General features: G+C 71.1%; 50 protein-coding genes (1 of these 50 only partly in view). 29 read left to right on the top strand and 21 right to left on the bottom strand.

Features of this window, described 5'->3' with window-relative positions; all coding sequences use genetic code 11:
- Both ACIBI9_RS22370 and pgsA read right to left on the bottom strand, forming a co-directional pair.
- Positions 1 to 692, bottom strand: the 5' portion of a protein-coding gene (locus tag ACIBI9_RS22370) for a phosphatidylinositol mannoside acyltransferase (protein WP_397224076.1). It extends 217 nt beyond the left edge of the window; the window shows 692 of its 909 coding nt (coding positions 1-692); it begins with the start codon at positions 690 to 692; its stop codon lies off the left edge, out of view.
- Positions 689 to 1312: a phosphatidylinositol phosphate synthase gene (pgsA, locus tag ACIBI9_RS22365; RefSeq protein ID WP_397224075.1), complete on the bottom strand. Its 624-nt coding sequence runs from the start codon at positions 1310 to 1312 to the stop codon at positions 689 to 691. The genes ACIBI9_RS22370 and pgsA overlap by 4 nt, the downstream gene beginning before the upstream one ends.
- Positions 1313 to 1457: 145 nt before the next feature.
- On the opposite strand from pgsA, the gene ACIBI9_RS22360 reads away from it, so the two are divergent.
- The 3 genes from ACIBI9_RS22360 (at position 1458) to ACIBI9_RS22350 (ending at position 7713) form a co-directional block, all read left to right on the top strand.
- Positions 1458 to 3599 (top strand): elongation factor G-like protein EF-G2, encoded by a 2142-nt coding sequence (locus ACIBI9_RS22360; protein ID WP_397224074.1) that lies wholly within the window; start codon positions 1458 to 1460, stop codon positions 3597 to 3599.
- A gap of 130 nt (positions 3600 to 3729) precedes the next feature.
- A complete protein-coding gene (locus ACIBI9_RS22355; RefSeq protein ID WP_397224073.1) occupies positions 3730 to 5301 on the top strand; it encodes a family 10 glycosylhydrolase in 1572 nt (523 codons plus the stop codon).
- 327 nt (positions 5302 to 5628) lie between these two features.
- Positions 5629 to 7713: a hypothetical protein gene (locus ACIBI9_RS22350; protein ID WP_397224072.1), complete on the top strand. Its 2085-nt coding sequence runs from the start codon at positions 5629 to 5631 to the stop codon at positions 7711 to 7713.
- 128 nt (positions 7714 to 7841) lie between these two features.
- Here the strand turns inward: ACIBI9_RS22350 and ACIBI9_RS22345 are convergent, their stop codons facing one another.
- Positions 7842 to 8372, bottom strand: a complete 531-nt coding sequence (locus ACIBI9_RS22345) for an HIT domain-containing protein (protein WP_225963475.1) — start codon at positions 8370 to 8372, stop codon at positions 7842 to 7844.
- A 76-nt stretch (positions 8373 to 8448) separates the two neighbouring features.
- On the opposite strand from ACIBI9_RS22345, the gene ACIBI9_RS22340 reads away from it, so the two are divergent.
- On the top strand, positions 8449 to 9024 hold the full coding sequence (locus ACIBI9_RS22340) for an Asp23/Gls24 family envelope stress response protein (RefSeq protein WP_397224071.1): 576 nt from the start codon (positions 8449 to 8451) through the stop codon (positions 9022 to 9024).
- Between the two features lie 419 nt (positions 9025 to 9443).
- Complete coding sequence (locus ACIBI9_RS22335; protein ID WP_397224070.1) at positions 9444 to 10166, top strand: PIG-L deacetylase family protein; 723 nt, start codon at positions 9444 to 9446, stop codon at positions 10164 to 10166.
- Between the two features lie 54 nt (positions 10167 to 10220).
- On the opposite strand, the gene thrS is transcribed toward ACIBI9_RS22335, so the two are convergent.
- From thrS to ACIBI9_RS22320, 3 genes are all read right to left on the bottom strand, one after another.
- On the bottom strand, positions 10221 to 12185 hold the full coding sequence (gene thrS / locus ACIBI9_RS22330) for a threonine--tRNA ligase (RefSeq protein ID WP_397224069.1): 1965 nt from the start codon (positions 12183 to 12185) through the stop codon (positions 10221 to 10223).
- Between the two features lie 65 nt (positions 12186 to 12250).
- Positions 12251 to 12829, bottom strand: coding sequence for a glycoside hydrolase family 25 protein (locus ACIBI9_RS22325; protein ID WP_397224068.1), 579 nt, complete (start codon positions 12827 to 12829; stop codon positions 12251 to 12253).
- Positions 12830 to 12889: 60 nt separating this feature from the next.
- Positions 12890 to 13789 carry a TIGR03564 family F420-dependent LLM class oxidoreductase gene (locus ACIBI9_RS22320; RefSeq protein WP_397224067.1) on the bottom strand — a complete coding sequence of 300 codons (900 nt, stop codon included), beginning with the start codon at positions 13787 to 13789 and terminating at the stop codon, positions 12890 to 12892.
- A 98-nt stretch (positions 13790 to 13887) separates the two neighbouring features.
- Between ACIBI9_RS22320 and pgm the strand changes: the two genes are divergently transcribed.
- Entirely contained in the window at positions 13888 to 15519 is a 1632-nt protein-coding gene (gene pgm, locus ACIBI9_RS22315; protein WP_397224066.1) for a phosphoglucomutase (alpha-D-glucose-1,6-bisphosphate-dependent), read from the top strand.
- 89 nt (positions 15520 to 15608) lie between these two features.
- Here pgm and ACIBI9_RS22310 read toward each other — a convergent pair whose 3' ends face one another.
- Together ACIBI9_RS22310 and ACIBI9_RS22305 are read right to left on the bottom strand one after the other, a co-directional pair.
- On the bottom strand, positions 15609 to 16301 hold the full coding sequence (locus ACIBI9_RS22310) for a DUF2786 domain-containing protein (protein WP_397224065.1): 693 nt from the start codon (positions 16299 to 16301) through the stop codon (positions 15609 to 15611).
- Positions 16302 to 16312: 11 nt separating this feature from the next.
- Positions 16313 to 17554, bottom strand: a complete 1242-nt coding sequence (locus ACIBI9_RS22305; RefSeq protein ID WP_397224064.1) for a hypothetical protein — start codon at positions 17552 to 17554, stop codon at positions 16313 to 16315.
- Positions 17555 to 18149: 595 nt separating this feature from the next.
- Here ACIBI9_RS22305 and ACIBI9_RS22300 point away from each other — a divergent pair.
- From ACIBI9_RS22300 to ACIBI9_RS22285, 4 genes are all read left to right on the top strand, one after another.
- A complete protein-coding gene (locus tag ACIBI9_RS22300; RefSeq protein ID WP_397224063.1) occupies positions 18150 to 18434 on the top strand; it encodes a hypothetical protein in 285 nt (94 codons plus the stop codon).
- Between the two features lie 147 nt (positions 18435 to 18581).
- Positions 18582 to 19751, top strand: coding sequence for a cytochrome P450 (locus ACIBI9_RS22295; protein WP_397224062.1), 1170 nt, complete (start codon positions 18582 to 18584; stop codon positions 19749 to 19751).
- 18 nt (positions 19752 to 19769) lie between these two features.
- Positions 19770 to 20525, top strand: a complete 756-nt coding sequence (locus ACIBI9_RS22290; protein WP_397224061.1) for an HAD family hydrolase — start codon at positions 19770 to 19772, stop codon at positions 20523 to 20525.
- Positions 20526 to 20659: 134 nt separating this feature from the next.
- On the top strand, positions 20660 to 20923 hold the full coding sequence (locus tag ACIBI9_RS22285) for a DUF4031 domain-containing protein (protein WP_397224060.1): 264 nt from the start codon (positions 20660 to 20662) through the stop codon (positions 20921 to 20923).
- 45 nt (positions 20924 to 20968) lie between these two features.
- On the opposite strand, the gene ACIBI9_RS22280 is transcribed toward ACIBI9_RS22285, so the two are convergent.
- On the bottom strand, positions 20969 to 21715 hold the full coding sequence (locus ACIBI9_RS22280) for a metal-dependent phosphohydrolase (RefSeq protein ID WP_397224059.1): 747 nt from the start codon (positions 21713 to 21715) through the stop codon (positions 20969 to 20971).
- A 93-nt stretch (positions 21716 to 21808) separates the two neighbouring features.
- Between ACIBI9_RS22280 and ACIBI9_RS22275 the strand changes: the two genes are divergently transcribed.
- Positions 21809 to 22987 carry an alpha-hydroxy acid oxidase gene (locus tag ACIBI9_RS22275; protein ID WP_397224058.1) on the top strand — a complete coding sequence of 393 codons (1179 nt, stop codon included), beginning with the start codon at positions 21809 to 21811 and terminating at the stop codon, positions 22985 to 22987.
- Between the two features lie 4 nt (positions 22988 to 22991).
- On the opposite strand, the gene ACIBI9_RS22270 is transcribed toward ACIBI9_RS22275, so the two are convergent.
- Positions 22992 to 24227, bottom strand: a complete 1236-nt coding sequence (locus tag ACIBI9_RS22270; protein ID WP_397224057.1) for an ROK family protein — start codon at positions 24225 to 24227, stop codon at positions 22992 to 22994.
- Positions 24228 to 24335: 108 nt separating this feature from the next.
- Between ACIBI9_RS22270 and ACIBI9_RS22265 the strand changes: the two genes are divergently transcribed.
- From ACIBI9_RS22265 to ACIBI9_RS22235, 7 genes are all read left to right on the top strand, one after another.
- A complete protein-coding gene (locus ACIBI9_RS22265; RefSeq protein WP_397224056.1) occupies positions 24336 to 25550 on the top strand; it encodes an ABC transporter substrate-binding protein in 1215 nt (404 codons plus the stop codon).
- 31 nt (positions 25551 to 25581) lie between these two features.
- Positions 25582 to 26505, top strand: a complete 924-nt coding sequence (locus ACIBI9_RS22260; RefSeq protein WP_397224055.1) for a carbohydrate ABC transporter permease — start codon at positions 25582 to 25584, stop codon at positions 26503 to 26505.
- Complete coding sequence (locus ACIBI9_RS22255; protein ID WP_397224054.1) at positions 26502 to 27335, top strand: carbohydrate ABC transporter permease; 834 nt, start codon at positions 26502 to 26504, stop codon at positions 27333 to 27335. Before ACIBI9_RS22260 ends, ACIBI9_RS22255 begins: the two co-directional genes overlap by 4 nt.
- Positions 27332 to 29272, top strand: coding sequence for a beta-galactosidase (locus ACIBI9_RS22250; protein WP_397224053.1), 1941 nt, complete (start codon positions 27332 to 27334; stop codon positions 29270 to 29272). Before ACIBI9_RS22255 ends, ACIBI9_RS22250 begins: the two co-directional genes overlap by 4 nt.
- Before the next feature lie 105 nt (positions 29273 to 29377).
- Entirely contained in the window at positions 29378 to 29797 is a 420-nt protein-coding gene (locus ACIBI9_RS22245; protein ID WP_397224052.1) for a hypothetical protein, read from the top strand.
- A gap of 50 nt (positions 29798 to 29847) precedes the next feature.
- Positions 29848 to 30162, top strand: coding sequence for a hypothetical protein (locus tag ACIBI9_RS22240; RefSeq protein WP_397224051.1), 315 nt, complete (start codon positions 29848 to 29850; stop codon positions 30160 to 30162).
- A gap of 59 nt (positions 30163 to 30221) precedes the next feature.
- Positions 30222 to 31472: a hypothetical protein gene (locus ACIBI9_RS22235; protein WP_397224050.1), complete on the top strand. Its 1251-nt coding sequence runs from the start codon at positions 30222 to 30224 to the stop codon at positions 31470 to 31472.
- Between the two features lies 1 nt (position 31473).
- On the opposite strand, the gene ACIBI9_RS22230 is transcribed toward ACIBI9_RS22235, so the two are convergent.
- Positions 31474 to 32046: an RNA polymerase sigma factor gene (locus ACIBI9_RS22230; protein WP_397224049.1), complete on the bottom strand. Its 573-nt coding sequence runs from the start codon at positions 32044 to 32046 to the stop codon at positions 31474 to 31476.
- Between the two features lie 182 nt (positions 32047 to 32228).
- On the opposite strand from ACIBI9_RS22230, the gene ACIBI9_RS22225 reads away from it, so the two are divergent.
- Genes ACIBI9_RS22225 through ACIBI9_RS22215 form a run of 3 tightly spaced genes read left to right on the top strand, consistent with a single transcriptional unit; the run spans position 32229 to position 37452 of the window.
- Positions 32229 to 32930: a Crp/Fnr family transcriptional regulator gene (locus ACIBI9_RS22225; RefSeq protein WP_397224048.1), complete on the top strand. Its 702-nt coding sequence runs from the start codon at positions 32229 to 32231 to the stop codon at positions 32928 to 32930.
- A gap of 23 nt (positions 32931 to 32953) precedes the next feature.
- Complete coding sequence (locus tag ACIBI9_RS22220) at positions 32954 to 34237, top strand: oxygenase MpaB family protein (RefSeq protein ID WP_397224047.1); 1284 nt, start codon at positions 32954 to 32956, stop codon at positions 34235 to 34237.
- On the top strand, positions 34234 to 37452 hold the full coding sequence (locus tag ACIBI9_RS22215; RefSeq protein WP_397224046.1) for an ATP-binding protein: 3219 nt from the start codon (positions 34234 to 34236) through the stop codon (positions 37450 to 37452). The genes ACIBI9_RS22220 and ACIBI9_RS22215 overlap by 4 nt, the downstream gene beginning before the upstream one ends.
- Positions 37453 to 37463: 11 nt before the next feature.
- On the opposite strand, the gene ACIBI9_RS22210 is transcribed toward ACIBI9_RS22215, so the two are convergent.
- The 8 genes from ACIBI9_RS22210 to ACIBI9_RS22175 form a co-directional block, all read right to left on the bottom strand.
- A complete protein-coding gene (locus tag ACIBI9_RS22210) occupies positions 37464 to 38207 on the bottom strand; it encodes an SDR family NAD(P)-dependent oxidoreductase (protein ID WP_397224045.1) in 744 nt (247 codons plus the stop codon).
- 26 nt (positions 38208 to 38233) lie between these two features.
- Positions 38234 to 39493 (bottom strand): sensor histidine kinase, encoded by a 1260-nt coding sequence (locus tag ACIBI9_RS22205; protein ID WP_397224044.1) that lies wholly within the window; start codon positions 39491 to 39493, stop codon positions 38234 to 38236.
- Positions 39490 to 40167 (bottom strand): response regulator transcription factor, encoded by a 678-nt coding sequence (locus ACIBI9_RS22200; protein WP_397224043.1) that lies wholly within the window; start codon positions 40165 to 40167, stop codon positions 39490 to 39492. The genes ACIBI9_RS22205 and ACIBI9_RS22200 overlap by 4 nt, the downstream gene beginning before the upstream one ends.
- Positions 40168 to 40260: 93 nt before the next feature.
- Positions 40261 to 41577, bottom strand: coding sequence for a cation:proton antiporter (locus ACIBI9_RS22195; protein ID WP_397224042.1), 1317 nt, complete (start codon positions 41575 to 41577; stop codon positions 40261 to 40263).
- 2 nt (positions 41578 to 41579) lie between these two features.
- Positions 41580 to 42905 carry a cytochrome P450 gene (locus tag ACIBI9_RS22190; protein WP_397224041.1) on the bottom strand — a complete coding sequence of 442 codons (1326 nt, stop codon included), beginning with the start codon at positions 42903 to 42905 and terminating at the stop codon, positions 41580 to 41582.
- Complete coding sequence (locus tag ACIBI9_RS22185) at positions 42899 to 43942, bottom strand: alpha-hydroxy acid oxidase (protein WP_397224040.1); 1044 nt, start codon at positions 43940 to 43942, stop codon at positions 42899 to 42901. The genes ACIBI9_RS22190 and ACIBI9_RS22185 overlap by 7 nt, the downstream gene beginning before the upstream one ends.
- Positions 43942 to 45501 (bottom strand): NAD(P)-binding domain-containing protein, encoded by a 1560-nt coding sequence (locus ACIBI9_RS22180; protein ID WP_397224039.1) that lies wholly within the window; start codon positions 45499 to 45501, stop codon positions 43942 to 43944. Before ACIBI9_RS22180 ends, ACIBI9_RS22185 begins: the two co-directional genes overlap by 1 nt.
- Before the next feature lie 39 nt (positions 45502 to 45540).
- Entirely contained in the window at positions 45541 to 47070 is a 1530-nt protein-coding gene (locus ACIBI9_RS22175; protein ID WP_397224038.1) for a class I adenylate-forming enzyme family protein, read from the bottom strand.
- Positions 47071 to 47185: 115 nt separating this feature from the next.
- Here ACIBI9_RS22175 and ACIBI9_RS22170 point away from each other — a divergent pair, with 115 nt between their 5' ends.
- Positions 47186 to 47872, top strand: coding sequence for a sulfotransferase family protein (locus ACIBI9_RS22170; RefSeq protein WP_397224037.1), 687 nt, complete (start codon positions 47186 to 47188; stop codon positions 47870 to 47872).
- Between the two features lie 132 nt (positions 47873 to 48004).
- Positions 48005 to 49354 carry a leucine-rich repeat domain-containing protein gene (locus ACIBI9_RS22165; RefSeq protein WP_397224036.1) on the top strand — a complete coding sequence of 450 codons (1350 nt, stop codon included), beginning with the start codon at positions 48005 to 48007 and terminating at the stop codon, positions 49352 to 49354.
- Here the strand turns inward: ACIBI9_RS22165 and ACIBI9_RS22160 are convergent.
- Entirely contained in the window at positions 49344 to 50243 is a 900-nt protein-coding gene (locus tag ACIBI9_RS22160; RefSeq protein WP_397224035.1) for an LLM class flavin-dependent oxidoreductase, read from the bottom strand. The two genes, ACIBI9_RS22165 and ACIBI9_RS22160, sit on opposite strands and share 11 nt — an antisense overlap.
- 181 nt (positions 50244 to 50424) lie before the next feature.
- On the opposite strand from ACIBI9_RS22160, the gene ACIBI9_RS22155 reads away from it, so the two are divergent.
- On the top strand, positions 50425 to 51021 hold the full coding sequence (locus tag ACIBI9_RS22155; protein ID WP_397224034.1) for a TetR/AcrR family transcriptional regulator: 597 nt from the start codon (positions 50425 to 50427) through the stop codon (positions 51019 to 51021).
- Positions 51022 to 51146: 125 nt separating this feature from the next.
- On the opposite strand, the gene ACIBI9_RS22150 is transcribed toward ACIBI9_RS22155, so the two are convergent.
- Positions 51147 to 51278 carry a hypothetical protein gene (locus ACIBI9_RS22150; RefSeq protein ID WP_397224033.1) on the bottom strand — a complete coding sequence of 44 codons (132 nt, stop codon included), beginning with the start codon at positions 51276 to 51278 and terminating at the stop codon, positions 51147 to 51149.
- A 1207-nt stretch (positions 51279 to 52485) separates the two neighbouring features.
- On the opposite strand from ACIBI9_RS22150, the gene ACIBI9_RS22145 reads away from it, so the two are divergent.
- The 5 genes from ACIBI9_RS22145 (at position 52486) to ACIBI9_RS22125 (ending at position 56805) form a co-directional block, all read left to right on the top strand.
- Positions 52486 to 52851, top strand: a complete 366-nt coding sequence (locus tag ACIBI9_RS22145) for a PadR family transcriptional regulator (protein WP_397224032.1) — start codon at positions 52486 to 52488, stop codon at positions 52849 to 52851.
- Positions 52848 to 53801, top strand: coding sequence for a hypothetical protein (locus tag ACIBI9_RS22140; RefSeq protein WP_397224031.1), 954 nt, complete (start codon positions 52848 to 52850; stop codon positions 53799 to 53801). The genes ACIBI9_RS22145 and ACIBI9_RS22140 overlap by 4 nt, the downstream gene beginning before the upstream one ends.
- A 113-nt stretch (positions 53802 to 53914) precedes the next feature.
- The gene (gene lepB / locus ACIBI9_RS22135; protein WP_397224030.1) at positions 53915 to 54196 is read left to right on the top strand and encodes a signal peptidase I; all 282 of its coding nucleotides are present in this window, start codon (positions 53915 to 53917) and stop codon (positions 54194 to 54196) included.
- Positions 54197 to 54694: 498 nt separating this feature from the next.
- Positions 54695 to 54898: a hypothetical protein gene (locus ACIBI9_RS22130; RefSeq protein ID WP_397224029.1), complete on the top strand. Its 204-nt coding sequence runs from the start codon at positions 54695 to 54697 to the stop codon at positions 54896 to 54898.
- Positions 54899 to 54963: 65 nt separating this feature from the next.
- Positions 54964 to 56805, top strand: coding sequence for a hypothetical protein (locus ACIBI9_RS22125; protein WP_397224028.1), 1842 nt, complete (start codon positions 54964 to 54966; stop codon positions 56803 to 56805).
- The last annotated feature ends 429 nt before the right edge of the window (positions 56806 to 57234 follow it).

Raw genomic sequence — 57234 nt, 5'->3', positions numbered from 1 at the left:
GTCTGCACGGCCAGCAGCGGCGGCCCGGCGGGGACCTTGGTGGTCGCGCCGAAGAAGCGCACCTCGATACCGCTCTTGGTCAGGTCGCGCTCGGCGGGCAGGCACACGACGCCGCCCTTGCGCACGCGGGTGGCCAGCGTGCCGAAGTTGTGCCCGTCGCCGCCGGTCAGCGGCAGCACCTCCATGCCGAGCCCCTCACGGAAGGCCACGTAACGGCGGAACAGCGACTCCGGCTTGAGCCGTTCGGCCACGGTCGTGAACGGGTGGCCCACGCCCACCAGCCACGCCCCCGCCTGGTCCCAGTTGCCCATGTGGGGCAGCGCCAGCACCACGCCCCGCCCGGCCGCCACGTTGGTGTGGACGTGCTCGGCCCCGATGACATGGCTGCGGCGCACGATCTCCTCGACGCTCATCGACGGCAGCCGGAAGACCTCGTGGAAGTAGCGGAAGTACGAGCGCATGCCGGCCCTGCTGAGCTCGCGCATCTCGCGGCTGCCCGCGTCGAGCCCGGTCACCCTGGCAAGGTTGGACTCCAGGCGGAGCACGGACTTGCCCCGCCTGCTCCAGATCCGGTCGGCCAGGAAGCGGAAGACCGCGGCCGTCGGGCGCTCGGGCAGCAGCGGCACGAGCTTCCACCCTGCCGCGAAACCCGCGGCCACGACCCGATCACCGAAGGACGCCTTGTCGCTCATCTCTCCCTCGTCTGCCGGTAGACGGCCACCACACGCTGCCCCACGGTGAACACGCTGGCCGCGGCGAGCAGCCACATGCCCACAGGAAGAATGTACGGAACGCCGAGCCCCGAGAAACAGGCCGCGACGAGCGCGACGACCAGTCGCTCCGGCCGCTCGGCCAGCCCCACGTCGGCCGTGAGCCCGAGCCCCTCCGCCCTGGCCTTGGCGTACGACACCAGGGAGCCCGCGATCAGGCACACCAGCGTGACGGCGGCCATGAGCGTGTCGTGCTCGGAGATGAAGTAGAGGATCAGGCCGGCGAAGATGGCCGCGTCGGCCACCCGGTCGAGCGTCGAGTCGAGGAACGCGCCCCAGGTGGAGCCGCCTTTCCCGCCGAGCCTCGCCACCACGCCGTCGAGCAGGTCGAACAGCACGAAGACGGTGATCACGAGAGCGCCCCAGGTCAGCTGGCCCAGGGGGAAGAAGAGCAGGGCGGACACGACCGTGCCGAGGGTGCCGATCGCCGTGACGGCGTTCGGGCCTATCCCGCGGCCGACGAGGGCCCTGCCCAGCGGGGTGAGTATCCGGGTCATGGCCGGGCGCAGGAGTTTGAGCATCGCGGTCCGATCGTAGGCCATGGAACGCCTGACAACTTTCTTTGCCCCACCCCCCTTGTGATATCCGCCACAGGGGTATTTGGTGAACACACCGCGTCCATGCGGTTTCCAGACACCCTCCGCTTGGGCGCGGTCGTTGGAACATCCGGCGACGCGGGAGGCTGTTGTGGCAGAGAAGAACACCGGTGGCGCTGCGGGAGCCGCGGGCAGGGCACCCACGGCCGACAGGGCGGATGCGATACGCAATGTCGTGCTGGTCGGCCACTCAGGAGCGGGTAAGACGACCCTCGTCGAGCAACTGCTGGCCGCGACCGGCACCGTCCAGCGCGCGGGCCGCGTGGAGGACGGCAACACGGTCAGTGACTTCGACGAGGTGGAGGTCCGTCAGCAGCGGTCGGTCAACCTCGCCGTGGCACCGCTGGTACACAACGGTATCAAGATCAACCTTCTCGACACCCCCGGTTACGCCGATTTCGTGGGCGACCTGCGCGCGGGGCTGCGCGCGGCGGACGCCGCGCTGTTCGTGGTCTCCGCCTCCGACGGGATCGACGGGCTCACCCAGATGCTGTGGGAGGAGTGCGCCCAGGTCGGCATGCCGCGGGCGGTGGTGATCACCAAGATCGACCACCAGCGGGCCGACTTCGACGAGGTCCTCGTCACGTGCCAGGACGTCTTCGGCGACGGCGTCGCGCCCCTTTACCTGCCCGTCATCACCAACGGCCACGTGAACGGGCTGATCGGGCTGCTGTCGCAGAAGTTCTACAACTACGCCACGGGCACCCGCACCGAGAAGGAGCCGGGGCCGGACTACGCGGCGCAGATCGAGGAGCGCCGCGGCGACCTGATCGAGGGGATCATCCAGGAGAGCGAAGACGAATCGCTCATGGAGCGCTACCTCGAAGGCGAGCCCATAGACACCAAGGTCCTGGTGGAGGACCTGGAGAAGGCCGTCGCGCGCGGCAGCTTCTACCCGGTGCTGTGCAGCGGGCTCGGCGTCGGCGCGCAGGAGATCCTCGAGATCATGACCCAGGGCTTCCCCTCGCCCCTCGAACACCCCTTGCCCGAGATCACCGACCTGTCGGGCAAGCCGGTCAAGGGGACCGTCTGCGACCCCGACGGCCCGCTCGTGGCCGAGGTCGTCAAGACCACCAGCGATCCGTACGTGGGCCGCATCAGCCTCGTACGCGTCTTCTCAGGCACGCTTCGCCCCGACATGACCGTGCACGTGTCCGGGCACGGCCTGGCCGACCGCGGGCACGAGGACCACGACGTGGACGAGCGCATCGGCACCCTGACCTGCCCGCTGGGCAAGCAGCAGCGCCCCGCGGCCAAGGGCGTCGCGGGCGACATCGTGGCGGTGGCCAAGCTGTCGCGGGCCGAGACCGGCGACACCCTGTCCGAGGTCGAGCAGCCGCTCCTGATGACCGCCTGGGCCATGCCCGACCCGCTCCTGCCGGTGGCGATCAGGGCCAAGTCGAAGGCCGACGAGGACAAGCTGTCGCAGGCCCTGGCCCGGCTGGTGGCCGAGGACCCGACGCTGCGGCTGGAGAACAACGCCGAGACCAGGCAGCTCGTCCTGTGGTGCATGGGCGAGGCGCACACCGACGTGCTGCTCGACCGCCTGTCCAAGCGCCACGGCGTCGAGGTGGAGCGGGTCGAGCTGCGGGTGCCGCTGCGCGAGACGTTCGGCGGCAAGTGCCAGGCGATGGGCCGCAACGTCAAGCAGACCGGCGGCCACGGCCAGTACGCGATCTGCCACCTCGAGGTCGAGCCGCTGCCGTCGGGCGGCGGGTTCGAGTTCGTGGACAAGATCGTGGGCGGCGTCGTGCCGCGGCAGTTCATCCCGTCGGTGGAGAAGGGCGTGCGGGCCCAGATGGAGCGGGGCGTCGTCGCCGGCTACCCGATGGTGGACGTCCGCGTCACCCTGTACGACGGCAAGGCGCACTCGGTCGACTCCTCCGACATGGCCTTCCAGATCGCCGGCCAGCTCGCGCTGAAGGAGGCGGCGGCGAAGGTGCCGACGCTGCTGCTGGAGCCGGTGGACGAGCTGTCGGTGCTCGTCGCCGACGACCACGTGGGATCCGTGATGTCCGACCTGTCGTCGCGGCGCGGGCGGGTGCTCGGCACGGAGCCCGTCGGCACGGGACGTACGCTCGTCAAGGCCGAGGTCCCCGAGCTGGAGATCACCCGGTACGCCATCGACCTGAGATCCATGTCACACGGCACCGGGACGTTCCAGCGGACCTTCCTGCGCTACGAGCCCCTTCCGCCGAACCTGGCGAGCAAGGTGGCCGCCACCGCGGATTGAGGCTGGACGGAGCCGGGAGGGCCTTGTTCCCTCCCGGCCCAGCCGTTTACTTTTGTCACAGAAGCATCACGAGTCGATTTCTTTTTTTCGTACCGAGCATGCCGGAGCAACTGCCACACTGGGTGGCATTATGCGAACTGGACGCCCACTCCTAGCCGCTGCTGCTCTCGCGGTCGTCACCACCTCCGCCGCCTACGTCTTCGGCCCCGGGGCCGGGGAGAGCCCAGCAGCGAGCAAGAAGAAGACGGCCATCGCCGCAGCGCCCGCCGCATCCGCCGCGGCCTGCAAGGCCGACGCCCGCCATCCCAAGCGCGAGCTGCGCGGGGTGTGGATCGCCACCACCCAGAACATCGACTGGCCCTCCAAGGCGGGGCTCTCGCCCGACCGGCAGCGGGCCGAGTACGTGAAGATCCTCGACGGCGCCGCCAAGCGCAACCTCAACGCGGTCTTCGTCCAGGTCCGGCCCGCCTCCGACGCGCTGTACAAGTCGTCGCTGGAGCCCTGGACCCAATATCTGACGGGCACGGCCGGCAAGGACCCCGGCTGGGACCCGCTGCCGTTCCTCATCGACGAGGCGCACAAGCGCGGCATGGAGTTCCACGCCTGGTTCAACCCGTACCGCGCCTCCTACGGCGACAGCACCGCCAAGCTGCCCGCCGGGCATCCCGCCCGCAAGCACCCCGACTGGACGATCAAGTACGGCGGCCGCCTCTACTACAACCCCGGCCTGCCCGTCGTCCGCGACCACGTGACCAAGGTCATCACGGACGTGGTGTCCCGTTACGACATCGACGGGGTGCACTTCGACGACTACTTCTACCCGTATCCCGTGGCGGGGCAGAAGTTCGACGACGCGGCGGCGTTCGCGAAGTACGGCGACGGCAAGAAGCTCGCCGCCTGGCGGCGCGACAACGTCAACACGCTCGTCGCCCAGGTGGACAAGGCCGTCCACGACACCAAGGGGCACATCAAGTTCGGGATCAGCCCGTTCGGCATCTGGCGCAACAAGTCGAACGACCCGACCGGCTCGGCCACTTCCGGCATGTCCGCGTACGACTCGATTTATGCGGACGCGCGCGCCTGGATCAAGTCGGGCACCGTCGACTACGTGCTCCCGCAGCTCTACTGGCCGCGCGGCCACAAGCTGGCCGACTACGAGACGCTGGCGGCCTGGTGGTCCGACGAGGTCAAGGGCACGGACGTGCAGCTGTACATCGGCCAGGGGCTCTACCGGGTGGGCGCCAAGGACGACCGGGCCTGGACCAAGCCCGGCGAGCTGGCCGCCGAGGTGGGCGTCAACCGGGATCACAAGCCGGTGAAGGGCGAGGTCTACTTCAGCGCCAAGAACCTGCTCGACAATCCTCTCGGGTCCGTCGACCGCGTCGCCAAGAACCACTACTCCCGCCCGGCCCTGCTGCCCCTGATCAAGGAACTCGGCGGCTCCGCGCCTCCCGCCCCCTCCGGCCTCAAGGCCACCGGCACCCAGCTGTCCTGGAAGCCGTCCCAGGGGGCCCGGACGTACGCGGTGTACCAGGTGCCGAAGTCCGGCAAGGACTGCCACGGCACGGACGCCCGCAACCTGGTGGCCGTCGTGACGAGCCCGTCGTTCACGGGCACGCCGGACGGGACCTACGTGGTCACGGCCGTGGACCGCCTCGGCCACGAAAGCAAGGCCACCAAGGTCAAGACCCCAGCCCCCTAAGGCCCCTTGGCCACCACCCGCCCCGCACCACACCACACCGGATGCGCGCCACGCCGGGGACGCCCTCAACACTGCGTCCCCGGGAGCCATCCGAACTGCGCCGCAACGGCGAAACGCCGTACGGTGGAGCCCGGCGCAACGCGCACGGCGCCCAGCCACACCACCGCAAGCGCCCAGGGACCCCCGGGAGGCGCGGAGGAATTCACCCGAATGAAACGGCGCACGTGATACATGCACCGCATGAGAGGGTAGTCGGGTCCGGTGGCGCCGGAACATGACCTTGCTCTACCGTGCCACGGAACCATTCGATCACGGAAGGTCATCGGGATGAGGCGCGCGCTAGTCGTGCTGGCCGTGCTGGTCGGGCAGGTCCTGCTCGGTCAGGGACTGTTCACCGGCCCGGCCCAGGCCACGAAGGACGCGAGCGCGGGCCGGATCGCGCTCATCGGCGTATCCGGCCTGCACTGGAACGACATCACCCAGGCGGACTCCCCCAACCTGTGGGAGCTGACCAGGTCCAGCGCGATCGGCTCGCTGTCCGTACGTACCGTCGGCGGGGTGACCTGCCCCTACGACGGCTGGCTGACCGTGTCGGCCGGCACCAGGTCGGCGGCCGGCTACAGCTGCGGCGCGCCCCCCATGCCCGAGCAGCAGGGCGCGGGCGCGGTCATCCCCGACTACCGCTACCTCATCGACGTGGCCGGGCAGCGCAACGCGGGCACGCTGGGCGAGTCGCTCAAGGCCGCCGGACAGTGCTCGATCGCCATCGGCCCCGGCGCCGCGCTGGGCCTGGCCGACCGGCAGGGCGTGGTCCAGCAGTACCACTCCTCCCCGCTCCAGGTCCGCACGCCCGACCTCGAACGGTGCCGGATGATCGCCATGGACGTCGACGACCTCGTCCGCCCCTACCTGACCAGCGGCAAGCTGCCCAAGGTGCCCGACCAGCTCAGCGCCGCCGATCGGCGTGGCGCGCTGCGGATGGCCGACGCCAAGGCTGGCGCGCTGCTGTCGGTCCTGCCCGCCGACACGACGGTGCTGCTCGCGGGCCTGTCCGACCACGGCTCCGTACCTCACCTGCGGGTGGCCGCGCTGCGCGAGCCCGGCGCTGAGGGCCACCTGCTCGGCGCGGCTTCGACCCGCCGCGAGGACATCTCGATCCTGCCCGACCTGACCTCCACCGTCCTGACCAAGCTCGGGGTGCCGGTGCCGAGCACCGTGGTGGGCGTTCCGCTGCAGGTCGGCGGGCCGGGCGCGACGTTCGAACGGCTCCAGCGGGCCGACGCCACCGCGCAGGCCATCCGCTCGATCAAGGGCATCTACTTCACCGCCGTGGCCGTGCTGCAGGTGCTGTTCTACGTGGTCGCGTTCCTGCTGCTGCGCCGCCGCAAGGGCCTGGCGCCGGTACGTTTCGCGGCCGTCGCCCTCGCTGCCCTGCCCGTCTCCAGCTACCTGGTCAACCTGCTGCCCTGGTCGAGCCTGCCGCAGCTGGTGGCCGGGGTGCTCGGGTGGGCGGCGCTCGTCACGACGGTGGCGTTCGTGGGGCCGTGGCGGCGCCGGCCGCTGGGCCCGCTGGCGGTGGTGGCCGGGCTCACCGCGCTCACGCTGGCGGGCGACCTGCTGACCGGTACGACGTTGCAGCTCAACAGCATCATGGGCTACAGCGCGGACGTCGGGGCCCGCTACTACGGCCTCGGGAACATCCCGTTCGCCCTCCTGGCCACCGGCACCCTGCTGGCCACCACGGTGATCGCGCACCGGTGGCCGGGCAAGGTGGGGCTGGCCGCGATCGTTGTGCTGGGGACGTTCGCGATGGTGCTGGGCGGCTCCGGGATGGGGAGCGACTTCGGCGGCGTGATCGCGTTCGTGCCGGGCATCGCGGTGACCGCGCTGCTCCTGGCGGGCAAGCGGGTCTCGCTGGTGAAGCTGGGCGCGTTCCTGGTGGCCGGCGGGTTGATCGTGATGACGTTCGCGTGGCTCAACTACCTGAAGCCGGCGGACGAGCAGACGCACCTGGGCAGGTTCGTGGGGCAGGTGCTGAGCGGGGAGGCGTTCGACGTCATCCTGCGCAAGCTCCAGGCCATGCTGGCCACCTTGCTCAGCCCCAACCTTATGCCGATCGTGATCGCGGCCGCCGCGTTCCTCGTGTACGCCATCCTGCGGCCCGAACAGGCGTCGGCCGGGGTGGTGCCGGCCGCGTTCGAGCACTCCCCCGCGCTACGCGCTGGGCTGATCGGCACGCTCGTGAGCGGCGTGGTCGGGATGCTCGTCAACGACTCGGGCGCGGCCGTGCTGTCCATGGCCCTGGCGTTGGCCGTACCTCTCCTGCTGGCCACCGGCATCGGCGTGCTGCGGCGCGACCGCGAGCCGGTCGCCGAGCGTATGTCGTCGGACTTAGCGACCGCGACGAAGTAACGCGGCACCGGACGGAGTAGCCCGGCACCTGACGGAGTAACGCCGCTCCGCAACGCGGCACCCGGTGGAGCGGCGCCGCTTCCCAGCGGCGGCCACGGACACCCGAACAGCGGGCGCCTCAGGGCGGGTCAGTCCCAGGCGTCGGCGAGCAGTTGGCGGGTGTCGCGGAGCAGCTGCGGCAGGACCTTGGTCTGGGCCACGACCGGCATGAAGTTGGTGTCGCCGCCCCACCTGGGCACCACGTGCTGGTGCAGGTGCGCGGCGATGCCGGCGCCGGCGACGTGGCCGAGGTTCATGCCGACGTTGAAGCCCTGCGCGCCGCTGGCCTTGCGCAGCGCGCGCAGCGACTTCTGCGTGAACTCCCCCAGCTCGACCAGCTCGGCAGGCACCAGCTCGTCGTAGTCGGAAACGTGCCGGTAGGGGACCACCATCAGGTGGCCGGAGTTGTACGGGTACAGGTTGAGCACGGCGTAGACCGTCTCGCCCCTGGCGACGATCAGGCCGTCCTCGTCGCTCATCTTGGGGATCGCGTCGAACGGGCACCCGTCATCGGGGCCGTTGCCCGTCGGTTTGTTCTCGCCCTTGATGTAGGCCATGCGATGCGGGGTCCACAGACGCTGGAAGTTGTCGGGGGACCCTGCCCCTGCCTGATCGTGCATACCTAGCAGCATAGGACCACGGACAAACGGCCCGCTCTTCCGGCACAATCCCAAGCATCGCCTACAGGAGGCCGCGATGAGTGACGCTTTAGCCGAGCACGACTTGGCCGAGCACGACTTGGCCGAGCACGACGCCCTGCCGACCGTTCAGTCCACCCCGCCCGCCGACACCCCCGACCCGGACGAAGAAGCGAGCTCCGCACCCACCAGCGCGCCACCCTCGGAGGCATCTTCCTTCGGCGCCGTCGTCAAAGGGCGGATCAAGGTCGCCGACGAGGTGGTCGAGAAGGTCGCCGCCCTGGCGGCTCTCGAGGTGACCGGCGTCGCCGACCTGGGCGGCGACCTGGCGCGGGCCTTCGAGTCCGTACGCGACCGCATCGGCATCGGCTCCCGGCGCGCCAACCAGGGAGTCAACGCGCAGATCCAGGATCATACGGTGGCCGTGAGCGTGACCATCGTGGTGGAGTACGGGCACGTGGTCATGGAGGTCGCCTCCGAGGTCAAGACGAACGTGGCCAGGAACGTCAGCCACATGCTCGGGATGCGGGTCGCGGAGGTCAACGTGACAGTCGACGACGTCCGCCTCCCGGGCGAGCCCCGCCGCCCCCTCCACGACACCTCCGACGACGACACCCTCCCCTCCCCCCTCTGACACCCCTCCGCCCCCTTTCTCCCTCCGACGCCCCTTGGGGCCGTCGGACGCCCCGGGGGTGATCGGGCGTTCCCAAGCGGCGGCCCTCGCGACGATCGGACGCGCCCAGCCGACGCCCCTCGGAACGGCCAGTCCACGCCTCTTGAGGCGATCGGACGCGCCCGGCGCCCGGCCCTGAGGCGAGCGGGCGCGCTCAGGCGACGGTCCCTCGGACGGCCCGGTGCCGAGGGCGGCCCGGTGCCAAGGGCGGCCCGGTGCCAAGGGCGCGGCCAGCTACGCCTCAGGCGACAGTGCCCTCGCCTGGGGCGCACCGTCCATGAGGCGCTCAGGCCAAAGGCGACGATCCCTGGGCTTCGAGGGACGGCCGGGCACTGCGCGGAGCCGCCAGCCGCGCGCGGCGTGCCCGTAGGGTGTGGGCCATGACCGATCAACTGGAGCCCATGCCCGACGACTGGCAACGCGCCCTGGCCATCGTCGCCCATCCCGACGACCTCGAGTACGGCTGTGCCGCCGCCGTCGCCACCTGGACCGACCAGGGCCGCGAGGTCGCGTACCTGATGGTCACCAGGGGTGAGGCGGGCATCGACACGCTCGCCCCGGCAGAGGCCGGGCCGGTGCGGGAGCAGGAGGAGCGGGCCAGCGCGGCCGTCGTCGGGGTGACGAGCGTGGAGTTCCTCGACCACGCCGACGGGGTGATCGAGTACGGCACCGCGCTCAGGAAGGACATCGCCGCCGCCATCCGCAGGCACCGCCCCGAGCTGGTGATCACCCTGAACCCGGACGACACCTGGGGCGGAACGTACTGGAACAGCCCCGACCACCGGGCCGTGGGCCGGGCCGTCCTGGACGCCGCCGGGGATGCGGGAAATAGGTGGATATTTCCGGACACGGAGGCCGAGCCCTGGGACGGCGTCCGCTGGGTCGCCGTCGCGGGCACCGACTCCCCCACCCACGCCGTGGACGTCACCGACGGCCTGGAGCGCGGCGTGCGCTCGCTCGTCGAGCACCGCGCCTACATCGAGGCGCTCACCGACAAGGACCCCGAGTCGTACGCCCGCGACCTCATCGAAGGCTTCGCCCGCGAGGCGGCCGAGCGCTTCGGCGGCCGCCCCGCCATCACCTTCCGCCTGTTCCCCCGTTGATCCAGGAACGAAAAACGGCGGAGCCGACAGGCCCCGCCGTCTTCCGTCATCGCGTCAGACCTGGATGCGCCGCTCCACGGCGTTGACGATCTCCGCCACGGCCTCCTCGATCGGGACGCCGTTCTTCTGCTCGCCGCTCCGGTAGCGGAACGACACCGCGCCGTTGGCGATGTCGTCGTCACCGGCCAGCAGCATGAAGGGCACCTTGGCCTTCTGCGCGTTGCGGATCTTCTTCTGCATCCGGTCGTCGGAGGCGTCGACCTCGATCCGGATGCCGCGCTCGCGCAGCTTCTTGGCGACGTCCTGCAGGTAGGGCACGTGCGCGTCGGCGATCGGGATGCCCGTCACCTGCACCGGCGAGAGCCAGGGCGGGAAGGCGCCCGCGTAGTGCTCGGTGAGCACGCCGAGGAAGCGCTCGACGGAGCCGAACAGCGCCCGGTGGATCATGACCGGCGTCTGCCGGCTGCCGTCCGCCGCCTGGTATTCGAGGCCGAAGCGCTTGGGCTGGTTGAGGTCGAGCTGGATGGTGGACAGCTGCCAGGTGCGCCCGATCGCGTCCTTGGCCTGCACGGAGATCTTCGGACCGTAGAAGGCCGCGCCGCCCGGGTCGTCGATCAGCTCAAGCCCCGACTCGGTGGCCACCTGGCGCAGCGCCTCGGTCGCCTCGTCCCACTCGGCGAGCTCGCCGATGAACTTGTCGGACTCGTCGCGGGTCGACAGCTCCAGGTAGAACTCGGGCAGGCCGAAGTCGCGCAGCACGCTGAGCACGAACCTCAGCAGCGACTTGATCTCATCGGCCATCTGCTCCCGGGTGGTGTAGATGTGCGCGTCGTCCTGCGTCATGCCGCGCACCCGGGTCAGGCCGTGGACCACGCCCGACTTCTCGTAACGGTAGACCGAGCCGAACTCGCACAGCCGCAGCGGCAGCTCGCGGTAGGACCGCCCGCGCGCCCTGAAGATCAGGTTGTGCATCGGGCAGTTCATCGGCTTGACCCGGTATTCGATGCCCTCCAGCTCGAACGCCGGGAACATGTCGTCGGCATACCACGGCAGGTGCCCCGAGGTCTCGAACAGCGACGACTTGGTGATGTGCGGCGTGTTGACGAACTCGTAGCCCGCCTCCGCCTGCCGCCGGCGCATGTAGTCTTCCATCTCCTTGCGGATGATCCCGCCCTTGGGATGGAAGATCGGCAGGCCGCTGCCCAGCTCCGGCGGGAAGCTGAACAGGTCGAGCTCGACACCCAGCTTGCGGTGGTCGCGCTTCTCGGCCTCCTCCAGCAGCTTGAGGTAGTCGTCCTGCTTGTCGCGGGACTCCCAGGCGGTGCCGTAGATGCGCTGCAGCTGCGGGTTCTTCTCGCTGCCGCGCCAGTAGGCGCCGCCCGAGCGCATGAGCTTGAACGCCGGGATCGACCGGGTGGACGGCACGTGCGGGCCGCGGCACAGGTCCTTCCACTGCAGCTCGCCGGTCTTGGGGTCGAGGTTGTCGTAGATGGTGAGCTGCCCGGCCCCGACCTCCACGGACTCCTCGTCCGCGGCCCCGCCCTTGAGCCCGATCAACTCCAGCTTGTACGGCTCCGCCGCCAGCTCCTCGCGCGCCTCGTCGTCGGAGACGGGCCGGCGGGAGAACAGCTGCCCCTGCTTGACGATCTCCCGCATGCGCTTCTCGATGCGCTTGAGATCGTCGGGGTGGAACGCCTGGGCGACGTCGAAGTCGTAGTAGAACCCGTTTTCCACGGGCGGCCCGATGCCCAGCTTGGCCTCGGGGAACAGCTCCTGCACCGCCTGCGCCATGACGTGGGCGGTGGAGTGGCGGACGATGGCCCGGCCGTCCTCGCTGGAGATCTCGACCGCCTCGACCACGTCACCCTCGGACAGCGGGTGCGCCAGGTCACGGAGCTCGCCGTTGACCCGGGCCGCGATGACCGAGCGGCCGTCGGCCTCGAGGGCCTCCCCGGCCGTCGTGCCGGCCGCGACCACACGCTCGGCTCCGGCGAGGGTGATGCGTAGCTCGGCTGACACGGTGACTCCCTTGGATCGCGCCCCGGCGCTCGACACCGGAGCTGCTTCGATGGTGAACACCGATGCTATCGCGGGTGAAACCCCATGTTTGTCAGCTCCTGCCGGGTCCCGTGGAACACGTTGCGGTCGAGCGGGCTGTGGACGTACTGATGAACGGCCCAGTCGCGCCAGGGCGGGGGCACCGCGGGCTCGCCGCGCGGCTTGTCGGGGGCGGCGATCCATAACGGGTACTCGCCCAGGCCCGCGCAGTGTCCGCCACGCGCGAACGCCAGGAAGGTGTAGACGAACGGCCGCACGCCGCCGTGCCGCTCGACGTGGTGGCACCAGCGGCGCGCGTGGTGGGCGACCTGCTCGGGGCGCAGGCCGTCGTCGGGCTCCAGGTCGAGGGCCACCAGGTCGCCGGCGCGTAACCCGCCCGCCGCGTCGATCGCGGCCAGGAAGTGACGCGCCTGGTCGATCGGGTCGCCCTCGGGCCTGGCGCAGTGGTACGCGCCGCGGACGATCCGGCTCTCGCGCATGCCGTTCCAGTTGCGCTCGAACAGCTTGTCGGTGAAGTCGCCGCCCTCGGTGGCCCTGGCGAACGCGAAGGTCACTCCGGCCGCCGCGTGGCCGGCCCAGTCGACGGGCCCCAGCCAGTCGGACACATCAACGCCATGCAGCAAACGATCTTCACCCCGCCGGAGAACTATGGAGATGTCTTGGGCTCAGCCCTTCGCCGCGCCGATCAGCAGCGCCCGCGTGCGTTCCTTGCTCGCGAACACCGAGCCCACGAAGTCGGTCACACCGGCTTCCCGCAGCACGTCGAGCTTGGCCAGCACCGCGTCCTCGTCACCCACGATGGCGACGTCTCCCGGGGTGGCCGCGCCTTCCCTGTCGAGCATCGCACGATATGAGGGGAGCTGTCCGTAGACGGCGAAGATCTCGTTCGCGCGGTCGACAGCGGCGGCGGGGTCGTCGGTGACGCAGATCGGCAGCGCGCAGACGATCCTGGGCGCCTCACGGCCCGCCTCGGCGGCTGCCGCGGTGATGGTGGGCGCCACGTGCTGGGCGACCGTCTTGGGGCCCGTCATCCACAGGACGGTGCCGTCGGCCACGGTGCCGGCCAGCTTGAGCATGCGCGGGCCGAGCGCGGCGACGAGCACGGGGAAGCCGCCGCCCGGCGTGGTGAGCTTGAGGTCGGTGTTGAGCGTCTCGCCCTCGTACTTGACGTGCTCGCCCCGGCTGAGCGGGAGCAGGATGTCCAGGTACTCCTTCATGTGCCGGTAGGGGCGCTCGAAGCTGTAGCCGTACATGCCCTCGATGACCATCTGGTGCGACAGGCCGATGCCGAGCGCGAGGCGCCCGCCGAGCGCGGCGTTGGTGGTCATGGCCTGCTGGGCCAGCACGGCCGGGTGGCGCGGGTAGGTCGGGACGACGGCGGTGCCGAGCTCGATGCCGGGCACCTGGCCCCCGGCGGCGGCCAGGGCGGTGAGGGCGTCGAGGCCGAAGATGTTGGAGAGCCAGGCGGAGGTGAAGCCGTCCTGCGCCGCCTGGGCGATCTGGGTGCGCAACCCGCCGATCGGGTCGTCTCCTCTGGGCTCTGTCAGGTAATAACCGAATCGCATAGGAACCGAACTCCGTTCTAGTAATCGACGGAACTGTACCTTCCCACACCCGGTCGCGCCCATCCTCCGGCCGGAGGCGGATTTGTAAAGTGGCCTACATGACGCACGAACGCGCAGGACAGCCAGCTCAGCCCGCCGACCTCGTGGCCGTCGACAGGCTCGTGACCTCCTATTACGCGCTGCATCCCGATCCGAGCGACCCGGGGCAGCGGGTGGCGTTCGGCACGTCGGGGCACCGGGGGTCGTCGCTGAGGACGGCGTTCAACGAGGACCACATCCTGGCCACCACGCAGGCCATCTGCGAATACCGGCGGATGCAGGGCACCGACGGGCCGCTGTTCCTCGGCGTCGACACGCACGCGCTGTCGGAGCCCGCGCGGGTGTCCGCGCTGGAGGTCCTGGTCGCCAACGGGGTCCAGGTGCTGATCGACTCCCGTGACGGTTACACGCCGACGCCGTCCGTCTCGCACGCCATCCTGCGGCACAACCGCGGCCGCACCGCCGGGCTCGCCGACGGCATCGTGATCACGCCGTCGCACAACCCGCCGGGCGACGGCGGCTTCAAGTACAACCCGCCGCACGGGGGTCCGGCCGACACCGACGCCACCACGTGGATCCAGGACCGCGCCAACCGGCTGCTGGCGGGCGGGCTGGAGAGCGTGCTGCGGGTCTCGTACACGAAGGCCCTGGAGGCGGCGGGGCGTTACGACTTCCTGGGCATGTACGTGGACGACCTGCCGTCCGTGGTGGACCTCGACGCGATCCGGGCGGCCGGGGTGCGCGTCGGCGCCGATCCGCTGGGCGGGGCCAGCGTGGCGTACTGGGGGGAGATCGCCGAGCGGCACCGGCTCGACCTGACCGTGGTCAATCCGCTGGTGGATCCGACGTGGCGGTTCATGACGCTCGACTGGGACGGGAAGATCCGGATGGACTGCTCGTCGCCGTACGCGATGGCCTCTCTCATCGCCAATCGCGATAAGTACGACATTGCCACCGGAAACGATGCCGACGCCGACCGGCACGGCGTCGTCACCCCCGACGGCGGCCTGCTGAACCCCAACCACTACCTCGCCGTCGCCATCTCCTACCTGTACACGCACCGCGACGGCTGGCCCGCGGCCGCCGGGGTGGGCAAGACGATGGTCAGCAGCGGGATCATCGACCGGGTCGTGGAGTCCCTGGGGCGGCGGCTGTACGAGGTGCCTGTCGGGTTCAAGTGGTTCGTCCCGGGCCTGCTGGACGGGTCGCTGGGGTTCGGGGGCGAGGAGAGCGCGGGAGCGTCGTTCCTGCGGCGCGACGGGTCCGTCTGGTCCACGGACAAGGACGGGATCATCCTGGCGCTGCTGGCCTCCGAGATCCAGGCCGTCACCGGCAGGTCGCCGAGCGCGCACTACCGGGAGCTGGTCGAGCGGTTCGGGGAGCCCGCGTACGCCCGGGTCGACGCCCCTGCCACGCGCGAGGAGAAGGCGGTGCTCGGCAAGCTCTCGGCCGCGCAGGTGAAGGCGTCGTCGCTGGCGGGCGAGCCGATCATCGCCGTCCAGACCACGGCGCCCGGCAACGGGGCCGAGCTCGGCGGGGTGAAGGTCGCGACGGAGAACGCCTGGTTCGCGGCCCGGCCGTCGGGGACTGAGGACGTCTACAAAATCTACGCCGAGTCCTTCCGCGGCCCCGACCACCTGGCCAAGGTGCAGGAGGAGGCCCGCTCCCTGGTCTCCGACGCCCTCGCCTGACCACGCGGGCCGGCGTCCGGGTGGGGCTGGATTCAGGCCGGCCGGCGTCCGGGCGAGCCGGCGTCCGAGCGGCCGACGCCCGGGCGGGGTCAGCGGCCGGGGGCCAGCTCGGGCGCCGTGTCGGTGGTCATTCCGGTACGGCCGAGGTCGGCGCGGCGGCCGGCGGCCACCCCGTCCCGGTAGCCCGTGCCGCTCGTCCTGGGGACGCTCACCCGGATGTCCGGATAATGGGCGGCCACCGCCCGTTCCACCTCGGCCCGGCGGTCGGCCAGGACGAGCGCGGCGCCCGTACTGGCCCGCTCCGCCTGGGACTCGGCCACGCACAGCAGCCGGTACACCTCGTCCGTGAACCCCAGCAGCCACGACCGCCGGTAGGCCCGCACGGCGGTCACGCCGTCGGGCAGCCGCACGCGGGCCAGCCCGCTCGCCATCTGCAGCAGCAACGACGTGGCCAGCAGGTCGGCCCGCTCCAGGTCGGCCGCGAACCCGAACACGTGCACCCGCTGCCCGCCCTCGCCGCGCCCGATGAGCAGGGGGCGGCAGCGCACGGCCTGCGCGACCAGGCTGACGAGCCGGGCCTTCTCCCTCGCCCAGGGGTTGGCCAGGGTGACGACCCGGTCGCCGGGCGTCTGCCGGGTGCCCGCCGGGGGGAGCGAGTCGATGCCGTGCTTGGCCATCAGCGCCGAGGCGGCCGCCATGAACGTCGCCCGCTCGTGCTCGTTGTCGGTGCGTTCGGCCTTGGCCAGGAGTTTCCTGACGCGCTCCAGCGTGCGCTCCCGCAACCGCGCTCCCCCTACAACTTGGTGGTCAGCACCCGCCCGTCGTCCGCGATCGCGGGGAAGGCGCCCGTGTCGACGATGCCGTGCTGCTGGAACAGCGCCTCGATGAGGGCGTGCGCCTGCGGCTCGAGCTTCCACAGGGCACGATACTCGCGTGCCGTGGCCAGGGAGATGCCGATCTCCTGGGCGATGTCCACCGTACGCGGCACGATGCCCTTGGCGATCTGGCGGTCCCAGAACGCGCGGGCCTGGCGCATCAGCGCCGCCCGCTGGGCGGTGTCGACGACCTGCGGGGTGGTGTCGAGCACCTCGATGTCCTCGTCCTCCTCCTCGACGAGCTCGGCCAGCGCGGGCGGCAGCGCCGGGCGGGCGGGCACCGGCTGCTGCTCGGGCTCCGGCTCCCACGGCACGCGGGGGGCGGCGTCGATGAGGGCGCTGGTGTTGTAGAGGGCGGCGATCTGGGCCAGCAGCGCCTCCTGGCGGGCCTGGTTCACCGCCAGCCCGGTGTGCTCGACCGCCTGGTCCATGGCCTTGTCCAGCTTGGCCAGCGCCACGCGCATCTTGCGCTCGGAGGCCCCGTTCTCGCGCAACGCCTTGGCCCGCTTGGCGGCCAGCGCGACCCTGGTCAGCCGGCGGTGGGCGTCGACCTCGCTCGCCGTACGGTCGCTGACCTCGGCCAGCCCGATCCGGACCAGTAGCCGCTCGGGCGTCAGACGCCAGTTGATGCGGCCGGTGCCGCGGATGCGGTGCCGCTCGATGGCCATGCCGCGCTCCCAGAGCCAGGCGGCGACCAGCGGCGCGGCGAGCCTGAACACCGCCTCGGGCAGGCTGCGCGCGTCCATGCTGGACAGTACGGCGGTCAGGCAGGTCAGGGCCCACACGGCGATGCCGTCGATCCCGGCGGAGAAGTTCTCGCGCATGTTGCGGCGGGCCCGCACCGCGCTCGTGATGATCGCGACCTCGATGAACGCGAACAGCAGCAGCCGCAGCGGCCCGTCCAGGCCGAGCACGTCGCCGGAGAAGCGCCACATGCCCTGCGCGGACACGCCGGTGGCGATGGAGGCGGCGACGATGGTCAGCACGTCCTCGATGGGACGGGGGGCGACGTACCGGGAGAACAACCAGGCGGTGGCCCGCCAGACGATCCTGAGAACCAGGAACGCCAGCGCCAGCCCCGCCAGGCTCAGCAACGCGATGACGGCGGTGGCGAGCGGCTTCTCGGTGACGAAGGCTGCTATTTCCTCAAATGTCGGCATCTGTCACTATCCGTGGGGGCTCAAACTCCGGCTCTATGCGACGAGATCATCGCAGAATGTCGCCATCTTGTACGCCAAACACCATCTGCCGCCCCATTTTGCCCCTGTTTCACTGCTGTTCCGTCACCTTCCCACGATCCGCCTCCCCACCGGTCGCGGCGCCCCCGAGGGCGGATCAGCACACGGAGCGCAGTCGCGGACCGACCGCATGAAGCGGAACGACGGATGGACCAGCGCACAACGGGGGGCGGCGCGGGCGCAAAGAGGCGCGCACTCGGTGCAGGGGGTGGAGCGGCGCACCGGACCAGAGCGGCAAGCGGGCCGGAGCGGGACGGCGAGCGGCGCACGCGGCGAAGCGACGCGCCGGACCGGAGCGGCGGGCGCGGCGGGAGCGGGGGCACGGCGGGTGGAGCGGGGGGCGGTGGGTGGAGTGGGGGCGGTGGGAGGCGGGGCGGTGGCGGAGTGGCATACGGAACGTGGTCGTACGCCGGCCGAGCGACCGGTGGGGAGGTGGGGTGACGTTGGGGATAGAGGCGTGGAGTGGGGGTGGTCGGGGGGCGGGGGTGGGCGCACAATGGGCCGCGAGGAGGGGATTGTGAGCAAGCGATCACGCAGACGCCGCGCTCTTCCCAGCGGCGCACCCGCCTGGATGCCCGGATACGGGCCCGGCGAGCCGCACTGGCCCGGCGAGAGGGACTTCCCGTTCGACGACCCGTCGGAGGGTGGCGAGGGTGGGGTGCGCGAGCCGCGCAAGCCCAAGCCCGCCCCGCCGGCGCTGTCGGCGGAGGCCCCGGTGCCCGAGCCGCCCGCGTACGCCCGCGATCGGACCGAGCCGCCGCCCGGTGAGGTGACCAGGGTTCTGGCTGGTCAGGAAGCGTAGGACGGTCCCATGGGAGGGGCGGTGGGGGCCGCGAGGGTGAGGGGAAATTCGTCCTTTGGGAGGGCAACATCCGCCGCTCCGGATGGGACCATCTATGGAGGGATTTATCCCAAGATGGCGTGATGTATCCCAGCAGGACGGATATCGATGTCAGACAATGAGTTCCCCCTCGTCCAGTTCATGCGCGACGGGTTCGACCCCGTGGGCGAGCTCGCGCGGATCCGGGCCGAGCATCCGGTCTTCCCCATGGAGATCCCCGGCAGCCAGACCGTCTACCTCGTCACCCGCTGGGAGGACGTGCGAAGCGTCCTTGGCGACCACGAACGCTTCAGCAACGACTTCGCCGGGGTGATCGGCCTGGGCTCCAACCAGGAGGACCCGGGCGGCCTGGGGTTCCGCGACCCGCCCGAGCACACGCGCCTGCGCAAGTACCTGACGCCCGAGTTCACCATGCGCCGCCTGCGCAGGCTGGAGCCGCGCATCGAGGCGATGGTCGAGGAGCACCTGGACCGCATCGAGGCCAAGGGCTCCCCCGTGGACCTGGTCGAGGAGTTCGCGCTGCCGATCCCGTCGCTGGTGGTGTGCGAGCTGCTGGGCGTCCCGTACGAGGAGCGCGCCGGCTTCGTGAAGATCAGCAAGGACCGCTTCGACTTCACGGCCGGGCCGGAGGCGTCGCTGCAGGCGATCAACGACGCCATGGCCTATCTGACCGACCTGGTCGCCCGGGAGCGGCAGAACCCCGGGGAGGGGCTGCTCGGCCAGCTGCTGCGCGAGCACGGTGACGAGCTCGACGACCGTACGCTCGCCAGCATGGCCGACGGGCTGCTGACCGGCGGGCACGACACCAGCACCAGCATGCTCGCCCTGGGCACCCTGTGGCTGCTTCAGAACCCCGAGCAGGCCGCCAAGGTCCGCGAGGTCGACGGGTACATCAACGACGTCGTCGAAGAGCTGCTGCGCTACATGACGGTCGTGCAGGTGGCCTTCCCCCGGTTCGCCCGCGACGACCTGGAGCTGCACGGCGTACAGATCAAGAAGGGCGAGATGGTGCTCTGCTCGCTCACCGGCGCCAACCGCGACCCCGCCCTGGGCGACGACATGGACCAGGTGCGGCCCGGCAGGGAGACGGCGGGCTCGCACATGGCGTTCGGCCACGGCATCCACCGCTGCATCGGCGCGCCGCTGGCGCAGATGGAGATGCGCATCGCCTTCCCCGCGCTGCTGCGCCGCTTCCCGGGGCTGCGCGTGGCGGGCGAGGTGCCGTTCAGGGAACTCGCCATCGTGTACGGGGTCAAAGAGCTACCCGTCGCCTGGTAGAGCAGTTACGTTCGCAATGTGAACGAGCCTGTCATCGATCTGACCACGATCAGCGCCGTCCTGTTCGACACCGACGGCGTGGTCACCGACACTGCTCGGGGGCACGCGGCCGCCTGGAAGCACGTCTTCGACGCGTTTCTGCGCGGCCGCTCGACACCGTTCGACATCCGCGACGACTATCTGCGCTACGTGGACGGCCGCCCGCGCCTCGACGGCATCCGCACCTTCCTCGAGGCACGCGGCATCACGGTGCCCGAGGGGTCGCCCGCCGACGAGCCCGGCGCGGCCACCGTGCACGGGCTCGGCCTGGCCAAGGACCAGATCTTCATGGCCCAGGTGGAGAAGTACGGGGTGGCCGCGTTCCCGTCCACGGTCTCGCTCCTGCACGAGTTGCGGCAGCGAGGCGCGCGTACGGCGGCCGTCTCCGCCAGCCTGCACGGTCGCAAGCTGGTCACGTCGGCCGGTGTGCTGCACCTGTTCGACCTGGTGGTGGACGGCAACGACGCGGCCCTGATGAACCTGCCCGGCAAGCCCGACCCCGCCCTCTTCCTGGAGGCGGCGCGCCGGCTGGCGCTGCCCGCCGTCAAAGCCGCGGTGGTGGACGCGGCGCTGCCCGGGGTGGAGGCGGGCAGGAAGGGCGGGTTCGGGCTGGTCGTCGCGGTGGCCAGGGACGGGGCCGAGATGGCGGAGCTGGGTTCGGCGGGCGCCGAGGTGGTGGTGTCGGACCTGAGCGAGCTGGCGGTCCGCGGCAGGGTCCCGCCCACGACCGCATGACGGCGTGACCCCAGGCCGAGCGGTCCCGCCACGCGACGGCGTGACCCCAGGCCGAGCGGTCCCGCCCTCGACGGCGTGACCCTCACCCTGGACAGCGTGAGCGGGCCGGTGGGAGCGGCTCTACCCTTGACGGCGTGACCGTTCTCATCGACCCGCCCAACTGGCCAGGGCCGCGCGGCCTGATGTGGTCGCATCTGATCAGCGACCGCTCGCTGCAGGAGCTGCACGACTTCGCCTCCCGGCTGGGGGTGCCGGAGCGGGCCTTCGACCGGGATCACTACGACGTGCCGGAAACCGTGCACGCCCGGGCGGTGGAGCTGGGGGCCGAGGCGGTCAGCTCGCGCGAGCTGCTCCTGCGGCTCGTCGCGTCCGGCCTGCGCCGCCGCAAGCGCCGCTGACCCGGCTTCTCACGACCAGCCGCGAGCGCCGCTGACCGGCCGCCGCTACTGTGCGCCCTGGCCCGACGTGAGCGACTCCAGCTCGCGGGTCATGTTCGACCGGGCCCGCTCCTCCCACAGCTCGCGGGCGCGTTCGGTCCGGTAGAGGCTCGGTACGGCCAGCAGCCGGCGCAGCACCTCGGCCCGTCCCGCCCTGAACAGGTCGTCCGGCACGTGGGCGTACTCCTGCCGGATCCGCCCCGCGTAGTCGTCATAGCCCGGCAGCCCGAGCACGGCCAGGTCGGCGTCGCACAGGACGGCGCCGTCCTGGTCCCCGGCGGCCAGCGTGTCGTGGGCGGCGGTGAGGCGTACCAGCCTGGCCACCTCGGCGACCCGTGCGGCGGGCACCCCGCACCTGGGCAGCCTGGACTGCGCGAGCTGGGCGCTGCGCTCCTCGTCCAGGCCCGGCCGCCCGTCGTAGACGGCGTCGTGGAACCAGGCGGCCAGGCGCACGGCGGACAGGTCGTCCGCCGAGGCCGCGAGCTGCGCGATCCCGGCGAGCACGGCGGCCAGGTGGTCGAGGGTGTGGTAGCGGCGGTGCGGCTCGGACCAGCGGGCGATCAGCTCCGCCCCCATGGCGAGGGACGCGGGAGAGTCCCCCGCGAGCACCGCCCAGTCCCGCGCCAGCGCCACCGAGTCCCCAGCCGACGCCGCCCGGTCCCGCGCCCGCTCCGCCGAGCCCCCTGCCAGCTCCGCGGAGCCCCCTGCCGGTGCCGTCCAGTCGCCTGCCGGTGCCGTGGAGTCGTCGATCACGGTCTCACCGTACCTTTTGGTAACGTCCAAGACATCGACGGGAACGCGAAGGAACCCCGGCGCCTGCCCCGGTGGCGGGAGCTGCGGGCCGTCGTGCCCGGGCGCCCGCGGCTGTCCAGGGCGCGGCGGGTGGCCGACGCCGCCGACATCGCCGATCTCCGGTTGCTGGCCAGAAGACGCGCCCCGCACATGGTGTTCGACTACGTGGACGGCGCGGCCGAGGGCGAGCTGTCGATGGCCAGGGCGGTGGAGGCGTTCCGGCGGGTGGAGTTCAGCCCGCGGATCCTGCGCGACGTTTCGGAGGCCCCGACCGCGGTCGAGATCCTGGGCAGGCGGATCGCGATGCCGGTCGTGCTCGGGCCCACCGGGTTCACCCGGATGATGCACCGCGAGGGCGAGCGGGCCGTGGCCAGGGCGGCCGAGCACGCGGGCGTCCCCTACACGCTGTCCACCATGGGCACCACGACGGCCGCCGGCGTGGCCGCCGCCGCGCCCGGCGGGTGGAACTGGTTCCAGCTGTACGTGGTCCGCGACCGCGCGCGCAACCTGGAGACGCTCTCCCTGGCCCGCGAGGCGGGCATGGACGTGCTGGTCGTGACCGTCGACGTGCCGGTGGCCGGGGCGCGGCTGCGCGACGTGCGGCACGGCCTGACGGTCCCGCCGTCCCTGCGCTGGCGCAGCGCGCTGCAGGCGCTGCGGCACCCGGCGTGGTGGTTCGACTTCCTCACCAGCGAGCCGCTGAGGTTCGCCACCATCGAAGGCGCCCCCGACGATCTGCCCGGGCTCACGAACCTGATGTTCGACCCCTCCGTGACCATGGACGACCTGGAGTGGATCCGCTCGGCGTGGCAGGGGCGGCTGCTGGTCAAGGGCGTGCAGCGGGTCGACGACGCCAAGGACCTGGCGGCCCTCGGGGTGGACGGCCTGGTCGTGTCCAACCACGGCGGGCGGCAGCTCGACCGCGCCGCCACGCCGCTGGAGCTGCTGCCGCAGGTGGTGGCCGCCGTGGGCGATCGCACGGAGGTCTTCCTGGACGGTGGCGTCCGCAACGGGGCCGACGTCGCCGCCGCGGTCGCGCTCGGCGCTCGGGCGTGCTTCATCGGCCGGGCCTATCTGTACGGCCTGATGGCGGGCGGCGAGGCCGGGGTGCGGCGGGCGCTGGACCTGCTGCGCGCGGAGCTCGTACGCACCCTTCAGCTGCTGGGCGCCGGCGGGATCGGCGCGCTCACCCGCGACATGGTGCGCCTGAGGGATTCGTCAGGACTTGATTGAAGTACTACGCGAGACTGCTCACGGTCCCCTGGAACGCCGCCCCCTGGAAGAACGGCTCCAGCACCAGCGTCGCCGCGCCCAGCGCCACGGCGTCGGGGCCGAGCCGGCCCAGCACGATCGTCTCGGGCTGGAACGGCTGGGCCTGCGTGTTGGCCGCGGCCGACCCCCTGATCTCCGTCAGCATCCGCCCGCCCAGCATGAGCCCCGCCCAGCCGCCGATGACGATGCGCTCGGGGTTGAACAGGTGGACCAGGCTCGACAGGCCCACGCCCAGCAGTTCGACGCTCTCGGCGATGACCGGGGAGCCCTCGTCGAGCAGCCGGGCCAGCGCGGCCTCCTCGTCGGCGGAGTCGGCCACGACGCCCGCGCGGTCGAGGATCGCCTCGGCCCCCAGGTACGCCTCCAGGCAGCCGCGCGCCCCGCACCGGCAGGCCCGCCCGCCCGCGACCAGCTTCAGGTGCCCGACCTCGCCGGCGGCCTTGCCCGCGCCCCGGTAGATCTGCCCGTCGGTCACGACCGTGCCCCCGACGCCCGAGCCCATCAGCACGATGATCGCGTCGCGGGTGCCCTTGCCCGAACCGAACCAGAGCTCGGCCTGCCCCATCGTCTTGGCGCCGTTGTCGACGAACAGCGGCAGCGACGTGCCTGCCCGTAGGAGCGCTCCCAACGGCACCGCCTGCCAGCCGAACGTCTTGGCCCGCACCAGCGCGTCCGGCCCCGGCTCGACGATGCCGGGCACGCCGACGCCGACGCCGAGCACCCGTTCGGCCGGCACCTCGCTCTCGGCGATCACCGTGTCGACGCCGGCCAGGATGTGGCGGGCGACCAGCTCGGGGTCGTGCTTGGCCGAGCGGACCGCGTAGTGGGCCCTGGCGAGCTTGGTCATCTCCAGGTCGAACAGCTCGACGCTGACCTGCGTCTCCCCCACGTCCACGCCGACCGCGTACCCGTAGGCGGGGTTGACCCTGAGCAGCACGCGGGGCCGGCCGCCGTCGGAGTCGACCTGGCCGGCCTCGACGACGACGTTCTCGGAGAGCAGGTCGCCGGTCATGGTGCTGACCGTGGCCGGGCTCAGCCCGGTCGCGGCCGACAGGTCGTTGCGGGTGGCCGGGCCGCCGAAGTAGAGCGCGCGCAGGAGCATCGCCCGGTTCCCCCTGCGAAGATCCCGTACGGTCCTGCGCCCTGACGTGCCCATTCTCGTCCCCGCCTCTCCCGCGATCGCCTCGCCATGGTAGTTCACCAGCCGAAATCGCCATGACCCGGTGTTACCGAAGCGTTTCCGGTCGGCTCCTGACTTTTTTCAGAGCTTAGATTATGGTCTGGCCATCCCCCCGAAGAGGAGATGACTATGAGCCGAGGACTCGTGCGAGGCGTCGTCGCGGCGGCGCTCGCGGCCGGACTGGCCGCCTGCGGCAGCGGCGGCGGCAGTGGCGGCGACACGGACAAGACGCTGACGTTCTGGATGTACCAGGACCGCACCCCGCAGGCCGGACAGGTCATCGAGAAGGTCCGCAAGGACTTCGAGAAGGCCAACCCCGGCGTCACGGTGAAGCTCGTCAAGATCCCCAAGGACGACTACAACACCAAGCTCGGCAGCGCCGTGGCCAGCAAGAGCGCGCCGGACGCGGGCATACTCGACCAGCCCCTGGTCTCCAAGTACGCCCTGGACGGCACGATCAAGGAGGTCCCCGCCGGCCTGATCGACGAGGCCGGCTTCTACAAGGGCGCGCTCGACACCAACCGCGCGAACGGCAAGCTCTACGGCCTCCCGCAGGACCAGACCACGGTCGCGCTCTTCTACAACAAGAAGCTGGTCCCGACCCCGCCCAAGACCTGGGACGAGCTGAAGCAGACCGCCGCCCGGGTGCACGCCGCCGACGCCAAGGTGGCCGGCATGAACGTCCCCAAGGGCGACGGGTACGGCGCCTGGATGTTCCCCGGCGTCGTGCACGGCGCCGGCGGCCAGATGGTGGACGACGCGGGCAAGAAGGTGCTGTTCGACCAGCCGCCCGCGGTGGAGGCGCTGCAGCTCTGGGTGGACCTGCTGAAGTCGTCGCCGCGCCAGATCACCGACTCGGACAAACCCTTCGAGAACGGCCTGGCCGCCATGACGATCTCCGGCCCCTGGGACGTGCCGACGATCCACGAGCAGTTCCCCGACCTCGACTTCGGCGTGGCGCCGCTGCCGTACAAGACCGAGCCGGCCGGCAACATCGGCGGCGAGGACTCCGTCGTCTTCTCCTCCAGCAAGAACGCCGACCTGGCGTGGAAGTGGCTGGCCTTCCTGGCGAACGAGACCAACAACGGCGCGGTCGCGGACGCCTTCGGCGGCTTCCCCGTCAACCTCAAGGCGCAAGTGGTCGCGGGCGGCCCCGAGCAGGCGGCCTTCCTCGAGCAGCTCAAGGCGGCGCACGCCCGGCCCGCGGTGCCGCAGTGGATCCAGGTCAACGACGAGATCATCGCCCCGGCGATCGAGTCGGCGCTGACCGGCAAGGTCACCGCCCGGCAGGCGCTGACCGACGCGGCGGGCAAGACGCGCTCCCTGCTCGGCTGGAACGGCTGACGTGGCCGCACCCGCACTGGCGGAAGCGCAGGTGGCGACCAGATCGCGGCGGCGGCCGTCGGCCCGCCGCCGCGACCGGCTCATCGGCTGGCTCCTGGTCGCCCCCGCGCTCGCCTATTTCCTGATCTTCCTGCTCTATCCGGCACTGTCGGCGCTCTACTACAGCTTCACGGACTGGAACCTGCGCTCCGACGCCGCCTGGGTGGGCCTGGCGAACTACGCCGACCTGCTCTTCGACGACGTGAAATTCCCGCACTTCTGGAAGTCGGTCGGCGTCACGCTGCAGTACACGCTCATCGCGGTGCCGCTGACCATGGTCTCCGCGCTGGCGCAGGCGCTGCTGCTGAACGCGATCCGGCGCGGGGCGAACCTGTTCAGGCTGCTGCTGTTCCTGCCGGTCGTCACGGCCGAGGCGGCGGTCGGCGCGATCTGGCGCTGGCTCTACGACCCGCAGTACGGCCTGATCAACGCGGTGCTCGGCCTGTTCGGCATCCCCGGGCAGAACTGGCTCAACACCCCGGAGCTGGTCATCCCCGCGCTGGCGTTCATCGCGGCCTGGCAGTGCGGCATCTCGATGATCATCTATCTGGCCGGCCTTAAGGGCATCCCCGGCGCGATCACGGAGGCGGCGATCATCGACGGGGCCGGCCCCTGGCAGCGGTTCTGGCGGGTGACCTTCCCGATGCTCCGGCCGACCACGTTCTACCTGCTGGTGACGGGGGTGATCGCGGCGCTGCAGGTGTTCGGCCTGGTGTACGTGATCTTCTCCGGCAACGGGCGCAGCGTCACCGGCGGCCCCGAGCAGTCGGGCCTGACGTACGTGCTCCACCTCTACCTGTTCGCCTTCCGCTACGACGCCATGGGGGCGGCCTGCGCGATGTCGTTCATCCTGCTCGTCTTCATCATGATCGTGACCGCGCTGCAGTTCCGGTTCGTCAAGCAGGAGGCGGCATGAGAAAGGCCCCCATCTACGTGGCGCTGGTGCTGCTGGCGGCCGTTTCGGTGGTGCCGTTCCTGTGGATGCTGGCCACCTCGGTCAAGCACGGGCAGGACATCTACAGCAAGGTGCCCAACCTGCTGCCGCTCGACAAGAAGACCGGCGAGTGGGCCGCGACGCTGGACAACTACGACTACGTGCTGGACGTCGGCGGGCTCGGGAACGCGTTCGTCAACAGCGTCTGGGTGTGCGCGATCCTGGTGCCGGCCAAGCTGCTGGTGGACGCGCTGGCCGCGTACGCGTTCGCGCGGATCCCGTTCCCGGGCCGCGACAAGCTGTTCGTGATCATGCTGGGCGGCATGATGGTGCCCGCGATCACGCTGCTGGTGCCGCGCATCCATGTCACGCAGGCGCTCGGCATGTTCGACTCCGGATGGGGGCTCATCGTCCCGAACATCGCCTCCGTCCTGGACATCTTCCTGCTGCGGCAGTTCTTCCTGTCGATCCCGGCCGAGCTGGAGGAGGCCGCGCTCATCGACGGCGCGGGCCGCATGCAGATCTTCTGGCGGATCGTGCTGCCGCTGTCGAAGCCGGTACTGGCGGTCGTCACGATCACCAGCTTCCTGTTCCACTGGAACGACCTGGTCTGGCCGCTGGTCGTCACCAACGACCCCGAGCTCTACACGCTGCCGCTGGCCTTGCAGCAGCTCGTCGCCAGCCCCGACGGCGGGCGGGCGTACTACATCATGGCGGGCGCCACGCTCGCCGTCCTGCCGGTGATCGCCGTGCTGATCGTCTTCCAGCGCCGCATCCTGCAGGGCATCGCGTTCACCGGATTGAAAGCGTGAGGAGAACAGACGTGCTCATCGACGGGCAGGTGCTCGTGACCGCCGACTACCCCTACTACCGCGACGACCCGGCCGTCTGGGCCGATCGGCTGCGGGCCGTGCGGGACGAGCTCGGGATCGAGGTGGTCACCTGCTACCTGCCCTGGCGCCACCACCAGCCGGAGCCGGGCCTGGCCCCCGACTTCACCGGGGCCACCCACCCGGCCAGGGACGTCGTCGGCTTCCTGGCGCTCTGCGCCGAGCTGGGGCTGCGGGTCATCGCCAAGCCGGGGCCGTTCATCCACGCCGAGGTGGGCTACGGCGGGCTGCCCGACTGGGTCTGCCCGGACGTGGACCCGTCGATCGAGCCGCTGCTCGACGCCGAGGGGAAGCCGTCCCTCTGGTCGGACGGCTCCGTCTCCCGGCCGCTGCCCGCGCCGCTGGGCGCCGCGTTCCTGGCCAGGACCACGCAGTGGCTGTCGGCCGTGGGCAAGGAGGTGCTGGCGGGCGCGGATCCGGTGGTCGCGCTGCAGATCGCGAACGAGGGCGTCTACACCAATGGGGCCCGGCCGCTGACCGCCTACGACTACAGCCCGTCCGGGCTGGCGTTCTTCCGGGACCGGCTGCGCTCCTGGTACGGGACGCCGGAGGCGTACAACGCGGCGCACGCGACGGCGCACGCGGACTGGGCCGAGGTCGAGCCGCCGCCCGGGGCGGGCGGCCTGCTCGCGCGGGCCGACTGGGGCCGCTTCCACGCCGAATACCTGGCCGAGGTCTACCGCGTCTGGGCCCAGGCCGTCGGCTCGGCCCTGCCCGTCTTCGTGAACCTGAACCCGCCGACCGTGCCCGAGCTGGACGACTGGCTGGCCAGGGTCAGGCCGCGGCTGTGGGGCGGCATCTCCTACGGGTTCACCAACTGGATGGGCGTGGTGTCGGCCGACCGCGACGCCCAGGCCCGCTACGTGATCGCCGCCAAGCTCGCCCCCGGCCCGAACCTGGAGGAGAACTGGGGCTTCTCCCGGCTCTACGACCCCGCCTACATCGACGGCGCGACCAGCTTCCATCAGTCGCTGCTGGCCATGGCGGCGGGCGCGACCGGGTTCAACGTCTACACCGGGGTCTCCACCTCGGGCTGGGCGCCGGAGCTCGACGCGGCGCACGAGGGGCCGTACCCGGACTGCGCGCCGATCGACGCGGCCGGCTCGCCCACCGGCAAGGCGCCGGTGGTGCGGGCGCTGGCCGACTTCTTCGCCGCGCACGGGACGGAGTTCCTGGAGTGCGCGAGCACGGCGCGCGACGCGTTCGGCCTCTACCTGCCGTACGCCGGGATCGCGGCACTTTCGGGTGCTGACGGACCGGGTTGCGGACGGGCGCTGCGGGCCTTCCACGAGCGGATGCGCGAGCGCGGCCTGGAATACGCGCTGGTCGACCTGGAGGACGTGACGGCCGGGGAGCTGAGCGCGTACCGGTCCGTCACCGTGCCCGGCGGCCCGTTCATGCACCGGAGCGTGCAGCGGCTGCTCGCCGAGTACGCCGCCGCAGGCGGCCGGGTGCTGGTGGACGGGCCCGTCCCCACGCTGGACGAGAGCCTCGCGGCGTGCGCCCTGCTCACGCCGTCGGCGCCGCCCGCCGACGAGGACGGCTCCATCGTCCTGTACGGCGCCGCCGATGCCTTCCTGCGCAGCCACCCGGACCGGGACGTCCACTACCTGATCGTGCTCGTCCAGACCGGCAACAAGGGGCCGATCGGCGTGCGGACGCCGTACGGGACCGTCGAGATCGCCGCCGCCGACGGCGGCGCGGCCGTGCTGCGCCTGACCGGCGGCGGGCTGGGCGATCTGGTGGTGAAGGGCGTCAACACCTACCTCTCGTCCGCGGTCGCGGCCCGCGTGTCGCTGAACGACGAGAGCGTCGTCACGGCGGGCCCCGGCGACCTGATCATGATCGCCGGCGTCTGACCAATGCCCGGCATTTATTGACAGAACGGGCACGTATTTCGCCGCTTCGGTTGCCGCTCTGCTCCTTCACACGGGGACGACGTTCCCACCGGAAAGGAGATCGGAATGGCAACCGGAGAATTCCAGGTGATGAAAGTACCGGCCGAGCAACTCGCCGGCGTTCTCCACGGCCAGGTTGTCGATCCCGGCGCGCAACCCACGAACGTCGTGCACCGTAACGAGGGCTGGACCGTGGACGTGAGCTGGGAGGTCGCGGGCGAGCTCGTCGACTGGCTGGCGGGCCGCTGGAATTTGGAGATCATCGCCGACCTGCTGGGCGGCGGTGAGACCAGGCACCCCTCACCCCCTGTCGAACTGACCTTCACGCCTGGCTCGGGCAGATACACCGCTTCCGTCCCGATGCGCGGCCAGCTCTCCCCCGGCACCTATGACCTGGTGGTCAACCTCACCACCACGACCGCCGCCGGCACCGCGGGGGCGCTCGGCGGCTTCGTGGTGATCAGCAAGATTGTGGTCAAGGACTGAGGGCCGCCGCCCCGGGCGGCGTGCCCGGGGCGGCCGTGGATGGAGCCGCCATGTCTCTGGTGCTCAACCCCGTGTGGTGGGATCAAGGCCGGCCGGGTCCCGTGGCGATGGGCGCACTGATCGCCACCGACCGCCTGCTGTCCTACGTGACGAACGAGGAGACGGTCTTCACCCTGGCCCGCGCCGACATCCGGGCGAGCTGGCGGCCCCTGCGCGTCGACCTCACCTGCGCCGGGCGCCGCTTCCGGCTGCGCTTCCTGCCGCCGGGTGCCCTGGTGTGGCCGACCGGCGTCCTGCAAGCCCGCCGTAAGTCACGCGCCCTACGCTCCTGGCTGGCGGCCACGGGGGAAAGACCGGCCGCCTGACGTATCTGGCGCCGCTGGAGACGCTCTTATCTCCTCGAGGCGAACTAACGGGAGACCCCATGTCCGACACTCCGATGACCGCGGACGACGTGCTGCGCATCGCCGCTTACAAGGACCGGAGCCCGGCACTCGAAGCGATGGTCATCGCCTACAGCTACCACCGCGTCGCCGGGGACCTCGCCCAGCACCTGGGCAAGGACGCGAACAACTGGTACTGCTACGCCACCTGGACCTCCAAGGCCGTCGGAGAGAGCCTCGACCTCAGCCCCGACTCTCCGTTCATCCTGGACTTCGGCCGCAGGATGCGGGTGCCCCACCGGTTCAGGAGGGTGTTCAGGGCGGTCCTGCTCACCCTGCTCGGGCCCAGCTACCAGCTGGGGCTCGCGCTCGCCAACCGGGCCATCTTCCTGGAGACCGCCAGCCTCGCGGTCAACCTGTGGAACGACTCGCCCGACCGTTTCCTCAAGGTCAGCCCGGAGTCGGACCTGACGCCGACGCCGCCGGAGTTCCTGACGGACCTGCTGGCCGAGGCCGACGCCCGCTACCTGAGGGACGCCGCGCAGCTCCTGGTCGAGGCCAAGCAGACCGCCGACCCCGGCGCCCGCGCCGAGCTGATGTTCGGCGCCTGCGTGGCGCTGTCCGCCTACGAGCAGGCCCGCGCGCAGAAGGCCCTCGAGCTGGTGCTCTACCGGCCGGTCCGGTGGCTGACGCGGGTGTCGTGGCGGTCGCTGCGCTCGCTGGTGACCCGGCGGCGCTTCCCGAGGTTCCGCCTCTACGCCGCGCGACACGAGGACCAGCCGTGGCTGACGCGCTGGCTGGAGGGGAAGTGGTCCTCGCTCTACACCCGCCACCTGTTCGCCGTGCAGACACCGCTCAGCGACATCAAGGTCGGCCGGCCGCTCACCGCGCCGGAGGGCGTGGACATGGAGCAGGTCTGGGCGCCGATCCAGAACGAGAAGGTCCGCAAGCTGGCCGAGGAGTTCATCACGGCCGACCAGGAGGCGTCCACGGCCGGAGTGGCCGACTGGGTGTCCTACCGCGACCGCATGCGCTTCATCGTCAGCTATTTCCGCGTCTACCAGCACGTGAGCGCCCTCTATGACGTGCCCTTCGCCAAGGACGTCGCCGACGGCCTCGCCCTGGAGATGGAGCGCGGGCTGGTGCCCCAGGCCGTCAACATGATGCTCGCCCGGGGCGGCCGCAAGGTCTACGAGTATCCGGCGGAGAGCGACCCGGACGCGTTCGAGATGGCTCACTTCGACTTCGAGCCGTTCCTTGAGGCGATCCAGCTCGACCCGTCGGCGAAGTGAGTCAGTCGAGGAAGTCCCTGGTGATCTCGCGGGCTTGCAGGAGCCCGCGGAGCTTCGCGAACGTGCGGGCTCGGGTGGGCCCGATGCTCCCGACCGGCCTGCCCAGCCTGCGCGCCACGTCCACGTAGTGCGGCTCGGAGGTTTCCGTGAGCGCTCTGAACAGGACCCGCTGCGCCGCCGGCAGCTCCTCGACCAGTTCGTCGAGCGTGCCGGCCAGCCAGATCCTGGCCAGCTCCCTGTCCACGTCGTCCGTGCTGCCCAGCGTGTCGAGGTCAGAGGTGCAGATCTCCTTCGTCCGCTTGGTGAGCTTCAGGCACTCGCGGAAGGCGATGGTGGCCAGCCAGCCCGCCATGCGCTGGCCGTCCTCCACGCTCCTGAGGTTCTGCCAGGCCAGCAGCCAGGTCGTCTGGAGCACGTCCTGGGCGTCCTCGTGGCTGAGCCTGAACCTGCGGATGCGGGCCTTGAGCATGGGGCTGAACTCCTCGATCAGCCGCTCCCACGCCATGGCGTCGCCGTCCTGGGCGGCCGATACGAGGGTGGCGGTATCGGGTCGTTCGATGGTGTCCACGTACATGTCGATCTCCCTGCCGGGCCGAGTACTAGGGGGGTCACCATCACCGCCCGGCATCCCAACGGTGCGCCGAGTGATCGTCAGGGGCTGTCTCGCGCGTGACAGTCCCGATGTGTTCCTCATCACAATCGGGACATCCAGGACGGACGACTGTTCGTCCGCGGGATGCGGCCTAAAGTTCTTGCATGAGCGGGTTCCCGAACGATGTTCAGCCGGTGGCCTCCGTGCTGGCGGAGATCCCGCTGTTCCGCGTACTCGGAGAGAGCGGCATCGAGAACACGGCGCGGGCCGGGATGTCGAGGCGATACCGGGCCGGGCAGATCATCATCCACCAGGGGGACCCGGGAGAGTCCCTCTACGTGGTGCTGGACGGCCTGGTGAAGGTGGTGTTCACGACCGAGCACGGCGACGAGATCGTGCTCAACATGCTGAGCCGCGGCGACACCTTCGGCGAGCTGGCGCTGCTGAACAACTCACCGCGCTCGGCGTCGATCGTGACGGTGCGCCCCGCGTGGGTGTTCGCGCTGCCCAGGGCACGGCTCCTGGAGCTGATGCGGGAGCACCCCGGGCTGGCCGACGAGTTCCTGCGCATGCTCGGCCACATGGTGCGCAGGCTCACCGACCAGGCCGCCGACCTGGCCTTCCTCGACCTGGGCGGCCGGCTGGCCAAGCTATTGCTGCAACTGGCCGACAAGCACGGCCAGGACGACGGGGTGGTGGACCTGCCCGGGTTGACCCAGTCCGACCTCGCCGCGCTCATCGGCGCGTCGCGGCCGGCGGTCAACCGGGCGCTGCAGTCCCTCGTGGCGAGAAACCTCATCGCCGTCAAAGGCCGGGCGATCACGCTGCTGGACGTCGCCGCCCTGCGGAAACGGGGCGGCCTCTGACCGAAATCTGGAGTACGGGGTAGATGAACGATCACGAACGCTGGCCGGAGGAGAGATTCCGCCAGCTGCGACAGCAGGCGGACCCGGACATCGACAAGGTCGTGGCCGGATACCTGGACGACCAGCCCGCGGGAAGCGGGCCCCTGGATCTGGTGAAGGCGGTGATCCAGGAGCTGGCGGCGGCCAAGCGGGAGGCCAGGGCGCCGTCGGGCGAGCCGCCCGCCTCCGCGATCTTCGAGGCCATCGACTTCGCCGCGGAGCTGCCCGAGTGGGGCGACGACCGCGAGCTGCTGGCCAAGGGGCAGGCCGTCTTCGCCGACTACGGGCTCTACCAGTCGGCCGCGCTCTTCTGCAAGTGCCTGCCCATGGCGTACGTGGAGGTGTCCAGCGCCAAGGTGCTGGCCGGCGTCTCCCAGCTGGCCACGCACAGCCTCACCCGCCGGGTGGCCGAGACCGGGCAGATGCTGGTCGACGTGATGGGCCTGAAGGCCACGAACAGCCTGGAGCCCGGCCGCCCCGGGCACACCACGGCGATCGGCCTGCGGATCCTGCACTCCTTCGTCCGCGCCCTGGTCAACGAGCGTTTCGCTGACCACTGGGACACCGCGAGGTTCGGCCCCCCGGTCAACCAGGAGCTCCTGCTGGCCACCATCTTCGACTTCTCGGTGGTGACATGGGAGGCTCTGGAGAGCATGGGTGTGACGCTCTCCACGGAGCAGCGTGCGGCCCACCTCTACACGTGGAGCGTGTTCGGCCATCTCATGGGCGTGGAGGCCTGCCGTGACCGGCCTCTCACGCTCGAGGACGTCGAGCCGGTCAGCGAGCGCCTGGGCCGCCTGTACGAGTCCAGCGACGAGGGCCGCCGGCTGATGGCCCGGCTGCTGGAGGAGATGGAGGAGTTCATGCACCTGGGGTGGCGCAAGCTGCCGCGCAGCCTGGTGCACTGGGTCTTCCGCGACGCCGGGTACGGCGCCGACCGGGTGCCCGAGCTGTTGGGCGTGCCCAAGCCCGCCTGGTGGTTCACCGCGCTGTTCACGGCCGGCCGGGCGGCGCACCGGCACTCGGCGCTGGCCGGTCCGGTCGACGGCGTCGTCCGCTGGCTGGTGCGCAGGCTCGGGCGGCAGATCGTGGTCGCCCTGATCGACCGCCACTCCGACGGGCAGGCGGCGTTCAGGATCCCCGAAGACCTGGCCGGCGCCTGGCGGATCAAGCAGTCGCGCTCCGCCGTGAAGACGCGCGAGATCCGCCGCACGGTCCGCCAGAAGGTACGCGCGCCCGCGCGGGGACTGAAGGAGCGGCCCACGTGACCGCTCCCCACCCGCCCGGCACGCTGACCACGGCGACCATCCTGTTCACCGACGTGGTCAGCTCCACCGCCATGCGGATCAGGCTGGGCGAGGAACGCGCCAACGTGGTCTTCCGCCGCCTCTACCAGCTGCTCCGCTCGGTGGTGACGGCCAGCGGCTCGACGTTCACCAAGAGTCTGGGCGACGGGCTGATGGCCGTCTTCGACTCGGCGACGGCAGGGCTCGACGCGGTCATCGCGGTGCAGCAGGCGGTGGCCGACGAGAACGAGCGCGCCCCCGACAAGATCTCCATCAGGGCCGCGCTCGCCGCCGGCGACGTGTGCTGGGGCCACGACGACGTCAGCGGGCTGCCGACCGTCGAGGCGGCCCGGCTGGTCGCCATCGCGGAGGGCGGCCAGGTGCTCTGCACCGACCTGGTGCGGCGGCTGGCGCAGGGGCGCAGCCGGCACGAGTTCAAGGACCTGGGGCGGCTGCCGGGCAAGGGGCTGCGCGAGCCGCTGCACACGTACGAGCTGCACTGGCAGAGCGCCGACCACCACCAGGTCGCCGGGCTGGCCCCCTGGCTGGAGGACGGTCACGTGCTGCCGTTCGTCGGCCGCGACGAGGAGCTGCGGGCGCTGGACGGGGAGCTGGCGGCGGCCGAGTTCGGCAGCGGGCTGGTGATCCTGCAGGGCGACTCGGGGGTTGGCAAGACCCGGCTGGCCTCGGAGGTGGCCCGGCGGGCGCTCAAGCGGCAGTTCACGGTGCTGGCCGGGCGGTGCACGGATCCGGCGCGGCGGGCGTACGAGCCGATCGCCGGGGCGGTGGAGCGGCTGGCCCGCACCTCGCCCGCGCTGCTGCTGCGGGCCGGGGTCGACCAGCAGTGCGGCCAGCTCGTCCGCCTGGCGCCCTCACTGGCCGCTCCCCCGCTGTCGCTGGAGGTGCCGCCGGCCACCGAGCCGGTGTCCGAGCGCTACCACCTGATGGCGGCGGCCCGCACGCTGATCGAGCGCCTGACCACCGTGCGGCCGGTGCTGCTGGTGATCGACGACCTGCAGTGGGCGACGCTGGAGTCGCTGCAGATGCTCAACGCCCTCATGTGGGACGCCGAGGCCCTGCCGCTGCTGGTCCTGGCCACCTCGCGGCCCCTGCTGGTCGACTCGCCGGCCGAGTCGGCCCTGCCTGAGCTGCACAAGCTGACGGCCGACAGCCGCACGATCGAGGTCCCCTCCTTCGGGCTGGACGAGGTCTCCCACGCGCTGGCGGAGGTGCGCGGCGGCGGCGACTCCGAGCTGCTGCACCGGATCACCGGCGGCAACGCGTTCCTGGTCAGCGAGGTGGTCAGGGAGCTGGCCGCGGGCAAGGAGCTCGACGGGCTGACCGTGCCCGACTCGGTGACGAGGATGGTCATGGCCCGGCTCTCGCAGCTCCACCCCGACGCCAGAGACCTGGTCAACCTGCTGGCCGTCGGCGAGCGCATGGAGTCGGCCGAGCTGCGGGCGGGGCTGGGGCTCGACGAGGCCAGGTTCGTGGCCGCGGTGGAGGAGGCCATGGGCGCGGGCCTGGTGACCATGTCGGACGGCGGGTCCTGCCGGTTCTCCCACGAGCTGACCAGGACCGCCCTCTACGCCAAGCTGTCCGCGCCGCGGGCGGGGCTGCTGCACGGCAAGGTCGCCGACGCGCTGTGCCAGACCGACCCGCGCGCCATGGAGACCCGGCCGTACGTCGTGGCCACCCACCTGCTGGCCGCCGCCGAGCACGGCCGCGACCCGGCCCGGGTCAGCGCGGCGGCGGACGCGGCCGTGCACGCGGCGCAGCACGCGCTGGCCGGGCTGGCCCACCGCGAGGCGGTCACCTGGTACCAGCGGGTGCTCGACCTGCTGGCCGACTTCCCCGGCGCCACGCTGGAGCGGCGGGCGGAGCTGCTGGTGGAGTGCGGCCGGGCCATGTGGCTGGCCGGCGACCCCGACGCCAGGCAGACCCTCGTGCGGGCGGCCGACCTGGCCAGGCAGTGCGAGCGCTCCGACCTGATCGTGATCGCGGCCCTCGGCGGCGACCGCGGCTTCTCCACCATCTCGGCGGCGCCCGACCAGCAGCGCATCGCCCTGCTGACCGAGGCGCGCAAGCTGGTCGACTCCACCGACCTGAGCACCCGGGCGCTGCTGGCGGCCCAGCTCGCCTCCGAGCTCATCTGGGCTCCGGACGGCGAGCGGCGCTTCGCGCTGAGCGACGAGGCCGTGGCCCTGGCCCGCAAGTCGGGCGATCCGCGCACGCTCGCCAGCGTTCTGGGGCAGCGCAGCCTGACGATCATCCCCGCCGACCCGCTGCACCAGCGCCACCGCGACGGCGACGAGATGCTGGAGGCGGCCCGCCGCACGGGGGACGACCTGGCGCTGTTCCACGCGTACGTGCAGCGCACTCCCCCGGTGCTCGACGGCGGCGACGTGACCAGGGCCGCGATGCTGCTCGGCGAGGCCGACGAGCTGGCGCGCCGGCTGGCCCAGCCGCACCTCAACTGGCTGATCGGCTACTCCAGGGCCGGCCTGACGCTGATGCAGGGCGACCTGGCGCAGGCCGAGTCGGAGGCGCAGGCGGCCCTGCGGCTGGGCTCGGAGATCGGCCGCCGCCTGGAGGCCGTGGCCATCTACTCGTCGCAGATCGCCGAGATACGGCGGCTGCAGGGGCGGCTGTGGGAGCTGCGCGACCGCTATCGCCGTGCCGCCCAGGCGCCGCGCGTCGACCCGGTGCACGCGATCCTGCGGTATCTGTGCGAGATGGCCGACGAGGAGGCCGCGCCCCTGCTCGACCGCATCCTGGCCGACGGCGGCGCCACGCCGCCCCGCAACATGGCCCACCGGCCCGCCCTGGACAACCTCGCCGTGGCCGCCTCCCGCCTGGGGCGGGCGGAGCTGGCCGAGCAGCTGTACGGCTCGCTGGCCTCCGACGGGCAGACATTCGGCCACGGCGCGGTGGCCCACCACTGCGGGCACCACTATCTGGCGCACCTGTGCGTGGCGACGGGCTCACCGCAGCGGGCGTCCGAGCACTTCGAGGCCGCGGCCGAGGTGCACGAGCGGCGGGGGGTACCGCTCATGCTGGCGGAGTCGCTGCTCGACTGGGCCGACCTGCTGGACGGGGGCGAGGTGAGCGGGCCGAAGCCGGCCGACCTGCGCAAGTGGTGCGCCTCGCTGCTGCAGGACCGCGGCGCGATCCTGCTGGAGCGGCGGCTGCGCTGAGCCCGCGGGGATCAGCGCAGGTAGGAGGCGCCGTTGAGGTCGAGCACGGCGCCGCTGGCCCATTCGGCGGCCGGGGAGGCCAGGTAGGCGACGGCCGCCGCGATCTCCTCCGGCCGCGCCACCCGCCCGAACGGGCTCTGCGCCCGGATCGCGTCCCCCTCAGGGCCCGTGAGGTACTCGGTCGTCATGTCCGTCTCGACGAAGCCGGGCGCCACGGCCGCCACCGCGATCCCGCGCGGGGCGAGCGCGACGGCCAGCGACTGGCCCAGCGCGTTCAGCCCGGCCTTGCTCGCCCCGTAGGCTGGGCTGTCCGGCTCGCCGCGGAAGGCGCCGCGCGAGGAGACGTTGATCACGCGGCCGCCGGCGGGCATGTGCTGGACGGCGCACCAGATGACGTTGGCCGTTCCCACCAGGTTGACGTCGAGCGTGCGCCGCCAGGCGCTCTGCCACTCCTCGTACGACAGCTCCGTGAGGGGATGGTGGAAGTAGACGGCGGCGTTGTTGACCAGCACCTCGATCCCTCCCAGGGCGTCGGCCGCCGCGTCCACCATGCGGCGCACCGCCTCCGGGTCGGCCAGGTCGCCCCGCACGATCGTGTGCCCCTGGCCGGGCAGCTCCGCCAGCAGGTCCTGGGCCTCCTTCTCGGAATTCCGGTGATGGATCGCGACCCGGTCGCCCTGCGCGGCGAAGGCCGCCGCGACCGCCCGTCCGATACCTCTCGACGCACCTGTGACAAGAACTCCACGCCCGCTCATGTCGCCGCACGCTAGCAGGTGGTCGTTCAGAGGCGGCGTTCGGGCTCACGCTCCGTCGGCGCCCACAAGGGCGCGGCGGCCGGGCCGGCGGGCAGGCTGACGGTGAAGGTGGCGCCGGCGCCCGGGCGGCCGTCCGCGGTGATGGTGCCGTGGTGGCCCTCCACCACCTCCCGTACGAGCGCCAGTCCCAGCCCGAAGCCTCCTCCCACGAACCGGGCGAAGAGGCGTTCCGTGTGCGCCGGGTCGAAGCCCACGCCGTCGTCGCGCACGGTCAGCCGGACCAGGTCGCGGTCCCGGGACAGGGTCACCCAGATGTGGCCGCCCACGCGCGTGTGGCCCAGGGCGTTGTCCAGGAGGGCCGAGACCACGCGGCGCAGCGCGGACTCCACGCCGCGCACCACGTGATCGCCCGGCCCTTCGCACCGGACCTCGATCGTCACCCCCTTGGCCTCCGCGCGGGCGCCCTCGGCCACGGCCAGCCCGTAGGCCAGCACCGCGAGGTCCACGGGCCCGAACGGGCGGCGCAGCTGCTGGAACTGGGCCGACTGGAGCAGGTCCTCGACCACCTCGCCCAGCTGCCTGGTGCCGGTCACGAGCTGGTCCACCTCGTCGATGAGCAGGATCGGGTCCGTGCCGCCCCGCAGCCGGCGGGACAGGAGCTGGGCGCGGGTGTGCAGGCGGGTGAGCGGGCTGCGCAGCTCGTGGCTGACGTCGGCGGCGAAGCGGTGCTGGCGCGCCAGCGCCTCGCCGAGCGGCGCGATGGCGCGGCGGGAGATGACCTGGCCCACCAGCAGCGCGGCCAGCAGGCCGCCGATCTCCGCGCCGCCGAGCGTGCGGAGCAGCCGCTGCCGTTCGGCGTCCTGGTAGCGCAGGTCCAGTGCCGCCTGGAAGGTGGCCTCGCCGCGCCGCTGGGTGCGGATGAGGTACGCGTGCCCGTCCACCTGGACCTCCTCGACCCTGGGCGGCAGCCCGGTGGCGACCTGGTCCATGGGCGCGCGTACCGGAAGCGCCTGCGGCGCGCCCGGGGAGCTCTCCACGGTGCCGTCGGGCCGCAGCGCGTAGAGCCAGACGCAGGGAGGAGGGTGGGCGATGGGGGCGCGCTGGACGGCGGCGGTCAGGTCGCGGCGGGCGGAGTCGGCCTGCTGGTGCACCATGACGCAGTAGACCAGCACCCCGGCCAGGGCCAGAACCAGCGAGATCGCGCCGGCCACCTGCGCGGTGATGCGGCGGCGGGCCCGCTTCAGCAGCCGCCGCTCGAGCTCCGATCCGCGCGCCGGCGGGCTCATAACTCGCCCAGGCGGTAGCCCACGCCCCGCACGGTGTACACGACCCCTGATCCCAGCTTGTTGCGCAGGTAATAGACGTACGTGTCCACGATCGATTCCTTGTTGGCTCCGTCGAAGACCCGCTGCCGGAGCGACGTGCGGGTGTGTACCTGCCGGGGGCGGGCCGCCAGGGCGCTGAGCAGCCGGCACTCCTGCCCCGACAGCGCCACCTGCTCCCCGCTCGGCAGCCGGACGATGTGCGACTCGGAGTCCAGCCAGCCCGCGCCGAGCGGCAGCAGCGTGGCCTGGTCGAGGTGCCTGCGGTGCAGGGCCCGCACCCTGGCCAGCAGCTCGTCGATCTCGAACGGCTTGACCAGGTAGTCTTCAGCGCCCGCGTCCAGCCCGGCGACCCGGTCGGCGAGCGAGCCGAAGGCGGTCAGCACCAGCACGGGGGTGGTGACCGCCTGCCGTCGCAGCCGCCGCATGAGGTCGATACCGTCGAGCGACGGCAGGCCGCGATCGATGATCAGCACGTCGTACGAGCGGCTCAGCCCCAGATGCAGCCCGCGCTGCCCCTCCAGAGCCAGATCGACCGTGTATCCCTCCTCGGTGAACAGGTCGACGAGCATGCGCCCCAGTTCGCGGTCATCCTCGATGACCAGCAGCCGACGGGCTGTACCCGGTGTTCCAGCCACCAGACCACGGTTACACCACGCCCCGGGGAATTACCAGGTCCACTCGGGCATTGGCTGATCGAAAACCGGGCGCACCACGGCTCACCTGCGCGATCACGATGGATTGGACCTGACCAGCTCCGAAACTTCCGCGGTCTTGCTCCGGGTCTCCAGGCGCTCGGGCAGCGCCAGCTTGTAGAGGGGCAGCGCGCCGGCCGTGGTGAGGATGGCCACGAGCACCAGCATCGCGAAGAGCTCCTGGTTGATCATGCCCTGGGCCAGGCCGATGTTGATGAAGATGAGGATCATCAGCCCGCGGGCGTTCATGAGCGCCCCCACCGCGTACGACTCCCGCCAGCCGAACCCCATCCCCTTCATCGCCAGCGCGCACCCGAAGTACTTGCCGCAGAACCCGGCGAGCAGGATCAGCCCGAACGCCAGCAGCAGGGCGCCGCCCGCGATGCCCCCGAGGTGGGTGTTCAGCCCCGAGAAGGTGAAGAACGTGGGCAGCAGCAGCGTCGAGACGATCTCCATCATCCGGCCGTGCAGCGCCTCGCGGAACTTCGGGTCACGGGGCATGGCCAGGCCGGCGAGGAATCCGCCGAAGACCGAGTAGACGCCGATCCAGTCCGTCAGCCAGCCGGCCGTCAGCGGCACGAGGACGACGACGTACATGCCGGTGGGGCCCAGGCGGCCGGTGCGGGCGACGTTCGCGCCCATCGGGCGCAGCAGGGGTGCGACCACCTTGAGCATCACGACGGCGAACACCGCGGTCAGGCCGATGGTGGGCAGCGCCCCGCCGGCGCCGCTGCCGAGGTGCATGGCCGACAGGACGGCCAGGATGCACCAGGCCAGGGCGTCGTCGATGGAGGCGGCGATGAGGGTGAGCCGGCCGACCGGGGTGTTCTCCAGGCCGCGCTCGTACAGGATCCTGGCCAGCATGGGGAACGCGGTCAGCGACAGCGCCCCGCCGACGAACAGGGCGAACTGGAAGGGGCTGATGTCCGGCAGCGAGAGCAGGTCGTACAGGAGGAGTCCCGCGCCGAAGCCCAGCAGCAGCGAGGGGACGATCCCCGAGACGGCCAGCGCGGACGCCTTGCGGACCTCGCCGGGCGTGCGCCCGCTGTGGTCGAGCCCCGCCCCGACCAGGAACATGTAGAGCGTCAGGCCGATGGTGCTCAGCACGTACAGGACCGGCCTGACCTCCTTCGGGAACAGGGCCGCCTGCGCGTCGGGGAAGAGCCAGCCGAAGAACGTCGGCCCGAGGAGCACGCCGGCGACCATCTCGCCGAGCACGCGCGGCTGCATCACCATCTGCGCCAGCCGGCCGCAGATCGCCGCGACGATCAGGATCACGACGAGGGCGGGCAGGACCTTGAGTATGAGGGCGAGGTTCGGGTCGGGAGGCGTGACGTGGGCCAGTACGGTCATGTTCAGTTCTCCGCTGGGGGATCGAAGTGGATCTCGCAGAGCCGTTGCCGGCGGGCGTCCCAGACCATGTACGTGCCGAGGACGAGTTGCACGAGGCTGCGCCAGACGTCCTCCCAGCGGTCGCGGACCCGCATGAGGACGAGCGCGGCGCGGGGCGGGGACGCGTGCGGCGGGGTGAGCAGGCACGGCCCACGGTTGGGCAGCGACCGGGTGTGGGCGGCCGAGGAGTGCAGGGCGTGGCGGTGCAGGATCTCCCGCGCCGCGACCCGCATCGCGATCGGCGCCAGCCGCCAGGCCGGGCAGGGCCGGTTGGCGGCGACGCCGAACGGGATGTGGTTGAGCTCCTTGGCGGGCCGGTCGAAGCGGCCCGGGTCGAAGCGGTCCGGATCCGTGAACCCGGCGCGGTGGAACTCGGGATAGTTGAAGCAGAGCACGGACCCGGCCGGGATCACGGCGCGCTCGCCGAGCGGGATCTCGCCGGTGGTGACGCGGTGGGCGATGCCGAAGAGCGGGTAGAGCCGCAGCGTCTCGGAGATGACCTGGTCGAGGTAGCGGTCGTCCCCCGTACGGGCCCGCTCCTGCACGCCCGGATGCTGCGCGAGGACCATCAGCAGGTGGGCCATGGCCTCCGACAGCTGGACGACGGCGGTGTTGAAGAAGGCGCCCTGGAGGTAGAACGCCTGTTCCTGGGGCGACAGGCCGGCGGGGAGCGGGATCCGCACGCGTGACAGGCGGCCGAGCAGGTAGCGGGTCAGGCGGTGGCGGCGTTCCATGTGCCGCAGGCCGGTGCACTTGAGCGAGGTGACCACGTCGTTCGCGTTGCCCACGATCAGGTCGCGGGCTTCGCGCGGGCACGGCTCGGCGAACACCAGCTCGTAGGAGAACTCGGCCCACAGCGGCATCGTCAGGTCGCGCAGCCGTACCAGCCCCCGCGCATCCGCCAGCGTGCGGGCGGCGCAGCGGCGCGTGAGCTCCTCGGCCTCGTCGCGCGGCACGGCGAGCAGGCCGCGCGTCGCCCTGGCCACCGCGTCGTACCGCTCGCCCGCCTCCAGGTGCTCCTGGTGCATCTCGGGGCCGGGCGACAGCCAGTACCAGAACAGGTCCGACAGCGCGGCGCCCCTGCTCCGCCCGCCGGCGGCCGGGTGCGAGTAGACCTCCTTGAAGCGGTCGACGCCCACGAGGTCGCCGGGGACGGGGATGCTTTCGTCCCCGTTGATCCGGTTGAAGACGCGTACGCGCAGCGCCACGACCCTCGCGGGCAGCCACCACGGCAGGCTCACCACGACCGCCAGGGCCAGCGACAGGATGATCCACCCGATGATCAGCATGGCCGCCGCACCATGCCCGGGTCGAGGTCGCCGATCGACGCGCAGCCGCACAGCGCGAGCGCGTGCTCGACCTCCGCGCGCAACCGGCCGAGCACGCGGAACACTCCCCGCTCGCCGTCCGCCGCCAGCCCCCAGATCACCGGGCGGCCGACGGCGACCGCGGCGGCACCGAGCGCCAGCGCCTTCAGCACGTCCGTGCCGCGCCGGATCCCGCCGTCGAGCAGCACGGGAACGGCTCCGCCGACGGCCTCGGCGATGTCCGGCAGCAGGTCGATCGAGGCGGGAACGGTGTCGAGCTGCCGCCCGCCGTGGTTCGAGACCATGATCGCCGAGACGCCGTGGTCGAGCGCGATCCGGGCGTCGCCGGGATGCGTGACGCCCTTGACCGCGATCGGCAGCGCGGTCATCTCCCGGAGCCGGTCGATGTGCTCCCACGACAGCTCGGGCGACATGAGGATCGGGCGCACCCGGTCGCCGTCGCGCAGGTTCTCGCAGCACAGGTACTCGGGCAGGTCGTGGAAGTCGTTGCGCAGGTCCCGCTCGCGCCGCCCGAGCACGGGCGAGTCCACGGTGACGACCAGCGCCTTGCAGCCGGCCGCCTCGGCGCGGCGCACGACGGTCTCGGTGAAGGCCAGGTCCGGCTGCACGTACAGCTGGAACCAGAGCTCGGCGCCGGGCGCGGCGGCCGCCACCTCCTCGATCGCGACGGTGGCGGCCATGCTCACGATCATGATCGTCTCGGCGGCGGCGGCCGCGCGCGCGGTGGCCCGCTCGCCCTCCGGGTCGGCGAGGCGGTGGAACGCGGTCGGCGCCACCAGCACGGGCATGGCGGCGCGGCTGCCGAGCAGGGTGAGGCCGGTCTGCAGCTTGGCCGCGCCGCGCAGCACCCTGGGCAGCAGGCCGATCCGGGCGAACGCGGCCTCGTTCGCGCGCACGGTGACCTCCTCACCGGCCCCGCCGGCGAAGTAGTCGTAGTGCGCGGGGTCGAGGCGGGCGCGGGCCTCGGCCTCGAACTCGCGCAGGCTCCACCGCTCCATCAGACCGGTACGGACGTCAGCTGCTCGGCGAAGAAGGCCCGGAGAGGCTCGATGTGGATCTCCTTGGAGTTCCACTCGTTCTCGAGGTTCTCGGTGATGTGGTGGGCGACCGGGGGCTGACCGGGCACGTGGTGGCGGACGATGGGGTGGAGGTAGTGGCCCTCGTGCGCGCGGGCCGAGTCGCTCTGGCTGATCCGGCCCACCTCGATGTCGAAGGGGTCGATCTTGTCGTGGTCAGGCCCGTAGTCCAGGGTGATCGCGAAGTGGCCGCGGTCGCCGATCGGCGGGCCCTGCAGGTCGTACGGCAGTTCCTCCAGGTAACGGGCGGTGTCCCCGTCGGGCACGACGACGTCGGCCAGCAGCCCGAACTGCTGCCACAGCGCCGAGGTGCGGTTGACCCGTTCGATGACCGCCGCCGCGAGCGCCGCCGGGTCGGCGGGCAGCACCCTGGCGGGCCAGGGCACGCCGTGATAGCGGGACTCCAGCACGCGGTGCAGCGCGCGCACGCCGTACCGGAAGCCGTGGATGAAGCCGCTGGTGCCGTGCTTGAAGTCGCGTGACTGCGTGATCGTGCCGGCGAAGTAGAGGTCCGGCACGTTGACGGACTCGTAGGCCGGGGTGAGCGAGGGGAACCTGTCGTTGATCACCAGCTCGGGGCGGCAGGCGTCGCCGAAGATCGAGCCGTCGAAGCGGAAGCCGGTGCACAGGATCACGCTGTCGTACGGGATGTCCTTGGTGACCTCGTCGACCCGGGCGAAGGAGACCGTCACCAGGTACGTGCCGTCCGGTCTGCGCTCGACGCGCCTGACGTCGCCGTCGAGGATCGCGTTCTGCGACTTGAGCTGGTACGTGTCCAGCAGGCCGTTGTTGACCGCCCGCAGGTGGCCGACGTAATGGGTGCGCCAGGCCATGCGGACCGAGTGCGGGCCCGCCACGTGGATGACCGCGGCGGTCTCCATCAGGTTGTCGGCCGTCTCGAAGGCCGAGTTGCCCTTGCCGATGACGAGCACGCGCTGGTTGACGTAGTCGGACGGGTCGGTGGAGTGGGTGCCGTACAGGTCGGCCGTCTCGATGCCCGGGATGGGCGGGACGTTGGGCTTGGTGACGCCGGTCGCGACGATGACCCTCTTCGCCTCGTACGTGCGCCCGGTCTCGTCCGTCACCCGGAATATGGGGCCGGGCCGGTCCACGCGGACCACCCGGGACTCGTAGGCGATGCGCAGGCCGCGCTTCTGGGCGAAGTCGGCCAGGTAACGGACCATGTCGTCGGCGTGCGGGAAGTACCGGTCGCTGTAGCGGGTGAACAGCAGGTCGGGGTCGTCGGACAGCAGCGAGTTCCAGTCCATCCGGAGATTGAGCTCCGGGTCGTCCCATCCGGTGTACTTCTTGTTGATCGAGATCAGCGTGCGATGGCGCGGGTTGGTGCGGAAGAACTGGCCCGGCGCGGGACCCGCCTCGAGGATCAGGTAGTCCCGCCCCTGCTCGTGCAGGAAATACCCCAGCTGCAAACCCGCGGGTCCCGCGCCGATCACCAGGTAGTCCAGGGTCTTGTCCGGCACTGAAGCCTCCGTCACAACGATGTGATTGAACGGACAACCTCAGTGTTGGCGGGCAATTCTCAGAATTTGCTCAGAGAGGGCGCGTTTGTCGGGCTTGCCGCTGGTGGCGAGGGGGACAGCGGGCACGATCGTGATCGTCTTGGGGATGCTGTCCTCGCCGAGCTGCGCGCGTACCAGCGCCCTCAGCCCGGCCTGGTCCGGGGTCCGGCCCGCGGCCGGGACGACGAACGCGTGCACGGCCTCGCCCGTGCCCTCGTCGGGGGCGCCCACCACGTACGCCTCGTCCACGTCGGGGTGGCCGGTCAGCGCGCGCTCGATCGGGCCCGCGTACACCACCATGGCGTTGACCATGATCACGTCGCGGGAGCGGCCGGCCAGGTGGAGGAAGCCGTCCTGGTCCACGTGGCCGAGGTCGCGGGTGCGCAGCCAGCCGTCCTTCAGGGTCTCGCGGGTCTCCTCCTCGTCGCCCCAGTAGCCCCGCATCAGGTACGGGCTGCGTACGTGGATCTCCCCCGTCACGCCCGGAGACAGTTCGTCGTCGTGCTCGTCGCGCACGCTGATCTCGACCCCGGGATGCGGGCGGCCGACGGGCTCCAGCACGCCGGCGGCGATGTGGTCGGGGGTGAGCATGGCGATGTTGCCCGCCTCGGTCTGGCCGTAGCCCTGGTAGACGACCGGGCCCAGCTTCTCGACGGCCTCGGCCAGCCGCCGCGCGCTGATGGGCGACCCCGAGACCATCAGCGCCCGCAAGCTACCCACATCCACCTCGTCCAGAAATTTCAGCATCTGGAACAGCCGGGGCACGGTGATGATCGAGCCGGTGATCCGGTGGCGCTCGATCGCGTACGGGAAGATCGGCCGCCCGTCGTCCTCGGGGATCACCGCCGTGCCGCCGCCGAGCAGGCACGGCGCCACGAACTCCATCACGACCATGCTGGCCAGCGTGCCGAACAGCAGGTACCGCTCGAAGGCCCTGGCCAGCCCGGCCGCGACGGGCGACCACACGCGCGGCTGCCACGCCCAGTGCTCGCCGAGCGCCCGGTAGGTGATCGCGCACCCCTTCGGGCGGCCGGTGCTGCCGCTGGTGAAGGTCAGGGCCGCCACGTCGTCGGGGCGGGCGGTCAGGGTCAGCGGCCGTCCGTCGTCGGGGTGGGCCAGCAGGTCGCCGGCGCCCGTACAGGGGCCCAGGGACAGCGTCGGCCGTCCGGGAAGGTGGCGGGCCGCGACGCGGCGCAGGTCGGGGGTCGCGGTCGTGGGGTCCACGAGCAGGGCGTCGATCCCCATCCCCAGCACGTGGGCGAGCTGCCCCTCCGGGTAGCCGGGCCGGATGCCGACGACCCGGCAGCCCAGCGTGTGCGCGGCCATGTGGGCGGCGAACGCCTCGGGCGTGATGGCCGTACGCACCGCGACGGCCCGCCCCGGGCCCAGGCCCGCGGCGCGCATCGCGCCCGCCAGCCGCCGGATCAGCTCCAGCAGCTCACCCCTTGAGAGCGTCCTGTCGCCGTGCTCGAAGGCCGGGCGGTCCGGGGCGTCGCGCAGCGCGTCGAGCAGAGGCTGCGGGAAGAGCATGTGCGCCTCCTCTGTGCTTTCATGTTTCGTGATTCACCGCTTTTTCGGGATTCACCGCGACGTTAGACAGCACAGATCAGAGCCGCATCAGAGACGTGCAGGTGGTGAGCGCGACGTGAAGGTGATCGGCGCGGGCTTCGGGCGCACGGGTACGCGATCGCTCAAGGCGGCCCTCGAGATCCTGGGTTTCGGCCCCTGTTACCACATGTCCACGATCATCGCGGAGCCGTACCGCGTCCGGCAGTGGCTCGACGTCGGGGAGGGCCGCTCCCGCGACTGGGACACGCTGTTCACCGGCTTCCGGTCGGCGCTCGACTGGCCCGCCTCCGCGTACTGGCGCGAGCTGGCCGAGCACTACCCGGAGGCCAAGGTCGTCCTGACCGTCCGCGACCCCGCCCGCTGGTACGAAAGCGTCAGCGAGACCATCTTCCGCAGCGCCCTGGAGGAGCGCCGGCTCCCCCTGCGCCGCCGGGTGACCCGCTGGCTGGTGGCTCGCCGCGCGCCCGACTTCGCCCTGTACCCGCGCATGGCGCGGGCGACCGTCATGGACCGCGTCTTCGGCGGCCGCGTCGACGACCGCGACCACGTCCTCGGCGTCTACGAACGGCACGCGGCCGAGGTGCGGGCGGCGATCCCGGCGGAGCGGCTGCTGGTGTTCGAGGTGCGGGACGGGTGGGAGCCGCTGTGCGCGTTCCTCGGCGTGCCTGTGCCGGAGGCGCCGTTCCCGCAGGTCAACGAGCGGGCGGCGTTCCACGCGAAACGGCCGCGCCGGCTGTTCCGGCTCATCGTACGCGGGCGCTGAAGCCCGTCACCGGCCCCGCCTTCCCCCGGGGAGCCGCGATCGGCCGGTACGTCGAGCGCGTGCCACGGGCGGCCACCCGCGTCCCGTCGAACGCCCTCCCGGGAAGATCGCGAATGCGTAGGGTGGCGTGGCATGAACCTGGACCTTTCCGACTACCGCGCCAGGCTGGCGTCCGCGTCCCCGGAACGTGCCTGGAAATCCCTGCGCGAACTCACGCTCCACGGCGAGGGCGACGCGCTCGCGCTGGCCGCGGAGTTCGCGGAGTTCGCGGAGATCGCCGAGCCGTCGTCCGAGAAGCTGCTCAAGCTGTGGCCGCAGGCGCTCGACCCCGACGCCTTCGCCGAGCACCTGCTCGCCCCCGCCTTCGACGACGAGGGCCGTACCGAGCTGGAGCTGCGCCGCCGTGACTCGCTCGCCGGGCTGCGCCACCTGACGACATTGCGGACGCTGGTCCTGGACCACTGCAAGGGCCTCACCGACCTCTCCGAGCTCGCCGCGCTGACCGAGCTGCGCGAGCTCAAGCTGGACGGCTGCGCGGCCGTCAGCGACCTGCGCCCGCTCGCCGGGCTCATCAGGCTGGAGGTGCTCGAGGTCGGCAGCTCTCCCGCAGTGTCCGACGTCTCCCCGCTGCTCGGCCTGCGCAACCTGCAGCGTCTCAGTCTGCGCAGCAGCGGGGTGACCGGCGTCGAAGGGTTCGGCGAGGCGTTCCCGTACCTGGACCGCCTCAGCCTCGACAACTGCAGGTTCATCGAGGACATCCGGCCGCTGTCCGGGCTGCGCCGCCTGACCGAGCTGGAGGTGAGCCGTACCAAGATCACAAGCCTCGAGGGCCTGTACGAGCTCGACTCCGTGACCGAGCTGCACCTGCACTGCGCCCGCCTGACCAGCCTCGACGGCATCGCCGCCATGCCCGCGCTCGAAAGGCTCTATCTCGGCGGCTGCACGAAGCTGAAGAGCCTCGACGGCCTCGGCCACCACCCCCGCCTGACGAACCTCGGCCTGCCCAGCGCGCCGCTCCCCGACCTGCGCCCGCTGTCGCGGCTGCCCGCCCTGACCGAGATCGCCATCGACAACTTCAACAAGCTCACCTCGCTCGACGGGCTCGAAGGGCACCCGTCGATCAGCGAGGTGTACCTGGCCTACACCGAGCTCATGAAGGACTTCACAGCGCTCGCGCGCATGCCCGCCCTGCGCGTCCTGACCCTGCAGGGCCTGGACCACCTCTCCGACCTCAGCCCGTTCGCGGGGCTGCCGGGACTGAAGGAGCTCCACGTCGCCTACACCGACGACCTGACCACCCTGGACGGGCTCGAGCGACTGCCCTCCCTGCGCGCCCTGCACCTCGACAACTGCGACTCGCTGGGCGACCTGGGGGAGGTCACCGGCTTCCCGTCGCTCAAGGAGGTCACCGTGAGCCGCTGCCCGGCCCTGCCGCCCGACCTCCTGTCCGACCTGCGTGCCCGGGGCCTGCTCAGCGGCTGACCTCAGCCGCCGCCCGGGCCGACGCGGTGATGAGCTCGTCGGCGACCCACCGCGCGACGCCGGCGGGGTAGGGCGCCGACAGTCCGAGGACGATGTGCCGGAAGCCGGCGTCGATCACCTCGCCGATCGCGTCCCGGGTGATGTCGGGCTGGTCGTAGGAGACCGGCAGGTGGATCGAGCGGATGATCGAGGCGGGGTCGCGACCGAGCTCGATGCAGTAGCGGTCCAGCAGCCGGCTGCGGCGGACGACGTCGTCGATGTCGCCGCCGGGGATGTTCCACAGGTCGGCGTGCTCGGCGGCCACGCGCAGCGTCGGGCCCGAGCGCCCGCCGATGAGGATGGGCGGATGGGGGCGCTGGACGGGCTTGGGGTTGCAGAACGCGCCGGTGAGCTTGACATAGGTGCCGTGGAAGTCGAACGGTTCGGCCTCGGTCCACAGCCGCCGGATCACCGTGCACGCTTCGGCGAGACTCCCCACGGCATGGGCGGTGTCGTGGAAGGGCAGGCCGTGCGCTTCGTACTCGCGCCTGGCCGAGGGCCAGCTCGGTCGTGAGCCGACGCCGATGCCGAAGTCGAGCCGTCCGCCGGAGACGATGTCGACGGTCGCGGCGATCTTGGCCAGCAGCGCGGGCGGCCGGAAGCGGTTGCTGGTCACGAGCAGGCCGAGGCGTAGCCGCGCGGTCTGCGCGGCGAGGGCCGAGAGCAGGGTCCAGCCTTCGTAGGTCGTTCCGTCGGGGTCGCCGAAGATGGGCAGGAGGTGATCGAACAGCCACGCGTGCTCGATCTCCGGGATCGTGTCCGCCTCGCGCCAGACCCGCAGGACGTCCTGGTAGCCGACCTGCGACGGGGCGGTCATGATCCCGAAGCGCGGCCGGGAGGTGTGCAACATCGGGCCGTTGGTCCTTTCGATCGTTCAATCGGAACACGGTTCAGCACGGCGCTTCATTACGGGCGCTCAGCTTGGTGGCCAGGTCTCTGCTCTGGCATTATGAGCAATCGGAACCTCGTTCCGACAACGATAAGGAACACGGTTCCGGTTTGGCAAGCTCGGCAACGGAGGAAGCGGCACGGTGAACGACCGCGACGAGGGCGGCGCAGGGCGCGCGGCCCCGCGCAAGCGGGCCGACGCCCGGCGCAACGAGAGGACCCTGCTCGACGCCGCCGCGGCGGTCTTCGTGACCTCGGGCGTCCAAGCGCCGGTGCGCGACATCGCGGCCAGGGCGGGGGTCGGGGTGGCCACGATCTACCGCCACTTCCCGACGCGGGCGGACCTCATCATCGCCGTCTACCGGCACCAGGTGGAGGCCTGCGCCGAGGCAGCCCCGACCCTGCTGGCGAGCGGCGTGACCCCGCACGCCGCACTGGGGCGATGGATCAACCTGTTCGTCGACTTCCTGGTCACCAAGCACGGACTGGCCGCGGTGCTGCAGTCGGACGACGCCGGCTTCGACACGCTGCACGCCTACTTCCTCGACCGGCTCGTACCCGCGTGCGCCCAGCTCCTCGAAGCCGCGGCCGCCGCCGGCGAGATCCGTTCCGACGTGGATGCCTACGAGCTCATGCGCGGCGTCGGAAACCTCTGCATCGGCGCCGACAACGATCCCCGCTACGACGCACGCCGGCTGGTCGAACTCCTCATCGCAGGCCTGCGCCTGCCGCACCACTAGGGTTCGGCGGAGCGGACGGCGTTCCCGCCCACGACTTTCGACCCGGCGGGCACAGGCGACGGACCGGGGCCCGGAGGCCGGCAGCGGCTCACCGGAGACCGCGCTTGATGACCGATCTTTGATAATCAGCGGCGGATGGAAGGCGCCTGCGGGGTCTCCGTCTGTTCGAGCAGCGCGCCCTCGATCACGATGACGTCGTCCCGGCGGCCAGCTCGCAGGCTGGGCAGCGCGCCTTCACGCCTTGGCCGGAGGAGCATCGGCGATGGTGCGGACCAGCGTTCCGGATACCACCACCAAATGCCCCTCGGCGAGAGCCAGGCGGACGCCGGTCGACGACGACCTTCTCGATCCGACCCGCCGGGCGGCGACCGCAACGGGAAACGAGCGATGACGCCTCAGCCGCATCCACTGCCACGGCAACGGGGAACTGCTGCTCGACGACCGGCTCGGCAAGTAGGGACCGACGGGCAGGGATCGGCACACCGGTGCGGTTTGGCCATCGGCCTCCTGCCCCACCCGATCGAGCGCCGACAAGTGTCGAAATAAGGGTTGATTTTGACGATGCAATTAATAGCCCGCTCAGGCAATACCGCTTAGACGTAAAACGTCCATCAATTGACTCAAGGGGCGTGTCGAGCCGGCGAAGCAACGATCAGTGTGCTTTCCCACGGCGAGCAACGTGAACTCCGTCAAGGGCAACGGAAATCAGACAAGCAGCAACCAGACCCATAACTGCACGCAGAGCGCGCAGACGACAACGCCGCCCTCGAACGGAGGTCTTGCGGGCTACGAAGCAGTAGAGGGAACTCCTTCTGCGGAAACACACGTTCGGGCCGTCCCGCCCTCCAGCGCCAGGGCCACGGCGACCTCCAGGGCTTAGCTGGAACAGCCATGGAACAGGACGGCGACCTGGATCACTCGCGCCCAACGAAGACCGCTTCGCGGCCATTTGTCCGAAGTCCTCTCCAGTTATTTGAATGACCTCAGATTTGCCCCTCGCACGCTGGGCGTAACCGACTACGGCCGCTCCTCTGAAGGCCATCCGCCGACCAAAGCCCATAAGCAGGTTCTCCCTGATACGTCACCCCGACCGGCTGCGGATCAACCGAATCTCCACTCCACTCGCGTACGTTCACCCGTGCATCCCACCCGCCGCCGCCCCCACTGCGGCGCGATGGCGCGGTTGACCGGCTCGCTCACACCCGTGCCACCGTGTCCCGCGTCGTCGCGGCAACGCCCCCGGCAGCACCTCCGCGCTCGTGAGCGTGCCGGTTCCCAAGGGCCCTGCCGGAGGTCTCTTTGCATCTGGCCTGGGCGGACATTCGACAGCTCCCGGCCGCATACGACCACGCCCCCTACCCGGGTGGAGCGCCCGTTGCGGCTGCGGGTTGCGCCACACTCTGATCATCGGTATATATCGTTCACATGACTTTGAGGGCGATACAGGAACCGACGTTCCTCATCTTGACCGCGCTCGCGGCAGGGCCGCAGCACGGGTACGGCATCATCACCGACATTGTGCGGATCTCGGGCAAGCGGGCGCGGCTTCGGGCCGGCACCCTGTACGCCGCCCTCGACCGGCTCCAGGCGGAAGGGCTGGTGGCGGCCGATCGGGAGGAGATCGTGGACGGGCGGGCACGGCGGTACTACCGGCTGACGCCGGACGGTGAGCTCCGGCTGGCAGCGGAGGCCGAGCGACTGCGGCACAACGCGGATACGGCCACGGCTCGGCTGCAAGCCCGGGGCACGCGGCAGGGGCTCGGGGAGTTGGGGTCGGCGTTCGGCGGCGGGCTGTCGGCGGTGTTCGGTGAGCTGGGGAGGGCACAGTGACGTTCCTGGAACGGCGCTATCGGCGGCTGCTCGCCCAGTGGTATCCGGCAGAGCACCGGACGCTGCACGAGGAGGAAATGATCGCGGTGCTCATGGCGGGCGCGGTGCCCGGCCAGGCACGGCCCGGAGTGCGGGACACGTTCGACCTCGTGCGTGGCGGGCTGGCCATCCGCGTGCGGCGCGGGGCGGGTCCGCACTGGCGAGAGGCGGTCAATGTGGCCGCGCTCCTCGCGCCCGTCGCGCTCCTTGTGACGGCGCTCGCCCGGGTCGTCACGTACGGGGCGCTGGCGTGGCAGGGGCCGTTCGTGGAGGACGAGCTCCGGCAGCTCGTGGAGCTGGTCTCGTACGCCCTGCCGTACGGGCTCGTCGTGTGGTTGGCCTGGCGCGGGAGAGGCGGTGCGGCGGCTGCTTGCGCGTGGGCATACGCGCTGGTGATCGCATGGATGGCCGCACAGCCTGATCTGGCCCGGTCGTCCACGTACTACGTGATGACCGATGGGGTGGTCCTGGTCGGAGGCACGCCTGCCGGTTTCGGCGACCCGGCCATGTCGGTGCTGCCTCCGAGCTTGTGCGGGGTGATGCTGCTCCTCGCGCCGTCGCCCGGCCCCGGCGTGCTGGGGAGTCGGCGACTGCTGGGGTGGATGGGGGTGACATTCGGCGGTTCGGTGGTCGGTGCAGTGATCTCACACCCGTGGGGTTACCCGCCCATGTGGGCGCTGGGGATGGCGGCCGCCGCGATGGCGCTGCGGTCGCCGGTCGGACGCCGTGCTCTGGTGGTGCTGCTGCCGATGGCGGGCGTGTACGTGGGAGGGCTTCCGGGAGCCGGATACGTGGTGAACGCCGCGACGCTGGGCGGTTTGACAGCGGTGGTGCTGGGAGTGACCTCCTGGCTGGTCCGGGCCGCGGGCAAGGGTACCGGCGGCACCCCGACGAGCCCGCCCGGCGGCTGACGACGGGTCGCTGGACTCGACCGGCCGTTGGCAGCGGACGGTTGAGTGTGCCCTGAAAACCGAACTGTAGGCGAAGCCGAGCCGGTGCCGATCGCCACGGCGGCGCGCGATCGATGCGCATCACGGTCAACGGAACTCCACTGGAGGAGACGCCCTACCTCTATCCCGGCGATTACGCGTCCGGCGAGAAGTTCGACGTCATGGTGCCGGCAGCGAAGTTGTGGCTGATGGGGGATCATCGCAGCGCCTCACTGGACTCACGGGATCACATGAAGGAGCCTGGCAGCGGCTTCATCTCGGAGGACGCGGTGATCGGCAAGGCCGTGGTGCGGTACTGGCCGCTGTCCCGGGGCTATCTGTTCTCCCGTCCTGACGCTTTCGACAAGGTCAAATAGCGGAGGCTTCCGGCCGCTCACCCCACCCTCGCAGGCACGTTGGCGGTCTCAGCAGTGAACCTGGCCAGTGGATCGCAGAACAGCCACCGCGATCAGTTGTCCAGCATCAACGTCGGTGCGATCAGCCTCATGAGGGCCGGCACGTCCGCCGCGTTGTCCCGCCCCGCCGCGCCATGCTTGAGCCGGATACCGATCTCGGTCCCGTTCCTGGGCCGAGAAGCATGCCTTGCGCGCCATTTGGAGTACGGAACGTGTCCAGCCACAGGTTCGATCCGACGCCGATGAGGCCTTCGGCCTCGTACCCGGCACAGCGCGGAATCCAGGCTCCTGTCCACACCCCCTGCCCCGTTGGAGGCCTCCATGTCCGGGCTTGATCAACTGTTCGCCGCACCGGGCCCGGTCAGGATCGCCGTCCAAGACGACCGCCGCTCGGACGCCTGGGACGAGATTCGGCGCGACGGTGTGGTCTAACTGGCCAATGCCTTCGCGGCACGGCACTTGATCGAGCTGGTGCTGCCCGGCCTGCGTGTGTCCCTGCCGCTCGGCTTGATCGCCGTGTCGGCGCTGGTCGTGGTCGCGGACGGGTCGCCGATGGTGGCCGCGGAGGATTACGGGGTCGAACCGGACCCGTACACCGAGCCCTGGCAAGGGGATCAGTACACGAGCTACGAGTGCGGGAGCTGGGCACAAAGAGGGAACTAAGCCACCATTCACGGAGTTGACTGCTCAAAGGGCATGATCGGCTCCCGATGGGAGGAACCGGCACCGTGAACGATACGTACGCCCAGGCCGCGCAGCAGCTCGCCGGCCTGCCCGATCACATGCTGGCCGATCACATGCTGGCCGAGCGCGCCCGGGCGCTGCGCGGGCAAGTGACCTCGGAGGCGTACGCGCTGGTGGCCGAGGCGATCGGCCGGGTCGGCGGGAGCCGCTGTTCGCCCGTGGAGCTGCGGGCCGGGATCGCGATGCACCAGGGCGCGGTGGCGGAGGTGGCCGAGCACGCCGCCTGGGCCCCGGCGGTGACCCTGGCCGTCTGCGCGGGCGCGCTCGAAGAGCGTGGGGTGCATCTGATGACCGATGACGACGCGCCTCTGACGACCGCGGTCTGCCTGCTGCTCGGGCTGAGCGTCGAGCACCTGAACGAGGAGATGGAGGACGAGGAGCGCCGGCGGGCGTACGAGGCCGATGTGACGGTGGGTGCCGCCAACCTGTTCCCGTACGACCATCTGCACGACAACCGGCGTACCAGCCCGGGGAAGCGGGTGGTGCGCGGCCCGTACCGGGCTGTGGTGACCGACGCCGATCACGTCCTGCTCGACGGGTCCGACACCCGGCTGTGCGTGCTGGAGGACGACGAGGAGGTGGCGTCGGTGAGCCGGCGGGCATACATGAGGCGCTACGAGCGCCTTGGAGGTGTGGCCGTGGCCGTGACGTCGGATGCCGCCGAGTTCGGCCACCTCTATGGACTTGAGGTGGCAGCCATCGCGCCCGTCCAGGACGACCACGACGCCGTGATGTACGCCACCACCCGCGTCAGGCTGAACGCGCTGGCCGACGCCGCCGCCGAGCACCACGCGGCCCTCCGCCCGGTCCTGATCCACGCCGAGTCCGAGGACGTCATCGAGGCGCTGACCGAACTGCTGGCCGAACGCGGGCTGCCGGTGTCCACCCCGAACCCGCGCCGACCGCTCGCCGACGCCGGCCGGCCGGGGATGGTGACGCTGCTGGGGGACACGACGACGCGGGACGCGGTCATCCTGGGCGGGGACCTGGACTGGATGGCCGAGAAGCAGGTGCTCGCCTCGGGGCTGGACCCGCTGTCCGCCTCCGGCGACATGTGGCAGGCGGCCGTGGACAAGGCCCGCCGGGAACTACTGCCCCAATGGAACTCCGACCGGCGCGAGGCGATCGACGCGGGCGGCCTCGTGGTGCTGGGGGCGCAGCGCATGCGCTCCCGGCCGGAGGCGCACCTGCGGGCGCTCGTGGGCACGCAGGGTGACCTGCGGTTCTACATGTCGATGGACGAGGACTGGCTCGTCCATCACGTGCCCAAGCTGGGCTGGCGCATCATGAGGGACTCCCGCGACCCCATCACCGGGCCCTTCCTACGCTTCGGCGTCAATCGGCTGCGGCGGCAGGCCGAGGAGTTCGTCAACGGCTACCGGCGGCGGGCGGCGGACTTCGACACGGTCGTATCCGATCTCCGTGAGCGGATGGAGGCCGAGCGCCGCGCCCTGGTGGAGGGCGACGACCCGCAGGCCGCCGCGCTGGCCCTGATGGGGTCCGGCCGCGAGATGGGGATGCGCTCCAGGGCGGCGGAGCGCGGCGCTCAGGTGATGGACGCGCAGGTACGCCACGCCGCTTACCAGGCCGTGGACTCCCAGTGGGCCGTCTGCCTGGCCGGACTCCAGGCGATGTACGACGACTACGAGAAGATCAACTTTCCGGAGGAGTCGCTGCCGGCCTACCTGGAGGAGGCGGAGCGACGGTACGAGGCGATGCAGCGCGAGACGGGCCGGATCATGGCGGACCGGCTCCTCGCCCCCGCCTCCGCCCAGAAGAAGGGCTGGTACACCGCCCCCGCCAAGCGATTCCCCTGGCAGACCTAGTCGAACCAGTGCCTAATCTGAGCGCTGTAGCTGTACTGCGTGGCAGCACGAAGATCAAAAGAGGCCAGTCTGGCGATGCAGACTGGCCTCTGACCTGTGGTGGGCGATACTGGGATCGAACCAGTGACCTCTTCGGTGTGAAGCAATGACGACTGATGCATAACTTGGTGTTTTCCCTGGTTAGGCGTCTGGTGATGCGCGTGGATGTGCGCTGGTGGGCATGTCGCAGCACCTCGGGTGTCACTCAGTTTGTCACCTAACTGGAAGCTGCGGGCGTGAGCTGTGTGCCTCAGCTCTACCAAGATCCCGCGATAGGACTCGAACCATGCTCGCGCCGTTTTAATCAATCCACGTTTCGCGGGCTGCGCTGACAGTTGCCGGGAGTGAGGCCTTTCGCGAGTACGGAGGGGCAGACGACTCGGGCGTGTT

This window comes from Nonomuraea sp. NPDC050451, from assembly GCF_044458585.1.
Note: the sequence above shows the minus strand (reverse complement) of the source record. Positions and strands in the feature narration are given on the sequence as shown.

What these genes read in the sequence shown, in the direction of transcription:
- pgsA (WP_397224075.1), bottom strand. Translation starts at nt 1,312, where the DNA reads ATGGCCTACGATCGGACCGCGATGCTCAAACTCCTGCGCCCGGCCATG.
- ACIBI9_RS22355 (WP_397224073.1), top strand. Translation starts at nt 3,730, where the DNA reads ATGCGAACTGGACGCCCACTCCTAGCCGCTGCTGCTCTCGCGGTCGTC.
- ACIBI9_RS22350 (WP_397224072.1), top strand. Translation starts at nt 5,629, where the DNA reads ATGAGGCGCGCGCTAGTCGTGCTGGCCGTGCTGGTCGGGCAGGTCCTG.
- ACIBI9_RS22345 (WP_225963475.1), bottom strand. Translation starts at nt 8,372, where the DNA reads ATGCACGATCAGGCAGGGGCAGGGTCCCCCGACAACTTCCAGCGTCTG.
- ACIBI9_RS22340 (WP_397224071.1), top strand. Translation starts at nt 8,449, where the DNA reads ATGAGTGACGCTTTAGCCGAGCACGACTTGGCCGAGCACGACTTGGCC.
- ACIBI9_RS22335 (WP_397224070.1), top strand. Translation starts at nt 9,444, where the DNA reads ATGACCGATCAACTGGAGCCCATGCCCGACGACTGGCAACGCGCCCTG.
- ACIBI9_RS22320 (WP_397224067.1), bottom strand. Translation starts at nt 13,789, where the DNA reads ATGCGATTCGGTTATTACCTGACAGAGCCCAGAGGAGACGACCCGATC.
- pgm (WP_397224066.1), top strand. Translation starts at nt 13,888, where the DNA reads ATGACGCACGAACGCGCAGGACAGCCAGCTCAGCCCGCCGACCTCGTG.
- ACIBI9_RS22305 (WP_397224064.1), bottom strand. Translation starts at nt 17,554, where the DNA reads ATGCCGACATTTGAGGAAATAGCAGCCTTCGTCACCGAGAAGCCGCTC.
- ACIBI9_RS22295 (WP_397224062.1), top strand. Translation starts at nt 18,582, where the DNA reads ATGTCAGACAATGAGTTCCCCCTCGTCCAGTTCATGCGCGACGGGTTC.
- ACIBI9_RS22265 (WP_397224056.1), top strand. Translation starts at nt 24,336, where the DNA reads ATGAGCCGAGGACTCGTGCGAGGCGTCGTCGCGGCGGCGCTCGCGGCC.
- ACIBI9_RS22255 (WP_397224054.1), top strand. Translation starts at nt 26,502, where the DNA reads ATGAGAAAGGCCCCCATCTACGTGGCGCTGGTGCTGCTGGCGGCCGTT.
- ACIBI9_RS22245 (WP_397224052.1), top strand. Translation starts at nt 29,378, where the DNA reads ATGGCAACCGGAGAATTCCAGGTGATGAAAGTACCGGCCGAGCAACTC.
- ACIBI9_RS22240 (WP_397224051.1), top strand. Translation starts at nt 29,848, where the DNA reads ATGTCTCTGGTGCTCAACCCCGTGTGGTGGGATCAAGGCCGGCCGGGT.
- ACIBI9_RS22235 (WP_397224050.1), top strand. Translation starts at nt 30,222, where the DNA reads ATGTCCGACACTCCGATGACCGCGGACGACGTGCTGCGCATCGCCGCT.
- ACIBI9_RS22230 (WP_397224049.1), bottom strand. Translation starts at nt 32,046, where the DNA reads ATGTACGTGGACACCATCGAACGACCCGATACCGCCACCCTCGTATCG.
- ACIBI9_RS22225 (WP_397224048.1), top strand. Translation starts at nt 32,229, where the DNA reads ATGAGCGGGTTCCCGAACGATGTTCAGCCGGTGGCCTCCGTGCTGGCG.
- ACIBI9_RS22220 (WP_397224047.1), top strand. Translation starts at nt 32,954, where the DNA reads ATGAACGATCACGAACGCTGGCCGGAGGAGAGATTCCGCCAGCTGCGA.
- ACIBI9_RS22210 (WP_397224045.1), bottom strand. Translation starts at nt 38,207, where the DNA reads ATGAGCGGGCGTGGAGTTCTTGTCACAGGTGCGTCGAGAGGTATCGGA.
- ACIBI9_RS22205 (WP_397224044.1), bottom strand. Translation starts at nt 39,493, where the DNA reads ATGAGCCCGCCGGCGCGCGGATCGGAGCTCGAGCGGCGGCTGCTGAAG.
- ACIBI9_RS22195 (WP_397224042.1), bottom strand. Translation starts at nt 41,577, where the DNA reads ATGACCGTACTGGCCCACGTCACGCCTCCCGACCCGAACCTCGCCCTC.
- ACIBI9_RS22190 (WP_397224041.1), bottom strand. Translation starts at nt 42,905, where the DNA reads ATGCTGATCATCGGGTGGATCATCCTGTCGCTGGCCCTGGCGGTCGTG.
- ACIBI9_RS22185 (WP_397224040.1), bottom strand. Translation starts at nt 43,942, where the DNA reads ATGGAGCGGTGGAGCCTGCGCGAGTTCGAGGCCGAGGCCCGCGCCCGC.
- ACIBI9_RS22175 (WP_397224038.1), bottom strand. Translation starts at nt 47,070, where the DNA reads ATGCTCTTCCCGCAGCCTCTGCTCGACGCGCTGCGCGACGCCCCGGAC.
- ACIBI9_RS22165 (WP_397224036.1), top strand. Translation starts at nt 48,005, where the DNA reads ATGAACCTGGACCTTTCCGACTACCGCGCCAGGCTGGCGTCCGCGTCC.
- ACIBI9_RS22160 (WP_397224035.1), bottom strand. Translation starts at nt 50,243, where the DNA reads ATGTTGCACACCTCCCGGCCGCGCTTCGGGATCATGACCGCCCCGTCG.
- ACIBI9_RS22150 (WP_397224033.1), bottom strand. Translation starts at nt 51,278, where the DNA reads ATGCTCCTCCGGCCAAGGCGTGAAGGCGCGCTGCCCAGCCTGCGAGCT.
- lepB (WP_397224030.1), top strand. Translation starts at nt 53,915, where the DNA reads ATGCGCATCACGGTCAACGGAACTCCACTGGAGGAGACGCCCTACCTC.